This is a genomic window from Eubacterium sp. AF34-35BH (genome assembly GCF_003477765.1).
In the GTDB taxonomy this organism is placed as follows: domain Bacteria; phylum Bacillota; class Clostridia; order Lachnospirales; family Lachnospiraceae; genus Eubacterium_G.
Genome location: NZ_QUDZ01000004.1, coordinates 231,767 through 289,437, shown reverse-complemented (window position 1 = coordinate 289,437; position 57,671 = coordinate 231,767). Strand labels below are relative to the sequence as shown.

The window sequence follows — 57,671 nt, the reverse complement described above, 5'->3', positions numbered from 1 at the left end:
TCACCGAAGAAGTGGATTGCTCTTAATAACCCACGATTACTAACAGCAGAATAGAGTTCAGAAATTTTATCATAAAAATCATCTGCAGGTATTTCATTTAAAAATTCTTTGTTAAAATACTGGGCAACCTCTTTCATTTCAGCAGGAATGGCAGCATAATCATCTGTTAAATCTGCATGTGAGGCTTTGGTGTCTGTGATGCAAAGACTATAGCCTTCTTTTTCAACATCAAAGTCGACTTTTTCGACTATTGGTGAGTCAGGATTTTTAAAATCAATATGTACAAAACCACCTACGGAACAAGCCATTTGGTCCATTAAGCCGCAAGGTTTTCCAAAGAAAACATTTTCTGCATATTGTCCGATTTGAGCAATTTCAGTGGAAGATACTTCCATATTGTTATATATACCTGAAATAATGGTTCCGATAATTGCTTCAAAAGCTGCTGAAGATGAAAGACCGGCACCGTTTATTACATCGCTTGTAATATAAGCTTTAAAAGGTCCTATTTTATAGCCTTCTTTTTTCATTCCTGCAAGAACTCCTTTAATTAAAGAAGAAGTAGTGCCAAAATCTTTTTCGTTTACATTCAAGTCTTCTACAGAAACTGAAATTGGGTCATAACCTTCAGATATAAGTTCAATAGTGTTTTCGGTAGCTTTTCCAACAATGGCTATTGCATCTAAATTAATTGAAGCTGCAAGAACCATACCATGCTGATGGTCTGTATGATTGCCACCAACTTCAGTTCTGCCGGGAGCACTGTAAATTTCAACATCTTCATCGTCGAAAAAATTTTCGTATTTACTTAATGCATTAATATAACGATTTTTCTGATAATCAATCATTTCAGAATCGTCATAGTATATATCTGCTAAAGTAGAGTTGAATTTGTTATTTAATATTTGTTTCTTTAATTCGTTTATTTTCATAAAATACCTCCAAAATATGTAGTGAAACCGTAACAAATAATTAGTTGAAAACTTTTAAATTTCTTCTGTTAAGGTAAATATAAAATTATTTTACTAAAAAATCAACAAAGTTTACTAAAATAAAAAATCTTTGTGAAAAAGTAATAAATATAATAAAAGAAAATTAGCATAAATGTATGTATAAAATCGTCATTTCTTTATGGTAAACTTTTAGTAAAATTTAGTAAAATAATTATTGAAAAAAGTAAATGGGTTTTGTAATATATAAGTATTGAAAATAAGGTGCTTATTATGGCTTTTTTGATTAGTTATTGATTAATGTTTTTGATAAACATTAAAAATGATAGCTGGTCCTATAAATGATATAGTATTAAGATACATAATTTTGGAGGTAAAAAATGGCTACGATTAAAGATATTGCCCAAATGGCAAATGTGAGCATGGCAACAGTTTCAAGAATTTTAAATAATGACAGCAGTCTTAGTACATCTTTAGAAACAAAAATGCGGGTAATGGAGGCTGCAAAAAAACTAAATTATAAAAAAACAGGTAGAAGTAAGAAGAGTAATTTTACATTAGGAATTGTCCAGTGGTTTTCTGCAGAACAGGAGATGCAGGATTCATATTATCTTTCGGTGAGAAATGGAATTGAAGATTTTTGTCTTAAAAACTCAATACAAATTATAAGAGTATTTAAAAGTGACGAGAACTATATTGAAAATTTAAATGACGTAGATGGAATAATCTGCATTGGAAAATTTAGTAAAAAAGATATAAAGTCTATTACTAAAATCACGTCAAACACAGTATTTTTGGATATGGAAATGCCTGACTACAATGTGACAACTTTTTCCATGGACTTCAAAGATGCAATTTACAAGGGAATGGATTATCTTTTATCTTTAGGTCATGAAAAAATAGGCTTCCTTGCAGGAGTAGAAGTGTTAGATGAAAATGAGATTGTAGAAGATGAGAGATTAAATGCTTATGTGTCATTTTGCAGGGAAAATGAAATGGACTGTGATACTTTCTTAAGACAGGGTAACTACAGTATCGAATCAGGTTATGAAATGATGAAGAATTTGATAGATTCAGATGAAATACCCACAGCTGTTGTTTGTGCAAGTGACTACATTGCTTTTGGCGCAATGAAGGCAATTAATGAAAAAGGACTAAAGATGCCGGAGGATATATCTATTGTTGGATTTGATGATGCCAGTATTTGTAACTACACAACACCTTCACTTACAACGTTACATGCACCGGCTTATGATATGGGACAATATGGTGTTAATTTCTTATATGGAGCCTCAAATTTGAGTATTTCAACTGCGGTTAAGGTAAAAATGCCTTGTACACTGGTTGAAAGAGAATCCTGTTTTAAATTATAATTTGAATTGTAATAGATAAAAAAATGTGTTATTATATCTTCGAGGTAAACGTTTGTTCTATTGATGAACGAAGTGAAAAAGGGAGACAGATAATGATTTCATACATAAAAGGTGTTGTTGATTCGGTTGAATCGGACAGAGTTGTTATTGAAAATAATCAGATAGGATATAATATTCTAATGCCGGTAACGACACTTGAAAAATTAGGTATAGGAGAAGAAGTCAAGATTTACACATACTTTAATGTACGTGAAGATGCAATGCAGTTGTTTGGCTTTTTTTCTAAAGAAGAATTAGAGTTATTTAAAAAAATAATAAGTGTAAGTGGTGTTGGCCCAAAGGGCGGTCTTGCCATTGTTTCTGCATTGCCTGGAGAACAACTTCAAATGGCAATAATTTCAGGTGATGCCAAGGCAATTTCAAAAGCCCAGGGAATAGGTGCCAAAACTGCTCAGCGAATTATTATAGAATTAAAAGATAAGATAGATTTGGAAGATATGATTCATACACCAGGAAATGATGATATTTCAAATAGTGTCCAGTCAGACGCAGTTGACGCATTAGTAGCACTTGGTTATTCTAAGGGCGATGCTTTCAGCGCAGTTAAGAAGATAGAAATTACTGAAAACATGGATGTTGAGGAAGTATTGAAAAAGGCATTGAAGAATATAATATAACTTTTGGAATATGAAGGAAAGATAAATGGCGAAAAGAATTATTCAAACAGAAGCAGCATCCGAGGATGTTGTAATAGAAAAAGGTCTTAGACCATCTTCTCTTGATCAATATGTTGGTCAGGAGAAAGCAAAAAATAATTTGAAAATTTTTATAGAAGCAGCAAAATCGCGAAATGAACCGTTAGATCATGTATTGTTTTATGGACCACCGGGACTAGGAAAAACAACCTTGTCAACTATAATTGCAAATGAAATGGGCGTTAATATTAAGATTACTTCAGGACCGGCAATTGAAAAGCCGGGAGAGATGGCTGCCATACTTAATAATTTATCGGAAAATGATATTTTGTTTATAGATGAAATTCACAGATTAAACAGACAGGTAGAAGAGGTTTTGTATCCGGCCATGGAAGACTATTCAATTGACATTATGATTGGTAAAGGTCAGGGGGCCAGATCTATTAGACTTGATTTGCCTAAGTTTACTTTGGTTGGGGCAACAACAAGAGCAGGACTATTAACAGCCCCTCTTAGAGACAGATTTGGTGTTATTAATAAGCTGGAGTTTTATACAATAGATGAATTAAAGCAGATTATTATAAGGTCTGCTGGCTTACTTAATGTTGAAATTGATGAACAGGGAGCTGTTGAAATGGCTAGACGTTCAAGAGGAACACCACGTCTTGCAAACCGCTTGTTAAAAAGGGTAAGGGATTTTGCTCAGGTTAAATACGACGGTAAGATTACATATGAAGTGGCAAATGATGCTTTGAACCTTTTAGAAGTTGACAAGCTAGGTCTTGATAAAGGTGATAGAAGCATACTGGAAACCATAATTTACAAGTTCGCAGGCGGACCTGTGGGACTTGATACTTTAGCGGCTGCTTTAGGCGAGGATGCAGGCACTTTAGAAGATGTTTATGAACCATATTTAATTCAAAACGGATTTATTCAAAGGACACCGAGAGGCAGAGTGGTAACAGACTTTGCTTATACACATATAGGTGTTGAAAAAAACGTTTAAAAATGGTAATATAAAAGAGATGAAATTTTTTAGGAGGGTGTATAAAATGAGAAAGAATTTTTTCAAAAAGATTTCTGCCGTTGCATTATCTTTAACAATGGTAGTAGGAATGGTCGGTACAGTACCAGCCGCAGTTAAAACAGGTACAGATATCTCTAACGGAGTTAAGTGGCAGGCTTTTTCAATTCACACTAGAGAAGATGGTGGAAAATGGGAAGATGAATTAAAGAAAGATGGTCAGGTTTATAACAACAAGAAGGACGCTTTCAAGAGCTATGGCGAAAATGCTAAGCTTGCTGCAGCTTCAACAAACGGAGATGCATTACTTAACATTACAAGTACAGGTTATAGTGCTCAGTGGACACCAATGGGAACTGTAGTACAGAGCAACCCTTGGGGTGTTACATTAAAGAAAATCCTTAACATTGATAGAGGACGTACTTACACAATTTCATTTAAGATTAAGTCAACATTAAAGAATGAAATTAAACAGACAAAGAAACGTAAAGATGGAACAGGATACAATGTAGGAACAGGTAAGATGAACTACATTAAGCATGTTCATTTAAAAGCTTACAGAAATAACACAAAGGACGGAGATCCATCAGAAAAGCTTTATGCTGTTAAGGCTACATATAAGGGAGCAAATGTTCTTTCAAACACAAAGGATTTCAAGAACATGATTAAATTAGACAGCAGAAATGATGACTATGTTACAGTTACAGCTAAGGTTACAGTACCTGGTGATACAATTAAGTATAAGCAGAAAACAATGGGCTTTATGTTTGCTATGGGTGCTTTCTTAAAAGAATTCCCAGATGAAAACGACATGAGCGGTCAGGTTGAAATTAAAGACTTTAAGGTAGTCGCAGGAAATCCAGTTGCAACATCAAAGGCTCCAAAACTTAAGACAAAGAAAGCTAAGAAAGCTTACATTAAGGCTACAGCTTCAAAGGTAAAAGGCGCTAAGTCATACGAATTCCAGTATTCAGCAAAGAAGAACTTTAGCTCAAAGACAAAAGTTGCTTCAAAGAAGAACACTGTTAAATTAACAGGTAAGAAGATTAAATCAAAGAAGAAGATTTATGTTAGAACAAGAGTTAAAACAAGGGCTGGATACACAGTATGGTCAAAGGCAAAGAGCATTAAGGTTAAATAATTAAAGTGATAAATTACATACTTCTTTTAATTTAAAAGATTTTGTGATATTATAATCAATGATTTTAGTACAAGGAGATAATTATGTCATCAAAGAACTATGTGGATGTTATTATTGATGGGAAGATTTACAATATAGGTGGATTTGAAAGTGAAGCGTATCTACAGAAGGTTGCTACATATATCAATAATATGATACAGGACTTTAAACAGAATGAAAGCTATCGTATGCAGAATATGGATATGCAGAGAATACTTCTTGAAATTAATATAGCAAATGATTATTTTAAAGCAAAAAAACAGGCAGACATGCTTGAAGGTGATTTAGAACTAAAGGAAAAAGAAGTATACGATTTAAAACATGAGTTGATAGTTTCAGATTCAAAAGCTGAGACAGCAACTAAAGAATTAGATGAAGCTCTTGAAAAAATTAAGAATCTCGAAAAAGAGATTGTTAAACTTCAGACAGAACTTGAAAAGTAAATTAAACGATCAGGCTTCGGCCTGGTCGTTTCTTACTAATAAAACAGTTATAGGAGAAATTTATGTTAGTTGAGTTACTTGCACCGGGTGGAAATTATGAAAGCGTTATAGCAGCCATAAATGCCGGAGCTGACGCAGTATATACCGGTGGAGAATTATTTGGAGCAAGAGCTAATGCAAATAATTTATCGGAGGATGAATTAATAAGTGCAATACAGTATGCACATTTATTTAATAGAAAGATTTATTTAACAGTTAATACTTTAGTAAAAGATAATGAAATAAAAGAAAAACTATATAATTATTTACTTCCGCTGTATACTAATGGGTTGGATGCCGTTATTGTACAGGACATAGGAGTATTATTGTTTATAAAAGAAAAATTTCCAGGGATGCATATTCATGCAAGTACCCAGATGACAATTTTCGGTGATTTGACAGTTGAATATCTGAAAAAACTTGGCGTGTCACGTATTGTCACACCAAGAGAACTTTCTTTAAATGAAATATCAGATATACATCAAAAGACAAATCTCGAAATCGAAAGTTTTGTTCATGGAGCTTTATGTTATTGTTATTCAGGCCAGTGTTTCCTAAGTAGTTTTATAGGTGGTCGTAGCGGAAACAGAGGCCAATGTGCCCAGCCTTGCAGAATGGAGTATGATGTTATATTAAACGGAAAAGTATTAAATAAAAAGAATGAAAAATATGTACTTAGTCCAAAAGATATTTGTACATTAAAAATTCTGCCGGAAGTAATAGAAAGTGGTGTGTATTCACTGAAAGTAGAAGGCAGAATGAAGAAACCTGAGTATGTTGCGGGAGTGGTAAGTATTTACAGAAAATATGTTGATTTATATTTGAAGACTCAGGAAAATTCCCAAATACGATATAAAGTAGAACAATCAGATTTACAGAAATTATGGGGTTTATTTAACAGGAATGGTTTTAATGAAAGTTATTTTAAACAACATAATGGAAGGAACATGATTTCTTTAAAGAAGCCATCCTTTAGATTAGAAAATACAGAATATATTAGTTATATTAGAGAAAAATATTTAAAAGAAAGAAAAAAATATCTATTAGATGCAACTGTAGTAATAAAGGAAAACTATCCTATAGAAATTAGTACAACGATTAATCATAAGAAGGTTGTAGCACAAGGACAGGTACCGTTTATTGCTGAAAATAAGCCGATAACTAAAGAAACAGTTATTAAACAATTAAGTAAACTCGGAAACACAGATTTTAAATTCAGGAGTTTATCAATAAATATAGATGGAAATTTATTCGTACCTGTTGGAGCATTGAATAATTTAAGACGTGATTTCATTGAAAAAACATACAATGAAATTATAGTTAAATATAATAGAACCATAGAGGAAACGGAAGGAAAGAATATATTATTTGAACAAAAAGACTCGTTAGAAATTAATAATTATAATGATAATGATGGAAAATATGATTTTGTAGCAATGGTTTCTAACAAGAAACAATTAAATGTCGTTTTATCATTTAAAGAAATTTCAAAAGTATATTTGGAAGAGTTTTTGTTTTCTAATGACATAAGTGATATAATTGAGCAATGCAAACGCGTAAAAAAAGAAGTATATTTGGCAATGCCGTATGTTTTTAGAAAACAGGACGTTAAAAAGTTTAATGCTAAATTTGGTGAAGCATTAAAGAATTTTGACGGATTTTTAATAAGAAATATAGAGGAATATTTCTATTTGAAAGAAAAAAAGATGGAAACTCTTTATGTTTTTGATTATAATGTTTATGCGTATAACAGTATTTCGAAAAAATATTATTGTGATAATCACATAACAACTACAAGCCCGTTAGAACTTAATTATGCAGAATTAAGAGAGCGCGGTTGTGAGGGTGAGAATTTTGTTGCTTATGGTTATATACCTACAATGATTTCTGCCAACTGTTGCTTAAAAACAGTAGACAATTGTAGAAAGAACAATGATATATATGGAATTAAAGACAGATTAAATAATATATTTAATATAAAGTGTGTATGCGATTACTGTTATAATTTAATGTATAATTGCAAACCTTTATCTTTGTTAGGATATAGGGATAATATTAACAAATTAAGTCCTCAGACAATCAGATTGAATTTTACAATTGAATCTCAGGATGAAGTGAAAAATATAGCTAAAGATTATATTGATTCATTTTTATATAATAAGAATATCATTGATAAAACAGATTCCACTAGGGGACATTTTAAAAGAGGAGTTCTGTAGAGTAATATGGAGATTGAAAAATGAGTACATTTTTAATTATTGTGACAAAATACCTTTTTATTTTACTTATGTTTTTTTACGTATGGGAATGCTTTAGTGCACTTAGATGTAAGAATCCATACAAGGCGTCAGGTATTTTTCAAAGACAAAATGGAATAATATTTCTAACGTATTTTTTGGGGATTGCGACAATTTACATGAACCAACAGGATACTACGGAAATAGGAGTAATAATATTAGGAGGTGCACAACTTTGTTATTTGATAGTTGTGCTGGGAATTTTTCCAATCATTTATCCTAATATTAATAAAGCAATTTTAAGTAATATGTGCATGTTATTGACAATCGGTTTTATTATGTTAGCAAGATTAAAGTTTGCCAATAGCATAAGACAGTTTGTAATCGTAGCTGTGGTAACGATGCTGTCACTAATTGTGCCTTATTTAATGAGCAAATATGAATTATGGAAATCATTTACATGGATTTATTGTTTTGTGGGGATAGCCTTACTGGCATTGGTTTTAGCTGTAGGTAAAACAGATAATGGAGCTAAGCTTGCAATACCAATTGGAAAATTCTTTACTTTCCAACCATCAGAATTTGTGAAAATAATTTTTGTTTTCTTTATTGCAGGCTTGTTAAGTAAATCAACAAGTTTTAAAAACGTGGTTTTATCAGCCATAATGGCTGGTACCCATGTGTTATTGCTAGTAGCCTCAAGAGATTTAGGTAGTGCATTAATATTCTTTATGATTTATGTTTTTATGATTTATGTTGGCACAAGAAAAGTAGGCTATATTTTCATCTGCTTTGCAGGACTTTCCATTGCCTCAGTTTTCGCATACAAGGTTTTTGCTCATGTTAGAGTTAGAGTGAGCGTTTGGCTTAATCCTTGGGCTGATCCCGGGGATACAGGGTTTCAGGTAACCCAGTCTTTGTTTGCGCTGGGTAATGGTGGCTTAACTGGTACAGGATTATATCAGGGCAGACCAAAAGATGTACCGGTTGTAGATCAGGATTTTATTTTCTCAGCTATTGGTGAAGAACTTGGTGCAATATTTGCAATACTTTTACTTTTGTTATGTTTAACATGTTTTGTTGCCTTTTTAAATACAGCTATGCAGCAAATAAGTTTGTTTAACAAGTTGGTATGTATTGGTTTAGGAATGCAGTATGCAGTACAGATTATCGTTACAGTTGGCGGGGCAATTAACATGATTCCATCAACAGGTGTTACATTCCCATTATTAAGTTATGGTGGAAGTTCGATTCTAAGTACGCTGATTGTATTTGCAATTATTCAAGGGTTGGCAATTGTGGGAACGGCGCAAAAGTCCACAAGAAGAAGAGTAACAGAAAAAGGAGCAAGACATGTCAAGGAAAGAAGAACGCAGGAAATCCAAGGCCTCGATAGAACGCAGGAAATCAAAATACGCTAAAATAGAAAGAAAAAAACTTAATAGACAGGCAATGGTTACAACTGTAGTAATTTCGCTTATTTTTGTATTTATGATAGGTTTTTATGCTAATTTTGTTGTTAATCAAAGTCCAAAGATTATTAATAATACATACAACAGACGAATTGATGGAAGTGCATCTAAAGTAGTGCGAGGCACTATTTACAGTAAAAGTAAAAAAAGACTTGCTTATACTGATACGAAAGGGACAGAGACAGATTTGTCTGACGATGAAAGAAAATATCCATACGGTAAGATTTTTTCTCATGCAATAGGAATAACCACACATGGAAAGTATGGTTTGGAAAAAATGTGCAATTATGATTTATTGTCATCTCAGACTTCAGCAGTGCAGAAGATTATTGATGATTTCTCTGACACAGAAGAGCGGGGATGTGATGTGTATACAACTTTAAGTGTTAGCACACAAAAAGCTGCATATAACAGTCTTTCAGGGTATAAAGGAGCAGTTTTTGTAATGGATCCTAATACAGGAGAAATTAGAGCAATGGTTTCAAGACCATCTTATGATCCTGAAAGTATAGATGATATATGGGATAAAATCACATCTGATTCAAGTGACTCACGATTAGTAAACAGGGCCACACAGGGTAAATATATACCGGGTTCGATTTTTAAAATTATTACTACATTAGAATACATGAAAGAAAATAAGAATTATTCTGATTTTTCTTATAATTGTAATGGTAAGGCAACCTTTAATAATTTTTCAATTAAATGTTTTGACGGAACAGCCCATTATAGTGTAGATTTAACACACGCTTTTGCATATTCATGTAACAGCGCATTTTCAACAATTGGTAATGAACTTAATGTGTCAAAGTTTAGAAAGACAGCAGAGAAGTTATTGTTTAATCAGGAATTGCCATTGGATATGGATTATAACGAAAGTGTTTTTCCACTAACAAAGAAGTCTTCGCAGTTTGATATTACACAGACAAGTATAGGCCAGGGTAAAACAACGGTATCACCGGCTCATATGGCAATGATTGCGTCAGCTATTGCAAATAATGGTGTTTTAATGAAACCTTATATTGTAGACCACGTACAAAACAGTAATGGAACTGTGGTTAAATCCACAGAACAAACAGAATATAAGCGTTTGATGAAAAAGGCACAGGCAAAGCAGTTACAGGAATATATGAGAGCTGTTTGTGAATACGGTACAGGTAAAGTGATGGCTTATTCAGATTATACAGCTTACGGTAAAACAGGTACTGCAGAAGTTGACAAAAAAGACAATGTTAATTCATGGTTTGTAGGCTATGCAAAGAAAGGCAAAAAGAAAGTTGCAATTGCAGTAGTTTTAGAAAATATGCCGGAAGGAAGCAACTCTGCAGTAAATTGCGCAAAAGAAGTATTTGATGAATATTTTAATTAGATGAAATATTGCAATGATATCTCTATTACTGTATACTAAAAGTAATTTAACACACTACAAAACAGGAGGACAACCTATGGAAAAGGCGGTCAGTTGTGGCGGTGTGGTTATATATAGAAATAAAATATTACTTTTATACAAAAATTTTCGGAATAGGTATGAAGGATGGGTTCTTCCAAAAGGAACAGTTGAACTGGGAGAAACTCATGAAGAAACTGCCTTACGTGAGGTGAAAGAAGAAACCGGCGTAAGTGCAAAAATTAATGAGTATGTGGGAAAAAGCGAATATACATTTAATATTCCTGGAGATATTGTTGAAAAAGAGGTGCATTGGTACCTAATGTCTTCTAATAGCTTTTATAGTAAACCACAGCGCGAAGAATATTTTTACGATTCTGGATATTATAAGTATATTGAAGCGTATCATTTGTTGAAATTTCCAAATGAAAGAATGATACTCAAGAAAGCTTATAAGCAATATTTAGAATTAAATAAGAAAAAGAACAAAAGATAAGACAGGGCATATCCTGTCTTATCTTTTATATGAAAGTGTGATAATAAATGAACAAAACAAATTATCAAAAAGAACTTGAAAAGACAATAGAGAATAATATTAACGAAAATAAAACTCCAAGATTACTTCTTCATGCCTGCTGCGCACCCTGCAGTAGTTATGTGTTAGAATATTTGTCTAAATATTTTGAGATAGATGTGTTGTTTTATAATCCTAATATTTCAACAACAGAGGAATATAATCATAGAGCAGAAGAGTTAATCAGATTTATAAATGAAATGGAATTTCAACATAGTGTAAAACCCATTATTGCTAATTATGATTCTAAAGAATTTTATGAATATGTAAAAGGATATGAAAAAGCAAAAGAAGGTGGCGAAAGATGCTTTAAATGCTATAGGTTAAGATTGGAATTTTCCGGAAAGTATGCAAAGGATAACGGGTACGACTATTTTACAACAACTCTGTCAATTAGTCCCCTTAAAAACGCACAGAAATTAAATGAAATTGGAAAAGAAATATCTGAAAAGTATAATATAGATTATTTATTTTCTGATTTTAAAAAGAAAAACGGTTATAAGAGATCTATTGAGTTGTCAAAAGAACATAATTTGTATAGACAAAATTTTTGTGGTTGTGTATTCTCTAAAAGGGATGAATGAAATTAGTATAATATATAGACAAAATATATATTTGAAAGATAGAATATTATATGATATATTCTAGGCTGTAAATATTATATTTTCAAAACAGAAAGGAATTAAAATATGATATGTCCAAATTGTGGATGTGAGTGTGATGATAATGCTATGTTTTGCAGAAAATGTGGTACAAAAATCAATAGCTTTCATAGTGATATTACACAAACATCAATAGATAAAATAGATAATACAGAAGAAGATATTTTTGCCGGTATTAAAATAGAGTCCGGCAGAGAAGGTTATAGTGAAAACGAAAATAAGAAGAGTAGTTATAAAATACAGAAGTTAGATGATGAGGTTGAAGAGGATTTAGAGGAATTTGATGACTCTTACATATCCCACTCTAAACAGCATAATTACAAAAGTGCTTCACATAATTACTCAAGTAGCAATAAAGTTAAAAAGAACACAACAAAAAAGAATATTTCAAAGAAAAAGGCACCTAAGAAGAAAATGTCAAAGAAGAAGGTACTTGGTTTAATTGTTTTGATAATTGTACTAATGGCAGCAACATCTGTGGGAACATTAGCTGTCAAGAAATCAATTATGACAGGTAAGTTTGACAAATATTATAATATTGGTGAAAAATATTACAAAGAAGAAAATTATGAGTATGCCAAGTCTCAGTATATTTTAGCTTCAAGTAATGCTTTTACAAAAGAACAGAAAATTAAAGCCTATGAAAAGGTTTGTCAGGTAGACGAAATTCTTGGGAAATATGATGAAGAAGAAATGAAATATCTTGAATATTTAATTGACGTTGATAATCAGAATATTGACTATTATAAGAAACTGATTGTTCTTTATCAGAATAATGACATGGATTCGAACATCAAAACATTAGTTAATTCTGCACCTGCAAATTTAAGAAAAGAGTTGGAGAATTTTGATGGCACAGTTCCATCAGCCAGCGTAAAGGCAGGAACTTATGATAAACCAATAGAAGTGAAACTAAGTGCCAGTGATGATGTAAAGATTTACTATACAACAGATGGTTCAGATCCAAGTGACAGTGTTTCAAGAAAAAAATATTCAGGTACAATTTCTTTTGCAACAGAAGGAACATATACTTTAAGAGCATATTCGGTTGACAAAAACAAAAAGAAAAGTAAAGAAGCAGCCTACAAGTATATATTAGAATTTAAGAAAATAAATGAGCCTACAGTAGATTTGAAAAGTGGTGAATACTCGACTCAGGAGAAGATTACCGTAACTGCTGATAGTGGTTGCAGTGTATATTTTACAACAGATGGTACAACTCCAACAAAGAAAAGTCAGTTATATACAGAGCCAATCAAAATTCCAAAAAAGAATTCTATTTACTGTTTTGTTGCAATAGATGATCAGGGTATAACAAGCTCAGTTGTTACAAGAGCATATAATTATGTACCTAAGAGAATATCTTATAGTCAGGCATCTAATAGCCTTACAGATTATCTTGTTTCAAATGGTAAATTTGAAAATAATTATGGTGAATTTGAAAACGGTGATGTAGGTTATTTGGAATATAAAAAGATAACTGAAATCTCTTCAGAAGAATACTACATTATTAATTGTGAAATTGAGGACAAGGATGGAAAGAGTGTGTCTTCACAGTCATATGCAGTATCGTGCGAATCGGGTACCGTGTATGGAGTAAAGTATAATGGTGGTTCTTACAGTTTGGATTAATTTAAAGATATTACATTGTTTTCAATAATTGTTCAAATATGCAGAGAAAAATTAGCAAGAATAATAAAAAAACAGTTACTAAAAAAAGTCAAAATAAAAGAAACTAAAAAAAGTCAATTTCTATGTAAGTAGCAATACAATTAAAACTGTTGAATATAGTTAATTGTATTATGATTTACAGTAGAAATTGGCTTTTTTGCATTAATGTATAACCTGAGTGCGTGTTATCATGTAACTATTGTTTTATTACACCAGGGTGCGTTCTTAGTGGAACATTTTTCCTTTCACGCGAGTGTACATCCCTAGTGGAACGTTTCTTATTACATAAAAAAACACCACATTATGTGGTGTTAATCAATGCGGATAGTGGGACTTGAACCCACACGCTTTATGGGCGTCAGATTTTGAGTCTGATGCGTCTGCCATTCCGCCATATCCGCAAGCAATAAAAATCTTATCATTTTGTTGTATAAATGTCAATAAAAATGTATAATTGATTTCAGAAAAATTTTTAATTAGCTTAAAAAAGAAAAATGAGATTTGAATTGAATAAAAACAAAATGAGCAATTGGATTTTAAATAAAAAAGTACAAAATGAGCGAATAAATGTAAGATGAAACGAGGGTAAATATGAATTGCGAAGTGTTTCAGGAGAAAATAAATGATTTTATTTTTGATAGAATTGAATATTCAGAAGATTTAGAAGATTTTCTCAGTCATGCAAAAGAATGCAAAGATTGTATGGAAGAATTACAGTTGTATTATACTATACATAGAGGTTTGGAAGATGTGCCGGCTCCTTTTGAGGGTGAGGAGACGAAGAAGGCAGAGGAAGAATTGCAGGATTTAATTGAATACTATGATGAATATTTACAAAGGCAAAAGTCCTATAAAAAAGCTGCACGAATTTCAATTATTGCCATTTTAGCAATTGTTCTTTCCACATTTTCCTATGTTATAGTGAAAATTATTTTATTTTAACAAATATTATTTAAAACGAGGTAGACATGAATAAATTATTATTAATTGACGGACACAGTATATTAAACAGGGCTTTTTACGGAGTTCCTTTATTTGGAAATACAAAAGGAGTACATACTAATGCAGTATTCGGCTTCCTTAATATGATGTTTAAATTTATAGATGACGAGCAGCCAACTCATTTTGCAGTTGCATTTGATGTTCATCAGCCAACGTTCAGACATGAAATGTTTAAGGAGTATAAAGGAACAAGAAAACCTATGTTACCTGAATTAAGGGAGCAGGTTCCAATTATCAAGGATTTGCTAAAGAAAATGAATATTACGGTAATTGAACTTCCGGGTTATGAAGCAGATGATGTAATAGGAACTATGTGTAAAGAAGGTGAAAAAGAAGGTATGGATGTGTGCATTTATTCCGGTGACAGGGATTTATTGCAGCTTGCATCTGAAAAAATAACTGTTTGTATTCCTAAAACAAAAAAAGGTCAAACAACAATTGAACGATATAATACAGAAGACGTAAAGGCTTTATATAAGGTGACACCTTTTGAATTTATTGACGTAAAGGCTTTAATGGGGGATTCTTCTGACAACATACCGGGTGTGCCGGGAATTGGAGAAAAGGGAGCTACTGCCATTATTTCTCAGTTTGGTTCAATTGAAAATGCATTAGAACACGCAGATGAAATTTCAAACACAAGAAACAGAAATGCCTTAATTAATCATTTCGAATTGGCAAAAATGAGTAAAGTTTTGGCAACAATTAATATTGAATCACCTGTAGGTGTTAAACCGTCAGAGTGTGTTTTTGGAGATATTTATACAGAAGAAGCTTTAGACATAATAAAAGAACTTGAATTAAAGAGTATGATATCAAGATTTTCTAATGTTTCAGCATCAATGGACATAGAGGAGAATTTTAAATTAGTTAATGATTACGTTGAAGCAGAAGAAATTTTTAACGAATGTATAAATAACAGTGAGCAGGTAGGCTTATTTATATTAAATGAAACTGATATTTTCGGTATAGGTTTATGTTTAAGTGAAGAAAAAATATATTATATACCGGTAGTAGGATTTATTACAAAAGAATATATCAAAGATAAGTTAAAAGAAATGGTTGATAAAACAAAGATTTACACAACTGATATAAAAGAGAACAATAATCTTTTTGAAACATCATTAGTTGATGAAAAATATATAAATCTTGAAGATTTAGGTTTAATGCAATATTTAATTAATCCAAATGGTCATTCTTATAATTATGATGATGTTGCAAGGGACTATCTTTCAATGACAGTTCCAACTTATGAGGAAATTTTTCCAAAGACAAAAAAGAAGGAAACACCATCTATTGAAATAGTTGAAAATCAAATGAGATATGCCTGCTATAACGCATTTATTTTCTATAAAGGTTTTCAGCCTGTTCAGGAGAAATTAAAAGAATTGGAAATGGAGGCTGTATACAATAACATCGAGAAACCTTTATCAATTGCTTTATTTAACATGGAGAACATTGGTATAAAAGTTGATGGTGAGGCCTTAAAGAAATATGGCGATGAACTTGGTATCAAAATTGCTGATTTAGAAAAGAAAATCTACGAAAGTGCCGGTCACGAATTTAACATTAATTCACCAAAACAGCTAGGTGAAATACTTTTTGGAGAAATGGGATTACCAGGTGGTAAGAAAACAAAAACAGGTTTTTCCACATCAGCTTCTGTTTTGGAAAAATTAGAACCGGATTATCCATTTGTTAAAGATGTACTGGAGTATAGACAATTAACTAAGTTGAAATCTACTTACGCAGATGGATTAAGTGTTTTTATAAAAGATGACAGCAGAATATACGGAAAATTTAACCAGACAATTACTGCAACAGGAAGAATCAGCAGTACAGAACCTAATTTACAAAATATTCCTGTTAGAACAGAAATTGGCAGACAGCTAAGAAAAGTTTTTGTTCCAAAAGAAGGGTGCGTATTTGTAGATGCCGATTATTCTCAGATTGAACTTAGAATTTTAGCCCATATGTCAGGTGATGCTAATTTGATTAATGCCTATAAACATTCAAAAGATATACATGCTGCTACAGCTTCACTTGTTTTTGGTGTCCCAATTGAAGAAGTTACTAAAACACAAAGAAGTAATGCAAAAGCTGTAAACTTCGGAATTGTTTATGGCATAAGTTCTTTTGGTTTAAGTCAGGATTTATCAATTGGCAAAAAAGAAGCACAGCAGTACATTAACAATTATTTTGAAAGTTATCCGAGCATTAAGCAGTTCTTAGATAATTCTGTAAACAGTGCAAAAGAAAAAGGTTATTCTGTTACAATGTTTGGCAGAAAAAGACCTATTCCTGAATTAAAAGAGTCTAATTTTATGAGAAGACAGTTTGGTGAAAGAGTAGCAATGAATGCCCCAATTCAGGGAACTGCTGCAGATATTATGAAAATTGCCATGATTAATGTGGACAAAGCCTTAAAAAATAACAATTTAGTATCAAGAATTGTTCTACAGGTTCACGATGAACTTTTAATCGAGGCAAAAAAGGAAGAAGTGGAACAGGTAAAAGATATTTTAATAAATGAAATGTCTCAGGCAGCAAATCTTGAAGTACCACTTCTTGTTGAAGCAAAAGTAGGAAACAATTGGGATGAAGCTCATTAAAATATAAAAGATAACGAAGGATATAAAAAATGATTATTGGTGTGATGGGAGGCGTTGGCTCAGGTAAGTCAACGGTACTTAACTATTTGGAAAATAACTATGAGGCAAACATAATTGAAGCAGATAAGGTGGCAAAAGAAGTTATGCTTCCCGGAAATGATGTATACAATGAAATTGTGAAAACATTTCCTGAAGTCATAGCTGATAATAAAATTGATAGCAAAAAACTTGCGGAGATTGTTTTTAATAACAAGGAACAACTTGAAAAATTAAACAGTATTACCCACCCTGGAGCTGTTAAGGAAATTGTCTCAAGAATTAAGTCATCCAAAAACAGAATTATAGTTGTAGAGTCAGCAATTTTATTAGGTTCCGGAGTTGAACAATATTGTGACGAACTTTGGTTTGTTTTTTGTAACAGGGATACAAGAATTAAACGACTAATACAGACAAGAGGTTACTCTAAAGAAAAGTGTATCAGTGTTATTGAAAGTCAGCCGGCTGATGAAGAATATAATAAAGTGGCTGATGAATTTATTGACAATTCATATTCAGAAGAAAACACAAGGGAACAGATTGATTTAATCCTTAATACAAGCGCCTGTATATAAATAGTTTGATTTATAATCTATTTATAGGTTGTTATATTATTTAACTGAAAAATAAAAAAATATATTGACTATAATATTAAAAAGAGTTACGATATGTAGCGTGCTACATGTCGTAGCTCTTTTATTATGTTAAGGAGAATTTTTATGGAGGATTTAGGTCATCAGATTAAACGTATTGATAGGTTATTTAAATTGCGTATGGACCGCAATTTAGAAAAGAGTGGATTAACTAACAGTCAGATGCATGTATTAATGTATTTATTACATCATCCCGACCAGAAAGTAACACAGAAATGTTTGTGTCAGGAATTTGAAGTTAAGCATTCTACCATGTCAGGAATTTTAAATAGAATGAAGGACAAAAATTTAATTGACATTAAAATAGATGAGGATAACAAGAAATTCAAAAATATTTATGTTACGAAAGAAGCATACGGTATTAAGGAAAAGTTAGATTTATATAAATCTAAAACAGAAGAAATCCTGGTTAAGGGTTTCAATGATGATGAAAAAAACAAATTGGAAAACTTTCTTGAAAGATTGTATGCCAATTTATTAGATGACAGTCAGCTTAACGAAGAAGATTTAAAATGTTTACATAAAACAATTAGAAAGTAAATTTTTATATGAAGAATTTAAGTAGGAGGATAGATTAAAATGTTAAAGACATTAGGAAAACAGATTAAAGAATTTAAACTGGTATCCATTCTTACACCTATTGCCATGTTAGCAGAAGTAATTGTTGAAAACTTTATACCACTTTTGATGGCAACAATTATTGATTCGATTGGTTCAGGTGATTTAAACAGTATTTACAGAACAGCATGTATAATGATTGTTCTTGCAATTGCAGGTTTAATTTCCGGATACCTTGGTGGTGTATTTGGAGCTAATGCTTCAGCCGGCTTCGCAAGAAACCTAAGAAAAGCAATGTTTGAAAACATACAGACTTTTAGCTTTTCTAATATTGATAAGTTCAGCACAGCAGGTTTGGTTACAAGACTGACAACTGATGTAACAAATATGCAGAATGCTTATCAGATGATACTTAGAATGGCTGTTAGAGCTCCATTTAGTTTGATTGTTGCCATGATTATGGCATTTACGGTATCCCCACGATTAGCATCTATATACTTAATTGCTGTTATTATTTTAGGTTGTATTTGTGCATTAATTATTAAGTTCGCTTTTAAATATTTTAATCAGGTATTTAAGAAATACGATGCCTTAAATGAAAGCGTTCAGGAAAATGTAACAGCCATGAGAGTTGTTAAGGCGTACGTTAGAGAGGACCATGAAAAGAAAAAATTTGGAAAAGCCAGCGAAGCTATTTACAAAATGTTTGTAAAAGCTGAAGGCATTGTTGCTTTAAACAATCCGGTAATGATGACAACAGTATATACATGTATATTGTTAATCAGCTGGGTTGGAGCACACATGATAGTGGCAAGTGGTAATAACGCAGCACTTGGTCTTACAACAGGTAACTTAACATCAATGCTTGCTTATTGTATGAACATTCTTATGAATCTTATGATGTTATCAATGGTATTCGTAATGATTACAATGTCTATGGCAAGTGCAAGACGTATTGTAGAAGTGTTAAATGAAAAGCCTGACATTACAAATCCAGAAGACCCTGACTTTGATGTACCTGACGGAAGTATTGAATTTAAGAATGTAACATTTAGATATAACAGTAAAAGCGAAAAACCAATACTTGAAAATATTAATGTTAAAATTAAGTCAGGTGAAACAATAGGTATTATTGGTGGTACAGGTAGTGCTAAGTCAAGTTTGGTAAACTTAATCAGTAGATTATATGACATTGAAGAGCAGGCGGTAAAAGATGGTGAAGAACCAATCGAAAGTTATGTTAGCATTGGCGGAAAAGATGTTAGATCTTACGATTTGGAAACTGTAAGACAGGAAGTTAGTGTTGTGCTACAGAGCAATGTTTTATTTACAGGAAGTATTCTTGATAACCTTAGATGGGGAAATCCTGAGGCAACAGATGAAGAGTGTATTAGAGTCTGTAAATTAGCATGTGCAGATGAATTTATTGAAAGAATGCCTGATAAATATAATACACATATTGAACAGGGCGGTACCAATGTTTCAGGTGGTCAAAAGCAGCGTCTATGTATTGCCAGAGCATTACTAAAGAATCCAAAGATTTTGATTTTGGATGACTCAACAAGTGCTGTTGATACAGTTACAGATGCAAAAATCAGAAAAGCTTTTAGGGAAGAAATTCCTGACACAACAAAAATTATTATTGCACAGAGAATTTCATCAGTTCAGGATGCAGACAGAATCATTGTTATGGACGATGGAAAAATAAATGAAATAGGCACACATGATTATCTAAAAGACAATAACGAAATTTATAGAGAAGTTTATTTACAGCAGACAAACGATAATGGTGATTTTGACAAGAATGGAGGTGAAATGTAATGGCACAGCCAAAAACAGTTAAGGGTCCTGGAAAACATCAGATGGGACCTAGACAGAAAATTGATCATCCATTTAGAATAATGGGCCAGATATTAAAGTTTATGGGCAAGCATTATGCACCACATTTAATTATTGTTCTTATATGTATTGTTACAAACGTTTTGGCAAATGTTCAGGGAACATGGTTTATGAAGGCTTTAATTGACCAATACATTTTACCAATGATAACAAAAGGCAGTAACGACTTTGGACCACTTCTTGGTGCCATGGGTAGAGTTGGTGTTTTTTATGGTATTGGTATTATAGCAACCTTTGCACAGTCTGAAATAATGGTTTTTGTTACACAGGGAACATTAAAAGACTTAAGAATAGAAATGTTTAACCACATGCAGTCACTTCCAATTAAATATTTTGACACACATGCACATGGGGACATTATGTCAATGTATACAAATGATATTGATACATTAAGACAGATGGTAAGTCAGTCTTTACCACAGATTATTAATAGTGTAATTACTGTAGTAAGTGTACTTGTTGCCATGATTACATTAAGTTTTCCATTAACAATACTCACAATTATTATGGTTGCTTTAATGATGTTTGTTTCAAAGAAGCTTACAAGTCTTTCAGGTAGATTTTTCCTGGCACAGCAGAAGGACTTAGGTGCTGTAAATGGTTATATTGAAGAAATGATGGCAGGTCAGAAAGTTGTAAAAGTTTTCTGTCATGAAGATGAGGCAATAGAAGAATTTGATGAAATCAATAATAAGCTTTATCATTCAGCTAATAATGCAAATAAATTTGCAAATGTAATAGGACCTTGTAATGCACAGCTTGGTAACTTAAGTTATGTTTTATGTGCATGTTTTGGTGCTGTTATTGCAATTAACGGATTTATGGGCTTTACTTTATCTCCGGGAGCTTTGGTAAGTTTCCTGCAATATAATAAGCAGTTTGCCCAACCAATTAATCAGGTTACAATGCAGATGAACAGTATTGTTATGGCATTAGCAGGTGCTGATAGAATATTTAAACTTCTTACAGAAGAACCCGAAGTTGATGACGGTTATGTTACATTAGTACGTTGTAAAAAAGAAAACGGCGAAATCGTTGAATGTAAGGAACGTACAGGTATGTGGGCTTGGAAGCATTACCATAAGGAAGATAATACAACAACCTATAAGGAAATGAAGGGGGAAGTTGTATTTGATGGAGTTGATTTTGGATATAACGATGACAAGATTGTTTTACATGACGTTAAATTATATGCAAAACCTGGCCAGAAAATTGCTTTTGTAGGCTCAACAGGTGCTGGAAAAACAACTATTACAAACCTTATTAACAGATTCTATGACATACAGGATGGAAAAATCAGATATGATGGAATCAATATTAATAAAATCAAAAAAGATGATTTAAGACGTTCCCTTGGTATTGTTTTACAGGATACACATTTGTTTACAGGAACAATTATGGAAAACATCAGATACGGTAAGCTAGATGCAACTGATGAAGAAGTAATAGCTGCTGCAAAATTAGCTAATGCCGATAGTTTTATTAGAAGATTACCTGAAGGCTACAATACTTTAATTAAAGGTGATGGTGGAAACCTTTCACAAGGTCAAAGACAGTTACTTGCTATTGCAAGAGCAGCTGTTGCTAATCCACCTGCATTAATTTTAGATGAAGCTACATCAAGTATTGATACAAGAACTGAAAGAATTGTACAAGAGGGTATGGATGCCTTAATGGAAGGTCGTACAACATTTGTTATTGCCCACAGACTTTCAACCATAAAGAACAGTGATTGTATTATGGTACTTGAACAGGGAAGAATTATTGAACGTGGTAGTCACGATGAATTAATGGAACAAAAAGGAACATATTACAGACTTCAAACAGGAAACTCAAAATAATATAGTTTTAAGGAACACTTGCATATATTAAAATGTGAGTGTTCTTTTTAGGTTTGGATAGTTTTATGAGTATGAAAATTAACAAAATAAACATTGTTGTGTTAGTGATAGTTTTTGCTATTGGAAATGTTTTAGTTTACAACAAAATAATTAGTAAATCCTTTACTATAGAAAAAAATATTGTAGAAAGTAATAAATTTAGGAATCCTTACATAAATGAAAAAGTCTTAAAGGAGTTAAAGGAAAATTCATTAAACAGTAATAGAGATTTTAGCGAATTTATAACAGCTAATTATTTACTGAATGATTATTCTTTGAGAAAAACGAAGGTAGATGGAAATAATATTAAAAGAATAAGAAAGCAATTTGTTTTTAATAACAAAGAGGAATATTATAAATTATTAAAAGCTTTCTCTGCAATATACAATGATTTAAAATATTTTCCGGTAGCAAAAGGCAGAAATACAAATTACTGGGTTGGCTATGAGAACGGCTTTGGTGAAAGCAGAAATTTTATGGGAAAATATAAACATGAAGGTTGCGATATTATGGCAGAAAATAATGTATCAGGTTTTTATCCCATAATAAGTTCTACAGATGGAATTGTGGAAAATATAGGGTGGCTACCAAAAGGCGGCTACAGGGTAGGAATTAGAAGCGATAATGGCGGTTATTTTTATTATGCACACTTGTCCTGTTTTTCAAATATAAAAAAAGGAGCTGTGGTAAAAGCCGGAACATTGCTGGGCTATATGGGTAATACCGGTTATGGAAGTATTGGCACAGAAGGCAAGTTCGATGTCCATTTGCATTTTGGCATATATATTAAAACTGATAATTATGAGGAATTAAGTGTAAATCCATATTATATTTTGAAATATTTGGAAAATTGTATACTTTATGCAAATTATTGAAAAGAAATGTCACAAAGCTTAAAAAATTAAATAAATGCCATAGTGTGGTCATAAAACATTTGAATAATATGTTTATATATGCATAAAAATTTATATTAATTCAGTATGTGTCTTGATATAAATTAATATAAAGTGTAAAATACTATTAGTTTAAAAGAAAGAAGGTAATTTATAATGGAAAAATTAAATACTAATAATGCACCTGCAGCTATTGGACCATATTCACAGGCTGTAAAGACAGGAAATTTATTATTTACATCAGGTCAGATTGCACTTGATCCTGCAACAGGTGAAATTGTTGGAACAACAATAGAAGAACAGACAGAACAGGTTATGAAGAACCTTGGAGCTATTTTGAAAGAAGCTGGAGCAACTTATGAAAATGCTGTAAAGACTGTTTGCTTTTTAGATAACATGGATGATTTTGGAGCATTTAACGAAATTTATGGAAAGTATTTTACAGGAAAACCTGCAAGAAGCTGTGTTGCTGTAAAGACTTTACCAAAGAATGTTTTATGTGAAGTAGAAGTTATTGCAGAAATATAATTTATAATTTTTGAAATTAAGGATATAGGAGAAACTTTTATATGAAGAAGGAAAACATGTTTAATGACACATTGGAGGTTTCAAGTTTTAATGGTGAAGGCTATTTACCATTAATCGATTTTGAAAGTTGGAGAGTCGCTGAATTAAGATATATTGATGAACTTGAACCAGATAGAATTGATAATATGCAAAAGCATAATGAAACAGATGAAATTTTTGTTGTTTTAGAAGGGGATTTTACATTATTTCTTGGTGGAAATGGTGATGAAATTGGAGAAATAGAAGCCATTAAATTAGAACCATTGAAATTGTACAATGTTAAGAAAGGAACTTTTCACACACATACACCTGAAAAGAACTGTACATGTTTAATTGTTGAAAATAAAAATACAACAGATGACAATTCTCCTAAAATCAAAATCACAAAGGAACAAAGCAATAAAATTGTTGAATTATATAACAAGGTAAATAAGCGCTAGGCATAAAGCTTAGCGCATTTTGGTGTTTTATGAGATTAGATAAATATTTAACCACACTTGGAATTGGCTCACGAAGTCAGGCAAAAGAATTAATAAAAAAAGGCAAAGTAAAAGTAAATAATATTACGGTAAATAAACCGGAAACTCATATAAATGAGGAAGAAGACGTTGTAAATTTAGATGGTTTGGATTTGAATTATCATAGATTTTATTATTATATGTTAAACAAACCAAAGGACGTAGTTACTGCTGTGTCAGATTTTCAATATACAACGGTTATTGATATTATGGATGTCCAGCCTAAGAAGGGTTTGTTTCCGGTTGGTAGATTAGACAAAGATACAGAAGGCTTATTGCTTATAACAAATGATGGGGAATTATCCCATTGTCTACTTTCTCCTAACAAGCATGTTTCAAAAAAATATTATGTGGAAACAGATGGAGAAATAAGAAAAGAATATATTGATGAATTCAAGAATGGATTTGATATTGGCTTAAAGAACAATACAAAGCCGGCACTCCTTGAAATAATAGATGAAAATAAAGCTTATGTTACAATAACAGAGGGAAAATATCATCAGGTAAAGAGAATGTTTAAGCATTTCGGCCTAAGGGTTACTTACTTAAAACGTTTGGAAATGGGACCGCTGGTTTTAGATGATGATTTGGCATCGGGAGAATATAGAGAATTAAGTAAAGATGAAATTAATTTTTTACTAAAACATAAGGATAATTAAACAATTAAAGTTGTTTCATAAAAGGTTTAGCTGAAATGCAAATCATAATATGAGATATCTGGCAGATAGGTTTAATTAAAAATAGCAATGTATAAGATTAGAATATAAAAATAAGGAATTTAAATGAAAGAAATTATTATAGAAAAAAATCAGGCAGGACAGAGATTTGATAAATTTCTTTTTAAGTATTTTAAGGAAGCTCCAAGTAGTTTTATATACAAAATGCTTAGAAAGAAAAATATAGTTCTTAATGGAAAAAAATCTGATGGAAAAGATAAGCTAAAAGAAAAAGATAGTATTAAAATTTTTATGGCTGAGGACACCATTGCAAAATTTAAAGGTGAGCATAAAACTAATATAGTTAAGCCTGTTAAGTTAGATATTGTATATGAAGATGACAATGTTTTATTCATAAATAAGCCGGCAGGAATGTTAAGCCAAAAAGCAAATGACAACGATGTGTCTTTAAATGAATACGTTATTTCTTATTTAGTAAATTCAGGTCAGATAACAGAGCAGAACTTAGAAACTTTTAAACCGGCAGTCTGTAACAGATTAGACAGAAATACAAGTGGTTTAATTGTCGCCGGAAAGTCATTGGAAGGATTACAGATAATGTCTAAAATGTTCAAGGAACGTACAATGGATAAGTATTATTTAGCTGTTGTAAGTGGATATGTTGATTCGTCCATGACCATAAAAGGTTATTTAAGTAAGAATAGCAAAACAAACAAGGTTACAATTTCACAGGCTGAAAATAATGGTGACTATATTGAAACGGCTTATGAGCCTTTAGAATATAAGAAGGGATTTAAACAGGCTGGAATTACAGTTCTTAAAGTAAAACTTGTTACAGGCAAGCCACATCAGATTAGAGCGCATTTGGCTTCAATTAATCATCCGATTATTGGTGATTACAAATATGGCAAAAAAGAGATTAACGATAAATACAAAGAAACCTATGGTATAAAAAATCAAATGTTACATTCATGGCAGTTGATTTTTGAAAAGGTAGAGGGTAGTTGCAGGAATTTATCATACAAAACTTTTGTGGCAAGACCTTCAAAAGAATATGCAAATTTCATTGATTTTCAAAACAAATAACGAAACCAAACAGAACAGATTGTAACGAAATTTTTATTTATATATGAACAATTTTGAATAGAGAAAGGAAGAAAAATGGGTACTTGGTCGTCTAGAGGTCTTAGAGGTTCAACTCTTGAAGACATGATTAATATGACAAATGAAAATTATAGAGATAAAAAGCTTGCTTTGATTCAGAAAATACCAACACCTATTACTCCCGTAAAAATAGATCAGCAAACTAGACATATTACATTAGCTTATTTTGAAAAGCAAAGTACAGTTGACTATATTGGAGCTGTTCAAGGAATTCCAATTTGTTTTGATGCTAAAGAGTGCGCTGTTGATACTTTTCCAATGATGAATATTCATGAGCATCAGGTTAAGTTTATGGAAGATTTTGAAGAACAGGGTGGCATATCCTTTATTATATTATTTTATTCCCATAGAAACGAAATTTATTATTTGCCTTTTACACAAATTAAGGCTTTTTATGAGAGAAGCATAAATGGTGGTAGAAAAAGTTTCAGATTTGAAGAAATTGATAAAGAGTTTATTTTAAAAAGTGCTCCGGGAGCACCAGTACATTATTTAGAAGGGATTCAAAGAGATTTATCTCTAAGAGATAACTAAAAAGATATAATTAATATATAGGAAATAACTAACTTGACATAAAATTTAGATTGTTGTAAAATTAATTTCAACTCACTAACATAGTAACGAATTACCACTTTACAACACTAAAGCGAAAACGAAATATACTGGAGGAATTATGAGTAAGGCATTATTACATACTCCTGTTGGAGTAAGAGATGTTTATGGCAAAGAATGTGCTGTAAAATTAACAATAGAAAATAACATTAACAAGGTATTTAATTTATATGGATATCATAACATTCAAACACCTACGTTTGAATTTTTTGATATTTTTAATAAAGAAAGAGGTTCTGTTGCTTCAAAGAATTTGTATAAGTTCTTTGACAGAGAAGGTAATACATTGGTTTTAAGACCTGACATAACTCCTTCAATTGCAAGACTTGCAGCAAAATATTATATGGACGTGAATGTTCCAATTAAGCTTTGTTACAATGCAAATACATACGTAAACAATTCTGAACTTCAGGGAAAATTAAAAGAAAACACACAGCTTGGCTGCGAATTAATTAATGATGATTCTGTTGAAGCAGATGCTGAAATGATAGCCTTAGTTGTTGAATCATTGAAAGCCTCAGGCCTTGAAGAATTTCTTGTAGAAATCGGTCATGTAGATTTTTACAATGGTTTAATTGAAGAAAGCGGCCTTGATGAAGAAGCAGAAGAAAAATTAAGAGAAATGATTGTTAATAAGAACGACTTTGGTGTAGAAGAAATTCTTGATGAAAATATTGTAGTTGGAGAAGTAAAAAATGCTATGTTAAAGTTACCTGAACTTTTCGGTTCAGTAGAAGTGTTAAATACAGCAAAGACTTTAACAACTAATAAGAAAGCATTAGATGCAATTAGAAGATTAGAAAAATTATATGCTATATTAGAAGAATATGGTGTGACAAAATATATTAGTTTTGATTTAGCATCTCTTAGCAATTATGGTTATTACACAGGTATTATTTTTAAAGGTTTTACTTATGGAACAGGTGAACCAATTGCTGCAGGTGGAAGATATGATAAGCTTTTAGCACAGTTTGGTAAAAACGCATCAGCCATTGGTTTTGCAATTTATATGGACCAGATTCTTATTGCACACAGTGGTAAAAACGAAAAAACAGATTACGAATATGAAGTAGTAATTTATGAACCCAAATATAGAAAAAAAGCATTTGTGTACGCAACTGAATTAAGAGATAAAGGTGTCAAAACTGAATTAATGTTAAAGAAAAAAAACATTGACATAGAAGAATATAAGCAGTTTAAGACAGAGGATGGTGCTACAAAAGTAACATATATTAACGAATAAGGCATAAGATTATAGGAGATAAAATGAGATATTTAACTTTCGCTCTAGCAAAGGGCAGATTAGCAAAGACAGCAATGGAAATATTTGAAAAAATAGGTATCCAGTGCGAAGAAATGAAAGATGAAAAAACAAGAAAATTAATTTTTGTTAACGAAGAATTGAAATTACGTTTCTTTTTAGCAAAGGCAAGTGACGTACCTACTTATGTTGAATATGGTGCGGCGGACATTGGTATTGTTGGAAAGGACACAATTTTAGAAGAAGACAGAAAATTATATGAAGTATTGGATTTAGGCTTTGGAAAGTGTAAAATGTGTGTATGCGGACCTGAATCAGCAAGGGAATTGCTTAATAATCACGGTATGATTCGTGTGGCTTCAAAGTACACAAAGATTGCCAAAGATTATTTTTATAATAAAAAACATCAGACTGTAGAAATTATCAAACTTAACGGTTCTGTAGAACTTGCACCAATTGTAGGTTTGTCAGAAGTAATAGTTGATATTGTTGAAACAGGTACAACCCTAAAAGAAAACGGGTTAGGTGTTTTAGAAGAAGTTTGTCCATTATCAGCCAGAATGGTAGTTAATCAGGTAAGCATGAAAATGGAAGATGAACGAATTAGAAAAATAATTGCTGATTTAAAGGAAGTAATCAACAATTAAAAATTTATTACTAAGTGGATTTGCAGTTAAAAATACAATATAGCAAAAATATTATTGTTTTGGGAAAGGTGATATACATGAGAATTGTAAAATTAAATGAAGATTCAAAGAAAAATATTTTAGAGGATTTATTAAAAAGAAGTCCTAACAACTATGATCAGTATGCAGACAGCGTAAATGAAATTCTTTCTAATGTAAAAGAAAATGGCGATAAGGCTATTTTTGATTACACAAAGAAATTTGACGGTGCGGATATTAACGCTGAAAATATTTTGGTTACAAAAGAAGAAATACAGGAAGCGTATGATTCATTAGAAAACAAAGAATTAGTAGATATTATTAGAAAATCATTAAATAATATAAAAGTTTATCACGAAAAGCAAAAACAATATAGCTGGTTTGATTCAAAGCCTGATGGCTCTTTACTTGGACAGAAAGTTACACCTATTGCAAGAGTGGGTGTTTATGTACCGGGGGGCAAGGCAGCTTACCCATCATCTGTTTTAATGAACGTTATACCGGCAAAAGTTGCAGGCGTTGAAGAAATTGTTATGGTTACACCACCTGGAAAAGATGGAAAAGTTAATCCTAACACATTAATTGCTGCAAATGAAGCAGGCGTTGATAAGATTTATAAAGTTGGTGGGGCACAGGCTATTGGTGCTTTAGCTTACGGAACTGAATCTATTAAGAAAGTAGACAAAATTGTTGGCCCTGGTAATATTTTTGTTGCTCTTGCAAAGAAAGCAGTATTTGGCTTTGTAAGTATTGACTCAATTGCAGGTCCTAGTGAGATTTTAGTTTTAGCAGATGAAACAGCTAATCCAAAATATGTTGCTGCTGATTTACTTTCACAGGCTGAACATGATGAACTTGCATCGGCAATTTTAGTTACTACAAGTGAAGAACTTGCTAATGAAGTTTCAAAGTGGGTAGACAAGTTTGTAAAAGAACTTAGCAGAACAGAAATCATGGAAAAATCTTTAGAAAATTATGGTTATATTCTTGTTGCTGAAACTATGGATGATGCCATTGATGCAGCAAATGAAATAGCATCAGAACATTTAGAAATTTTAACAAAGAATCCGTTCGATACAATGACAAGAGTAAAAAATGCAGGTGCCATGTTCCTTGGTGAATACAGTTCTGAACCTTTGGGAGATTATTTTGCAGGTCCAAACCATGTTTTACCAACAAATGGAACAGCAAAATTCTTCTCACCACTTAGTGTTGATGATTTTATTAAGAAATCAAGTATTATTTCATTCTCAAGAGAAGCACTTGAACCAATGAGTCAGGATATTCAGAAATTTGCTAAGGCTGAAGGATTAACAGCTCATGCAAACTCAATTAAAGTCAGATTTGATGACTAAATAGATAATCAAATAAGTCTCTTGTTTTAGAGATATTAAACTTTTGTTTTAACAGAAAGGAATATTAAATGAGTAGAATAGGTAAATGTGTTCGTAATACAAGTGAAACGCAAATAGAAATTTCCATTAATTTAGACGGTAGTGGAATATCAAATATACATACAGGCATTGGTTTCTTTGACCACATGCTTATAAGTTTTGCAAAACATGGTTTCTTTGATTTAGACGTTAAGGTCAATGGCGATTTGTATGTGGATTGTCATCATACAATTGAAGATACAGGTATCACTCTTGGCATGGCTATAAAAGAAGCTTTGGGAGACAAGAAATCAATTAAGCGTTATGGCAACATAATTTTACCAATGGACGAGTCATTGGTTTTATGTGCTCTTGATTTGTCAGGCAGACCATATCTTGTTTTTAAGGGGGAATTTACAACAGATAAAGTTGGTGATTTTGATACAGAAATGGTTAAGGAATTTTTCCATGCAATTACTTATGGGGTAGGAATGAATTTGCATATTAATATTTTAGAACCGGGCAATAATCATCATATGATTGAAGGCATATACAAAGCTTTTGCGAAAGCTCTTGACCAGGCAACTTTATTTGATGACAGAATTAAAGACGTATTATCTACGAAAGGAACATTATAATGAATTACATAAATTTAATTCCTTCAATTTATTTATTTGAAGGTAAGGTGGTAAATAAAGATACAAAGGAAGTTATTGGTACAGGTAATCCTGTAGAAATAGCAACTGTTTATGACAATAATGGAGCAGATGAACTTCTTGTTTTTGACATTTCTTCAAATGACAGTGAACACGAAGCAAATATTAGTGCCATGATTAATATTGCAGACTCTGTTGATATACCAATGCTTGTTGGTGGCAATATTAAAAGACTTGAAGATGTTAAAAAATACATTTATACAGGTGCTAAAAAGGCTGTACTAAATGTTGATACAGATATGCATCTTTTAGAAGAAGCTTCAAGCAGATTTGGTAGCGATAACATAGCACTTATTTCAAATTATAATTTGTCAGAAGATATTGAGAAGAAAATTTCATTAGTAATTACTACAAAAGAAAATATTGAGTCATTGAAAGATGTGCTCTATATAAGCAACAATGTTGAAGCTGTAGCAGACAATAAATGTTACGGTGTTTGCTCTGAGACATTTGTAAATGATTTTGACTTTATGAAATATAAAAAAGAATTAAAGGAAAAGGGCATTAAGGTTAATGTTTTTGAAAGTCCTATGAAGTTTGCTGATTTTAAGACAAATTCAGACGGTATGATTCCTGTTGTAGTTCAGGATTATAAAACTAACAAGGTTCTTATGTTGGCTTATATGAATGAAGAGGCATTTAATAACACAATCGAAACAGGCAAAATGACTTATTTTAGCAGAAGCCGTAATGAACTTTGGGTAAAGGGTGAAACATCAGGTCACTACCAGTATGTTAAGGAACTTGCTATGGATTGCGATTTGGACACAATGCTTGCAAAAGTAAGACAGGTTGGTGTGCCATGTCACACAGGAGCAGATACATGTTTCTTTAATAATCTTGTGAAAAAAGAATATGACGATACTAATCCAATGAAAGTATTTGAAGATGTATTTAACGTAATTTTGGATAGAAAAGAGAATCCAAAAGAAGGGTCTTACACTAATTACTTATTCCACAAGGGCATCGACAAGATTCTTAAGAAAGTAGGAGAAGAAGCAACAGAAATTGTTATAGCTGCTAAGAATCCTGATCCACAGGAAGTAAAATATGAAATATCTGATTTCTTATATCATGTAATGGTACTTATGGCTGAAAAAGGAGTAAGCTGGAAGGAAATTACAAAAGAATTATCAAGAAGATAGCAATGAATAATAAATTTTCATGTAACGGAAATTTTATACTACATAAAAAGGTCTAAATCAATTGTGTAAAACAATAATGGTTTTAGACCTTTTATTTATGGAATAAGAAATTTATCCGTGATTTCTTATATAATCAAATCCTTTGGCAAATTATTTTTTATAAGATTCACATAATCTTTTTCGCTATTAAATTTTTTCATAACATCAATTCCAGAATTAACGATAGGAATGTGGTGGTTGTCCGCCCCGGCAGTCATTGGCAGATTATATTTTTTTGCGTACATGTATGCCTGGTCGTTTTCGTCCTGATTATTTTTAGCATTAAATATTTCTACGCCGTTTACATAGTTTGGAAATAATCTGATTTCAGGTATATAAGGTCTGTCCCTAAAAGGATGTGCATGAATTACCATTCCGCCGGCATCATTTACCGCCTGAAACTGTTCTTTAATTGTCCAATATTCCATTTCGGGATGTTCAATCATCCACTGTTTATCTAAACCGTAAATTAGAAAATCCTGTCCATCATAAGTTTCTTCCCAACCAAAGAAAACCTGAAGACCAATTTTATCGCCTGTTTTTTTTGCTTCTTCGTAACCTCGTGAAAACATATTAATTCTATTAATCCAAGGAAAGTTATGAGGGATATTAGAATTGCCTCTAAAAAAATGATCCGTAACAAATATACCTGTATAGCCTAATTTCTTAAATTCTATAGCTGTTTCACTGCCTGAAATAGAAGCACAGGCACTGGCAGCGTTTGTATGTAAGTGAGTTTCGTATTTATACATTGTTTTTTCCTCTATATTTTAATATTTATAAGTATAACATATTTCAGCAAAAAGTTTATGGCAAAATACTACATATAAATTGTGAAAAAACTTAATCTGTATTATAATATAAATACTTATGTAAAAATTTCGTCATTTTATTTTGATGGGGAAATAATAAACTATTTAAGAGGAGTTTTAATGAGAAAATTAGCACTTAGTGATGAAATACTAATGAAAATAGAAAAGCCATCTATGTATATAGGTGGAGAAGTTAATATGATAAAAAAAGATCCTAAAAAAGTAGACGTTCGATTCGCAATGGCATTTCCTGATGTTTATACAATTGGGATGTCTCATTTAGGAATTCAGATTATATATGATTTATTAAACAGACGTGATGATATTTACTGCGAAAGAGTTTATTCTCCATGGGTTGATTTAGATAAAATCATGCGAGAGGAGCACATACCATTATTTGCACTGGAGTCTCAGGAACCTGTAAAGAATTTTGACTTTTTAGGCATTACTCTTCAGTACGAAATGTGTTACACAAATATTTTGCAGTTACTTGACTTAAGCGATATACCGTTTTTGTCAGTTGATAGAAGTGAAGATGATCCAATTGTTATTGGTGGTGGGCCATGCACTTATAATCCTGAGCCTATAGCAGATTTCTTTGATATCTTTTATATGGGTGAAGGTGAAACAGAATATTACCATTTAATTGATTTGTATAAAGAAAACAAAGCTAATGGTGGTACAAGAAGAGAGTTTCTTGAAAAAGCAGCAAACATACCATGTATGTATGTGCCTATGTTTTATGATGTTTCTTATAATGAAGATGGAACGATTAAGGAAATGAAATGCAATAATCCAAATATTCAGGATGTAATAAAAAAAGATATTGTTCTTGATTTTGATAATGTATGCTATCCTGATAAGCCTGTAGTACCTTTTACAAAAATTGTTCAGGACAGATGTGTTCTTGAAATTCAAAGAGGCTGTATTAGAGAGTGTAGATTCTGTCAGGCAGGTTCAGTGTATAAGCCTTTAAGGGAAAAAAGTCTTGAGACATTAAAAGAAATTGCTCTTACCCAGTTACAAAGTACAGGCCATGATGAAATATCATTAAGTTCTCTTAGTACAAGTGATTATAGCAAGTTAAAGGAATTGATAGATTTCCTAATTGAAGAATGTAAGAAGAAAAAAATAAATATTTCATTACCTTCTCTTAGAATTGATGCTTTTTCTCTTGATGTTATGAGTAAGGTTCAGGATGTGAAAAAGAGTTCAATTACTTTTGCACCTGAAGCAGGAACTCAGAGAATGAGAAATGTAATCAACAAAGGTCTTACAGAAGAAAATATTTTAAATGGCTGTAAACAGGCATTTATAGGTGGTTGGAATAAGGTAAAATTATACTTTATGTTAGGTCAGCCAACGGAAACAAATGATGATGTAGACGGTATCATGGATTTGTGCGAAAAAATTGCTGAACTTTATTATGAAACAGTTCCAAAAGAAGAACGACATGGAAAGTGCCAGATTACAGCAAGTACCTCATTTTTCGTGCCAAAGCCATTTACACCTTTTCAGTGGGCACCAATGTGTACAGCTAAAACATTTTTAGATAAGGCTCACAAAGTAAATGACAAAATGAAAACTTTATTAAACAGAAAAAGTATCAGATATCACTGGCATGAATCTGACATTAGTATTTTGGAAGGTTTACTTGCAAGAGGTGATAGAAAATTATCAAAAACTCTTTTGAGAGTATACGAAAAAGGTGGTATTTATGATGCCTGGTCAGAGTATCACAACAGACAGATTTGGGACGAGGCAATTGAAGAAACTAATATAGACATGGATTTCTATATTACAAGAGAACGTAGCGATGACGAAATATTCCCTTGGGATTTTATAGATACAGGAGTAACAAAGAGATTTTTATTAAACGAATGGCACAATGCTCAAAATGAAAAAGTAACTCCGAACTGTAGAATGCAGTGCTCAGGTTGCGGAGCTGCAAGTTTTGGAGGAGGTGTATGTTTTGAAAATTAGAATTAGATTTGAAAAACAGGGCCAAATGAAATTTATAGGTCATTTGGATATGGTTAGATATTTTCAAAAAGTTATGAGACGTGCCAATGTTGATATTTGTTATTCAGAAGGCTTTTCCCCACATCAGAAAATGTCTTTTGCTGCCCCTTTAAGTGTTGGCGTAATTAGCAAAGGAGAGTATTTTGATATTGAGGTAAACAGCTCTCTTTCAAGTAAAGAAATGATTAAAAACATCAATGCTCAAAATGTAGAGGGTGTAAAAGTTGTAAGTTATAAAGAGTTACCAGAGGGTGCAAAAAACGCCATGTCAATTGTGGCAGGAGCAGATTATTTTGTTTACACAGACTTATTTACCGAAGAACAGGTTAATGACTTTTATGCACAGGATGAAATCAACATTCTTAAGAAAACAAAGAAAAGTGAGAAAATAGTAGACATAAAGCCAATGATTCATGAAATGAAGTTTAATGAAGATGGTATTTTTATGAAAGTATCTCAGGGGAGTGCGGCTAACCTGAAACCTGATTTGGTAATGAGTGCATTAGAACAGTTTACAGGAGCTAAGTTACCGGAATTTGTTCAATATGAGCGTTTGGATATGTATTGTTTAGAAAATGATAAATTGGTTTCTCTTAGTGAAATTGGAGGAAACATTGAGTAATATTTTAGTAGTATCAAAAGTAAGAAATAAAATATTAGGTTTTCAATTTGAAGAAAATAAATTAAGTAGAATTTATAATTTGGAAAACAAATCTCTTGTTGGAAACATTTATGTTGGTTACGTTAAGGATATTGTAAAAAATCTTAATGCGGCTTTTGTGGAAATTGATGGCGAAAGTAAAGGTTTTTTATCTCTCAAAAATTATCCTCATAAAATAAAACAGGGTGACAAAATTCTTGTTCAGGTAGCCGGTGATAAGGTTAAGACTAAGGATTATCTTCTTACCTGGAAACTTAATATTTCTGTTGGTAGTGTTATTTTGACTGTTGGAAACAATAATTTTAGTATTTCAAAAAAAATAGATGACAGTTTGTTAAGAGAACAGTACAAGAATAGTTTCTCCCATTTCTGTACTGATGAATATGGTTTTATTTTAAGAACAAATGCCCAAAGCAAAGACTTAAAGAATTTAGAAAATAATATAAATGAAGCTATTGAAATATACAATCAAACAGTTAATAAATTTAATTTCTTAAAGGCTAAAACCCTTGTTTACAAAAAAGATAAACAGTTGGAAGTACTTGAAGATTTTGTATTAAAAAAAGATGGTATGGTTATTACAGATGTTGAACAGATATATGAAAGCTTGAAAGCAGCAGATATTTGTGCTTCTTTTAACGACGAAAAGAAAATAAATCTTATTAATAAATATTCTTTGGAAAAACATTTGAAAAACAGTTTAAACAGGCATGTCTGGTTGAAATCAGGCGGTTATTTGATAATAGAACATACTGAGGCGATGACTGTAATTGACGTTAACACAGGTAAGGCTGATTTCAAATCAAACAGAGATAAAACCATACAGAAAATTAATGAAGAGGCTGCAAAAGAAATTTCAAGACAGCTGCAAATTAGAAATATATCAGGAACAATTATTGTTGATTTTATTGGTTCAGATGAATTAAAAAACGGAAATCTTATAGCTGTAATGAGGCAGGAAGTTAAGAAAGATTATGTAAGTTGTAGTGTTGTTGATATTACAAAACTTGGTTTAATGGAAATAACAAGAAAGAAACAGGAACAGCCATTATATGAAATATTTAGTGAAGCTAAATGATAATTAAAGTGTCTTTTCTAAAGAGAAAAGTTACGGAAAGGAATTTGCTTATGAGAAAATTAAAAAAAATAGCATATTTATTTTTGACAGTAATTATATGTGTAATATTTATTGGATGTGGAAAAAAAGTCAAAAAAAACTCCACAGTTGATTTGTCATGGTATATTAACTTTTCATGGTTTTCAGGTGACTGGGGAAATAATATGGTTTCAAAAGCTATCACAGAAAAAACAGGTTGCTCCATATCTTTTGTTACACCAACAGGTGATCCTAACGAAAAATTAGATGCAATGATTTCCAGTGATACTTTGCCTGACCTTATAACGTTAGGCTGGTGGGAATCTGGAATTGCTCAGATGATAAATGAAGGGAAGGTTTATGCTTTAGATGAACTGTCAGAAAAATATGATACATATTTTATGAAAGTAGTAGATGATGCAGTTGTGAGCTGGCATAAGAGCGATGATGGGCATTTATATAAATATCCAAACTCTGCATGTGCCCCTTCTGATTACAGCAAGTACGATAATTTAGCTTCCAATGAGACTTTTTTAGTAAGAAAAGATATATATGAGGCAATTGGTTCACCAGACATGACAACTCCTGAAGGGTTTGAAAAAGCTGTTGAGAAAGCTGCCAAAATGTATCCTACCGTAGATGGAAAAGAAATGATACCGGTGGGATGTACCCAATTTAATGACAGAGGTTGTGATTCTTTTGACAATTATCTTTTAGATTTTCTTGCAGTTCCTTATACAGACAAAAATGGTAATGCCATTGACAGACTAAAAGACGAAAGTTATGTTGCATGGCTTAAAACCTATAATCGTCTTGCCCGTAAAGGTTTGTTAAAAGATGATATTTTTGTTGATTCAAGAGCGCAAATGTCAGAGAAAATACTAAATGGTCAGTATTTTTGTATGATTTATCAATACACTGACATAGCTGACCAGGAAAAAGCTTTATACAAAGAAAATCCTGATAGCATTTACATAGCTGTAGATGGCCCGAAAAATTTAACTGGTGATGATTATACACTGCCGGGTACAAGTGTAAATGGTTGGACAGTTACATTAATTTCAAAAAACTGCAAGAATCCTGATAAAGCTATTAAACTTTTGTCCTATTTAATTAGTGAAGAAGGTCAGAAAATGACATGGCTGGGTGTAAAAGGTAAAACTTGGGATTATAATGAAGAAGGCCGGCCTGAAATGAAAAAAAAAGTAAAAAAATTACTATATTCAGACAGAACAACTTTTGATAAAAAATATGGTGCTGATTCATGTTATTGGATGATGCAAAACGATGCAATGGGTGCACAGTGGATTAAAGACGATGAGGATAATCCGGTAACCCAGTTGAAGCAATGGACGCTTCCATATACTACCTATGTAGGGCAGTATACAATAACATTAGATGATTCAACAAAAATAGGAAAAACAAAGAATTCAATTGAAGGTTTGTGGGGAGCAACACTTCCTAAATTATTGCTGGCAAATAGTGACAAAGAATTTGACAGTATATACAACACGTTTATGAAAAAAAGGTACAATATGGGCTTTGAACAGGTTTTAAAGGCGTATACGAAACAGATGAAAATTAACATAAAAAAATTAGGATTGGATAAATGAAAAATAAGAAAATAAGAATTTCATTATGTAATAAAATAATACTTATAATTGTAGTTGCCTTATTTGTATGTACCTGTCTTTGGACATCTGTTATGTTTTTTAATATTTCGAATAATGCCAGAGAAGTAGCATTAACTGACGAAAAAAACAATATGTATAATGTTTCGGCTCAGTTAAAAGATGTTGAAGAAACCTGCTATCTGGTAAGACAGTTAGTTTTGCAGAAAAACAGAATTTTTGAATATATTCAGAAGGTACAAAATAACCAGGATTACAAAGGTGTTGAAAAATTAGATTTTTATAAAAATGAAATTGGCTCAATAGATGCAATGGTAGATATTAATCCATACATATATAATGTTAAGGTTTATGCCAATGCAAATGTTACTGAAAAAGCTCCAAGTTTTTATAAACTTAACCGTTTGCAGCAACAGGAATGGTCAAATAGTTATGAAAATAATAAATGGGTGTTTGATTATAAGGAAAACAAGTATGGAGTAATTGGTAAAACACGACTGGCAGCTATTATAAAAAATGTTACTGATGAAACAGGAAGATTGGTTGCTGTAGTAGAAGTGTCTACGGAATTAAAAAATTTATTTTTGGACTTTGACAAAAACGATAACAATGAATTTACATGTTTTATTTCAAATAAAGGTGAAGTCTATGCTTCAGGTAAAAATAAGAAAACAGTAGATGAGAATATAAATGAAGTTAAACAAATTTGTAAATCAGATAAAAATAATACAATTACAAGAAAATTTAATGGTGAAACATCAATAGTTTCTACAGTATACTCTAATTCTTTAGGTGGAACTTATGTTAGAATTGTTGGCACAAAGAAAATTGTTAATTCCTATTATAAAAGTCAGCTTCTTTATTTTATAGTTGTATTTCTATCAATGATTGTCTTTATTTTTATTGTGGCAATTTTAATAAAGAATTCTTTTTCAAGATTTAATAACCTAACAAAAGAAGTAAGTGAAATAAAAAATGGCAACATCATTAAATTAACTGAAAAGGGTAATGATGAAATATCAGAGTTAGGTAAACAAATTAATAAAATGGTATATTCTCTGGAAAAATTAAATGAAGAGAATATTGAAAGACAGTTGCTTGCCAAAAATGCAGAGATACGTTCCCTTCAGAACCAAATTAATGCACATTTTATGTATAATGTTTTGGAAACAATAAAAATGATGGCTGAAATAAAAGAAGAATATGTAATCAGTGACGCAATTACTACTTTAGGAAATATGTTTAGATATAGTATGAAATGGTCATCAGGAATGGTAGAATTAAAACAGGAAATTCTTAACATACAAAATTATTTAAGTTTAATGAATTTAAGACAGGATTACGAAATCTTTTTGTCGTTAAATGTACCGGCAGAACTTTTACATATCAAAATTCCTAAAATGTCCCTGCAGCCAATTGTTGAAAATTCTGTAAATCATGGTATCGAGGAAATGGCTGAGGACACTACAATTTACATAAAAGTTTTTAAAGAAGAAAATAATGTTATAATTGAAGTATCTGATATGGGAATTGGTATGAGTCAGGAAAAACTTAATGAATTAATTAGAAGCATTAATTCAAAAGAACAGATTTCGGATGACAAAGAACATGGAAGAGCTTTGTATAATGTTCAGCAGAGAATAAAGATGTATTTCGGAAAAGAATATGGTTTGCAGATTTTTTCTCAGGAAGGTGCTTATACAAAAGTTTCAATATGTATTCCGAATGATGAAACATTGTAATTCTTAAACAAAACTTAAGAAAAATTTTTGAAAGGTTCGGTATTAATATGAAAACACTTTTGTTAGTGGAAGACGAAAAACTAATAAGACAGGGAATCCGCTCTATGATTGAACGTTCGGGTGTAGATATTGAAGAAATTATTGAGTGTAATAACGGAGAAAAAGCATTAGAAGTTTTAAAAGAACAGCCAGTGGACGTAATGTTTACAGACATTAGAATGCCTAAAATGGACGGCATAACATTGGTAGGCGAAGTACAAAAATTGGATGAAAAACCACTTATAGCTGCAATTAGTGGCTTTGATGAGTTTGATTATGCAGTAGAAATGCTTAGAAATGGTGTTAAGGAATATATTCTAAAGCCTGTTGATAGAAACAAAATACAGGAAGTATTGGAAAAATTTGACAGTATAATAAATGAAAGAGAAAATCAGCAGAAAAAAAATAAAAAGAACGCATACAGACAACTTCAGTATATGTTATTTTATGATACTGTTACAGACGTTGAAATTGAAAATATCTGTCTCATAGTTAACCAATACATACCTTTAAGTAATTTCATTGTTTTTTGTTTCGGAAAGAAAGAAGAGGACATTGATTTAACTGTTACTAATAAGTATTATTATGTTCAGGGGCAGGAGTATTTGGATATTATTATATGTAATCCAAAATACAAAGACGAAGTCTTAAAAAAATTGGAAAATCATAATATTGGCATAAGCAATGTATATTACAATTTTATGGATGTAAGACAGGCATTTTGTGAAGCTGCTGAAATGCGTAGAACAGCATTTGAAACCTGTACACCAATTGTGGATGCTACTACATATACAGTAATGGAAAAAGAATACGGTTATGGTGTTAAGTTGATGATGCAAACAGCAAATCTTATCTGTTCAAACAAATTAAATGAAGCTTTGGAACAGTTGGAGATATTTGTTGAAGGTGTGAAGAATAGAAAGTATCCAATAAATGAATTTCAGGAACAAATGAAGCTTATTATTTTAACTACAATGAAAGTTTACGAGAAATCATTAAAAAACAAGGAACATGAAGTTTTCGAACTTCTTGATATTTTTTCATACCAGAATATTGATGAATACATGGATGTTGTACGTGGTTGGATTAAAGGTTTTGATGAACTGGTAAGTGACAACATTGATGAACAGAAAACAGGCTTAAAAATGCAAAAAGCCATTGAATACATAAAAGAAAATTATGCTACAGATTTGAATATGGCAGTAGTTTCAAATTATATATCAATGAATTATTCACTGTTTTCATTTAATTTCAAGCAATACACAGGTACCAATTTCGTAAATTATCTAAAGAATTTCAGAGTGGGACAGGCAAAGAAACTTTTAACAGAAACAGATATGAAGGTAAATGAAATTTCAAGAGCTGTTGGTTACGAGCATGAGAAACATTTTATGAAAACTTTTAAGAGTATAACCGGTCTTACACCATCACAGTACAGAAATAATCTAGGTTAGTCTTATAACAGGTTAATCTTATAATACGAAATAAGGACTGTAAGACATAGATAACATAAGAATTTTAACAGTTTTATGTTAGGTAGATAAAAAGGAGATATTATGAAAAAAGGAAAAAAAAAGATGCTAATAAAGATTTTATGTGTAATTATATTTTTAGGCGTAATTGGAACATTAACAGTTGTAGGAATTAATTTATACGTTACAGGTTCTGTAAAAAGCAGAATAGTTACAGTTGAAAAATGCAAGAATTTAGATGCTGACTGCATAATAGTTCTTGGAGCAGGAATCAGAAAAGACGGTAGTCCTACATGGATTTTAGAAGACAGAATTATTGTGGGAGACCAATTATACAAAAATGGTGCCGCATCAAAAATCATTATGTCAGGCGACCATGGCAGAGCCAACCATGATGAAGTCAATACAATGAAAGACTATGCAATTAATGAAAATGTACCATCTGAAGATATTTTTATGGATCACGCAGGCTTTGAGACTTATGATACAATGTACAGAGCCAAAAATGTTTTTGGAGCAAAAAAAGTTGTTATAGTAACTCAAAAATATCATCTATACAGAGCACTCTATATTGCAAAGAAAGTTGGGTTGGATGCTTATGGTGTACCATGCGATTTAAGAAAATATAGCAAGAAAATGACTTATTGGCGATTTAGAGAGTGTTTTGCCAGAGTTAAATCATTTGGTAAATGCATTACAAAGCCTACTTCTAAATATTTAGGAGACAAAATAGATTTAACAGGCAGTGGCGATGTGACAAACGACAAATAATAATATATACAATTAATATTATTGGTAAAACAAAAATAGGGACAGGGAGATTATTATGGACAAGAAATCAATTAATGAATTAAGAAGAAGACTTAAAAAAGACGGTTGTACCTTTACAAAAATATGCGGCTGCTACATTGACGATAACAAAAATAAAGTAACTAATTTGGACGAAATATTTTTAAATCTTGAAGATGAAGAATACTTTAAATATTTAGAAATTGCAAAAAAAGTTTTGTCAACAAACGTGGGAAATAATATCTTAGAACTTAATTTTCCATTAGAAGAAGAAAAGCCGGGTGGCCATCAGCAGTTTCTTTTAGGACTAAAGAAAAGTGGTTTGAAGGATCAGGGGATTCTTGATACTTTTTACGATATGGTAATTGAAAAATACAATTCTCTTGGCAATTACTTAATTTTATTGTTCCATGACGTATACGATGTTATGACAAAAACAACAGATAACAATAAACTTGATGAGTCAGAAGAAGTTTACGAATATATAATTTGTGCCATTTGCCCTATGGTTTTATCAAAGCCGGGACTTGGCTATAACAAGGATAAAAATAAAATAAGCACATTAAATCGTGAGTGGTTTGTGGGAATGCCTGAAACAGGTTTTGTTTTCCCTGCATTTATTGATAGAAGCAGTGATATTCACTCAGTTTTAATGTATACTGCCGACTCAAAAAATGTTCATACAGAGATGATTGAAGATATTCTTGGTTGTAGAGAAAAATTAACATATGCTCAACAACAGGACGTTCTAACAGACATGGTACTTGAAGTTACAGGCGAGGATATGGTAAAAGATGTAATGGATACTGTAAACATTGAACTTGCTCAAGTTTCAGATGAAAATCCTGAATCTTACGTGTCAAAAGAACATATAAAAAGTGCTTTAGAACATGCAGGCATTGCAGAAAACAAAGCTGTAAACATTGGTGATCAATATATGTCATCAATTAATACAGAAGAAGTTCCATTAATCGGCGATATTGTTCCAAACAAAGCACAAAAAATTGTTAAGGATAATAATGAAAAAGAGCTTCTCAAAGAAGAAATTAAAGATTTAAATAGAAAAATTGCCTCAATAGAGGAGACAAATGATAACAATGAACAATTGACTGTTGATGAAGGTGAAATAATAATCACTGTTAATTCAGAAAAGAAAGAGTTAATTCGAAGAGAAAACATTGACGGTGTTAATTGTGTGGTTATTCCGGTTTCGGAATCTGACCATGTAAAAATAAATTAATTAAAGGAGGAAGTTATATGAAAAAACGTATAACAAAAATTGCAGCATTATTATTAGCTGTAATTATGGTATTTACAGGCTGTGCACAGGTTGATGTAAACATGAAACTTAATTCAAACGGTACAGGTAATGCAGAAATGCTAATCACTATTAATAAGTCACAGGCAAACGAAGCACTTAAAAAAATGGGGGCAACTGATTCCGAGATTAATAATTTTTGGAGAGAATATCAAAATCAGCTTAAAGAAAATACCGCATCAAGCAATGTAACATATAGTGAGGAAGTTATTGATGGAAAATCTTACATAAAACTTCAGAATAAGCAAACATTAAGAAAAGGCAAGCTGACTGTTGATTATGGTGCAGGTCCAAACAGTTATTTATCAACTGAAACAGTTTATCAGTTAATTAAACCTGAAACTGTAGACAGTGCTGCGGATTTATCTGCAGTAAACACAGATGATATTGAAATGAATATTACATTTACTTTCCCAAAAGAAATTGTATCAACTAACGGTACATTATCTGCAGATAAGAAAACAGTATCATATAAGGTGGCATTAGACAAAACAACAGAACTTTTTGCTACAACAAATAAAAATGAAACAATGGCAAGTGTTAAAGCAAAAATTAAGAAGGCAAACACAATTGCAAATACAAAAATAACTAAAACAAAAGTTAAGAAAACTTCAGCTAAGGCAAAGACTACATCGGCTACAATTAAATTCAAGAAAGTAAGTGATGCAGTTTCTTATGAAGTTCAGTGTTCAACAAGTAAAAAGTTTACAAAGGCAAAAACTTTAACTACAAAGAAAACTTCTTATACAGTTAAGAAGCTTAAAAAAGGCAAGAAATATTATGTAAGAGTTAGAGCTAAGAAGTTGAATCTTATTGAAGATGATGTTTACAGTAAGTGGGTGAAAAAGTCTTTTAAGGTTAAGGCAAATAAAAAAGCAAAAAAATAAGTAAAAAACAACATGAAAAAGTTTGACAAGTAAATTAGTGTATGCTATTATACTATGGTATGCCGCTCAGTGTGGTTATAAGTATTGCTTTTGCAATCACCGAAACTGGCGAGTAATGAGTAATAGGAGGTGCCCATAATGTACGCAATTATAGCAACAGGTGGTAAACAGTACAAAGTTTCAGAAGGCGAAACTATCAAGGTAGAAAAGCTTGGTGCTGAAGCTGGTTCTAAGTTTACTTTTGATCAGGTTCTTTATGTTGACGGTAAAGTTGGAAATCCAACAGTTGAAGGAGCTACAGTTGAAGCTACAGTAGTTGGAGATGGTAAGGCTAAGAAAGTTATCGTTTACAAGTATAAGAGAAAAACTGGTTATCATAAAAAGAATGGTCATAGACAGCAGTATACAGCAGTTACAATCGACAAGATTAACGCTTAATCAGGTGGTTTTATGACAAGAATAACCATTTATTGCAGAGACAATACATACATTGGCTTTTGTATGGAAGGACATTCCGGATATGCAGATGCAGGAGAAGATATTGTTTGTGCAGGACTATCAGTTCTCGCTATTAATTTTGTGAATTCAATTGAACAGTTAACATCAGATGAATATACTCAGTTTGAGCATGAAGACGATGGTATAATAGATTTTGAATTTTCCAATAATATTAGTAAAGAAGCTGAACTTTTAATAAAGTCTTTAGTTTTAGGACTAGAGCAGTTAGAGAAAGAATACAAAGATTTTATAACATTAGATTATAAGGAGGTATAGCTATGATGAAGATGAACCTTCAGTTCTTCGCTCATAAAAAAGGTATGGGTTCTACAAAGAACGGTAGAGACTCAGAATCAAAGAGACTTGGCGCTAAGAGAGCAGACGGACAGTTTGTTAAGGCTGGAAACATTCTCTATAGACAGCGTGGAACAAAGATTCACCCAGGCGTAAATGTTGGACGTGGTGGTGACGATACATTATTTGCTACTTCAGACGGAATCGTAAGATTTGAAAGAAAAGGTAGAGACAGAAAGCAGGTTTCTGTATACCCTGTAGCTGAATAATTAAACACAGACACTATTAGGCTTCAAGTCAGTTTTGATTTGAAGCCTATTTTAACATTAAAAGGTAACTCATTATTTATATTAACAATACAATCGTGGAGGATTATTATGTTTGCAGATTTTGCAAAAATTTTCATACAGTCAGGAAAAGGTGGAGATGGACATGTATCTTTCAGACGTGAAATATATGTTCCAAATGGTGGTCCTAATGGCGGAGACGGTGGAAAAGGCGGAGACGTTATTTTTCAGGTAGATAAAGGACTTAACACTTTATATGAATTTAGACATAAACATAATTTTAAAGCAGAGCCGGGACAGGAAGGTGGCAAGCAGAACAAAACAGGAAAAAACGGTGCAGACCTTATTATAAAAGTTCCTGAAGGAACAATTGTCAGAGAAGAAGAAACAGGAAAAATCGTAGCAGATATGAGTGGTGATAATCAGAGAATGATTATCTTAAAAGGTGGTCGCGGTGGTAAAGGAAACCAGCATTATGCAACAGCAACAATGCAGGCACCACAGTATGCACAGCCTGGACAAAAGAGCATGGAATTAAATGTTACACTTGAACTTAAAAGTATTGCAGACGTTGGTCTTGTAGGATTTCCAAATGTTGGTAAATCGACTTTGCTTTCAAGAGTAACAAATGCAGATCCAAAGATTGCCAATTATCATTTTACAACATTAAATCCAAACCTTGGTGTTGTAGATTTAGATGGTGGAAAAGGATTTGTTATTGCTGATATACCGGGACTTATTGAAGGTGCTTCAGAAGGTGTCGGGCTGGGACATCAGTTTTTAAAACATATTGAAAGAACAAAAGTTATTATTCATATGATTGATGCAGCCTCAGTAGAAGGTAGAGACCCAATAGCTGATATTAAGGCAATTAATAATGAATTAGAAAAATATAATCCTGATTTATTAAAAAGACCACAGGTTATTGCAGCTAACAAAATTGATGCAATTTATGGTGATACAAATGAAGTAATCGACAAAATTAAAGCTGAATTTGAACCTGATATTAAGGTTTATCCTATATCGGCAGTTAGTGGTAAAGGCTTAAAAGAACTTCTTTTCTATGTAAGAAGTTTATTAGATCAGTTTGATGATGCACCTGTTGTATACCAACAGGAATATAATCCTGAAGACTACATTATTACATCAGAATTACCATACACAGTTGAAAAAGTTGAAGATGGTTTATATGCTGTTGAAGGACCAAAAATCGAAAGAATGCTTGGTTATACTAACCTTGAGTCTGAAAAAGGCTTCTTGTTCTTCCAGAAATTTATGAAGGACAATGGTATTCTCGAACAGTTAGAAGAATTAGGAATTGAAGAAGGTGACACAGTTAAGTTATACGGTCACCAGTTTGAATATTACAAGTAAGGAGTAGATTATGAATAGCAAACAAAGAGCTTATTTACGAAAAATCTCTGCTACAATCGATCCAATTTTTCAGGTTGGAAAATCTGCTGTAACACCTGAAATTACAGCTGCAATTGATGAAGCATTAGAGAAACGTGAAATTATAAAGTTAAATGTTTTGAAAAACTGCTTATATGAACCAAAGAACATTGCAGAGGTTATTGCTGACAGAACCCGTTCTACAGTTGTTCATGTAATCGGAAGAAAAATTGTCTTATATAGACCTGCAAAGGATGAAAAAGACAGAAAGATTATTCTTCCATAAGTTTAGTGGAGTTATTATGAAAATAGGAATTTTAGGTGGTACATTTGATCCCATTCATAAGGCACATATATATATGGCAAAAGAAACTTTAAAACAGCTTAAGTTAGATAAAGTATATATCATGCCTTCACCATGTCCACCACACAAAAATACAAAAAATATTACATCAGATTTTCATCGTGTAAACATGATTAAGTTGGCGGTAGCTAATGAAAAAAATGTTGAGTTTTTTGACTACGAGTTAAAGAACCACTTAAGTTACACAGCTGACACTTTAACCAAACTAAAATCAGAGCATAAAGAAGATGATCTTTATTTTATAATTGGCGGCGATTCTGCTGCAACTTTTACTAGCTGGTATCAGCCAGCTGTGATTCTAAAAAATGCCAATTTGGTTATTGTTAATAGAAAGGATGAAAATCAATTTAATATAGAAAGTATAGTTGAAAAGATTAAAGAAGAAGTGGCTGCTAATGTTTATTTACTTAATGTTAAGGAGTCTGATATTTCATCCAGTGATATACGAACACAAAAAATAGAAGCTGCAAAAGATTTATTGCCTAAAGGTGTATATGAGTATATTGTAGAAAATAATCTCTATACAGATGGAAATATAAATAAGGCATGGTCTCTTAGCAAAATTAAGGCAGATTTGAAAAATGTCTTAAACAAACACAGATATGAACATACTTTAGGTGTGGCAGAAACAGCAAAGAAAATGGCAGAAGCCTTTAACGTTAATCCAAATACAGCGTATTTAGCCGGTATATTACATGACTGTGCTAAATACTATTCAGATTCACAGTTACTTAAATGTTGTAAGGATAACAATATTTTAGTGACAGACTATGAAGAAAAAGCACCATATCTTCTGCATGGAAAAGTTGGCGCTTTTATTGCAAAAACAAAATATGGTATAGTAGATGAGAATGTTTTAAATGCTGTTATTTGGCATACTACCGGTAAGGAAAACATGTCTGATTTAGAAAAAATAATTTTCTGTGCTGACTATATTGAACCAGGTAGAATTGTGCAGCCTAATTTAGAATATCTAAGAAGCATTTCGCTTCAAAATTTAGATTTGCTGACTTATAGTATTTTAAAAGATACATTGGATTATTTGAAAAGTAAAAATCAAATTATTGACAGCTACACGCAGAAAGCATTTGACTACTATAAAAACAAATTAGGAGAATAAAATGGAATCAAGAGAATTAGCAAAAATTGCATATAATGCATTAGATGAGAAAAAGGGAATTAATATTTCAATTATTGATATTTCAGAAATTTCAACTTTAGCTGATTATTTCATTATTGCAGGCGGTAATAACGAAAATCAGGTTAAGGCATTAGCTAACAGCGTTGAAGAAGAAATGTATAAAGTTGACTGCAAGCCAAAACATATTGAAGGTTTTGATAACGCTAATTGGATATTAATGGATTTTAGTGATATTATTGTTCATGTTTTTAATGAAGAAGACCGATTATTCTATGATTTAGAAAGAATCTGGCGTGATGGAAAACATTTGGAAGTTACAGATTTATAAAATTATCTATAGAAATTTAGATAACGTTTCTTTTATAATATTAGGTTTATAAAATTATATTAATAATTAAAATTTAAGATATTGTATTTTTTACGTTAGATGTATTTGTTTATATAATTTTCAGTATATTATTGTATTTATTAGGAGGAAAAAATATGTGGGCATATGAAAGTGTTTTTTATCAAATATATCCTTTAGGATTTTGTGGCGCACCTTTGGAAAATGATGGCAACTTACAGCATCGTATTAAAAAAATACATGACTGGATTCCACACATAAAGAAAGTTGGTGCAAATGCAATTTATTTTTCTCCGCTATTTGAGTCAGATACTCATGGATATAATACAAGAGATTACAAAAAGATAGATGTAAGATTAGGCACAAATGAAGATTTTAAAGCGTTGTGTGAGGATTTACACAATAATGGCATAAAAGTTGTTTTAGACGGTGTTTTTAATCATGTGGGACGTGGATTTGAACCATTTATGGATGTATGTAAGAATAGAGAAAATTCACCATACTTAAACTGGTTTCACATAGACTTAAACGGCAATTCCAACTATAATGACGGCCTATGGTATGAAGGTTGGGAAGGCAACTATGATTTAGTTAAATTAAATCTTCAAAATAACGATGTTGTGGAATATTTATTAGATGCTGTTTCTTTTTGGATAAATGAATTTGGCATAGATGGCATCAGATTAGATGTTGCATATTGCCTTGACTTTGATTTCTTAAGAAGATTAAGACGACATGTTGATTCTTTAAAAGAAGATTTCTTTTTAGTTGGAGAAATGCTTCATGGTGACTATAACCAGAGAATGAATGATGAAATGCTTAATTCAGCAACAAATTATGAATGTTATAAAGGTCTTTATTCAAGTTTTAACAGTATGAATATGTTTGAGATTAATCATTCATTGCTACGTCAGTTTGGACCTGAGCAATGGACATTGTATAAAGGAAAACATTTATTGTCTTTTGTGGACAATCACGATGTTACAAGAGTTGCAAGCATTCTGACAAATGAAAAACATTTACCACTTATATATGCCTTAATGTTTGGCATGCCGGGGATACCATGTGTTTATTATGGCAGCGAATGGGGAACAAAGGCAGATAAGTCTCAGGGAGATCCTGCACTTAGACTTTCATTTGACCAACCGGAATTTAATGAACTTACACAATTTATCAGTAATTTAAGTGCAGCAAAGAAAAACAGTGTTGGCTTAAATTATGGTGATTTTACATCAGTGCTTTTAACAAATAAACAGTGTATTTTTAAGCGCGCTACTGAAAATGAAACAGTTTATGTTTGCATTAACGCAGAAGAAAATGCCTTTGATGCATACTGTGAAGTGAAAAATCACACATATACGGATTTAATTACAAATACACCTATGGAAATAGGAGAATGCTTTAAAATGCCGGGATATAGTGCATTTTATTTAATGAATTAAGTTTAAAATAAATTTCATATTTAATTAATAAAACTATTATAGATTAATATATGTAATACTAGGAAAGGAAGTGCTATTATGGCAAGAGAAATGGTTCCTGTAACATTACTTACAGGTTATTTAGGAGCAGGTAAAACAACATTATTAAATCAGGTACTTACAAACCAGAAGGGTTATAAAGTAGCCGTTATCGTTAATGATATAGGTGAAGTAAATGTAGATGCATCTCTTATTGCAAAGGGCGGACAGGCTACATTACAGGATCAGAATCTTGTACCTCTTCAGAATGGATGTATATGTTGTACATTAAGTACAGATTTAATTAATCAGATTATAGATTTGGTACAGTCAGGAAAATTTGACTATATTTTAATTGAAGCAAGTGGTATTTGCGAACCTATTCCAATTGCTCAGTCAATTTGTATGTTAGATGGTTCTTATGACAAGAGAGCAAAATTAGCAAGACTTGATAATATCGTTTCTGTAGTTGACGTAGCTAGAATGGCAGACGAATTTGGTTGTGGTGACAATCTTGTAAAAGATGATATTGATGAAGAAGATATTGAAAATCTTTTAATTCAGCAGATTGAATTCTGTAATACAATTATTTTAAATAAGGTTGACACAGTTACACCTGAACAATTAGCTAAAGTAAAAGCGATTATTAGAACACTTCAGCCTAAGGCTGTTATGTTTGAAACTAATTATGGTGAAATTGATGTTGATGAAATTCTTGATACAAAGAGATTTGATTTCGAACAGGCAAGTATGTCAGCAGGTTGGATTCAGGAATTAGAATCATTTGATAATGAAGAACATCATGAAGAAGATGACCATGAAGAACACGAGCATCACAATCACGATGAACATGAACATCATCACGATCACGACCATGAGGACGAGCACCATAAACATCATCATGACGAAGAAGATGACCATGAACACGAACATCATGACCACCATGACCATGAAGAAGGTCACCATCATGGACACCATCACCATCATCACCATGGAGAAGGTGAAGTTGAGGAATATGGTATTGGAACTTTTGTATATTACAGAAGAAAACCATTTGCAAAAGAAAAATTTGAAGACTGGTTAGATGAAATGCCAAAAACAATCATCAGAGCAAAAGGTATTATCTGGGCTGCTGAAAATAACAATGATGCATATATGTTTGAACAGGCAGGAAAACAGATTAACATTAGCAATGCGGGACAGTGGGTTGCAACAGCTCCTCGTAGAGTTAGAGCTAAAATGATGAAAGAAGATCCTACACTGGTAAATGATTGGGACGAAGAAGTAGGAGACAGAATGATTAAGGTTGTATTTATTGGCCATGATATGGATAAAGAGGCAATTATTGAAAGCCTTGATAAATGCTTAGCTTATTAATCAGATAATATGAGTAACAATATAAATAATTATATTATTGTTTCATTATAGTAATAAGCAATTAAAAGCTTATATAAAGTAAAAAACGTAGTTTTTAAATATCTAAAAACTACGTTTTTTATATACCTCATAATAATAAAATAATAATAAAACAATCAATTATTAAAAGAATTAATTTAATATAATTGTCTTAATATAACTTTTAATTCAATAAATTTAATATAATTGCAATCGTTACAACTATATTAGTTCTAAAATTCTTTTTATACTGTCTTACGATTCTTAAACTATCTTTCTTAAACTATCTTACGGTATAAAGCATATGCTTTACCAACGATTGTACAATCATCAACTATAATAGGATCCATATTGTCATTTTCAGGCTGAAGACGAATATAACCATCTTCTTTATAAAAAGTCTTAACTGTAACCGAATCATCTATTAAAGCAACTACAACGTCTCCGTTATTAGCAGAGTTGACCTTCTCTACAATTAGAAAATCACCGTCATAAAAACCAATATTAATCATGCTTTCACCTTGAATCTTTAAAATAAAAGTTTCATTGTTAGGTAGAAATTCTGTAGGAAGAGAAAAATAATCTTCGATATTTTCAACTGCAAGTAGTGGTTCACCGGCAGCAACACGTCCAATAATTGGAATATTAGTCATGTCTCTTCTTGTTAAACCGAATTCATCATCAATTATTTCGATTGCACGTGGCTTAGTAGGATCTCGTCTTATATATCCGTTCTCTTCTAATGTATTAAGATGTGAGTGGACGGAAGAAGTAGAGCGTAAGCCAACTCTTTCACATATTTCCCTAACTGTAGGTGGATAACCTTTTTTCAAAATTTCTTCTTTTATGTAATCTAAAATCAATTGCTGCTTTTCACTAATTTTTCCTGGCATAAAATTTTTTACCTCCTTTTTTCAAAAGTACCATTTATGGGACTACCTATATGATAATATTAACATAGTTCCTGATAAAAAACAACAAGATTTCGAAAATATGTTCGAAAAAATATTGACAAACGTTTGTTCGGATGATAATATAACATTACAGAACAAGAACAGATGTTCTTAAAGGGATAAGCAATACATACTAAAAGAGCTATGCGAGGAGGAAGATATAATGAATACAGGCAGAAGAGACGTGATTAAGAAAAGAAGAGTTAATCTGTTACGGAGAAGAATAGTTATTGTTGGTGTTACATGTATAGCAATGTTTTTAATATGTGCCACATTTGTTAATTTATATAATGTGAATGCAAATAATACAAGTAAGAATCCTTTATATAAATATTACACAAGTTACCAGATTGAACCAGGTGATACATTAACATCTATTGCTCAGAAGTACACAATTAATAGTGATGTATCTGTACAGGATTATATTGATGAGGTTAAGAAGAATAATAATCTTGTTAGCGATAAGATTAACAGTGGAAGTTATTTAGTTGTTTCATATTATTCAAACGAGTATAAATAAAGCTTGCCTTTATTTTATACCATATATATCTTTAGTTAGCCGCAAATGTTTAACGCACATATTCATTTGCGGCAATTTTTTTATATATTTACTATATTTGTGAGTAGTATTTGAATTAATTTTTTATTTAATTATGTTTAGATTTTCTTATTTTTAATCTTTTCTCAGTTTGACGGCGTTTCTGGCTTTGCGTCTACGTTCGTCTTCAATAGCTGCGTAATGTTTTTTTGTAGTATTTACATCCTTATGACCTAAAACATCTGCTACAAGATAAATATCACCGGTTTCCTTATAAAGAGCAGTGCCATAGGTACTTCTCAATTTATGAGGCGTAATTTTTTTCAAGTTAGTAACTAAGGAAGAATACTTTTTGACCAAATTTTCTACAGCTCTAACACCGATTCGTTTTTTTTGAATAGAAAGAAAGAGTGCATTTTCATGACCGGATATAGGAACAATTAATTTTCTTTCTTCAATATAGTCTAAGAGAGCTTTTTCAACTTCTTCACCAAAGTAAATAACGGTTTCGTTGCCACCTTTACGACGGATTTTTATACCGGAATTCTTAAAATCAATATCATTTATGTCAATACCAACACATTCAGAAACACGAATACCAGTTCCAAGTAAAAGAGTCAATATTGCTAAATCTCGTGTTTTAGTTTTAGCATGAAATTTCTGTTGAGATTTCGTTAGCTTATCGCCTGTGTCAACTTCATCAAGTAAATTGCCCACTTCATCAGCGTCTAATCTTATAATTTCCTTTTCATGGATTTTAGGCATACTTACAATAGAAGCAGGATTAGTCTTAATCATCTCTTTTTTATAAAAGTATTTGTATAATGTTCTAAGACAGGCAAGTTTTCGCATTATGCCACGTTCTTTGTTAATATGCTCCTTGCCATCTTCAGTTACATAATACTTTAAGTATTCAAGATATTCTTCGATATCTGTTGCAGTAATTTTATCTAAAATATCCAGTGGTAGAGAGGTGATTTCTTTATCTTCCACATTAGGATTATTTTCTTTTAAATAATTAAAGAAAACAATTAAATCATATCCATAACCAATACGTGTACGGGAAGAAGTAGTAGGCTCGATTCCTCTAAAAAAATCCTTGCAAAACCATGGTAATTTTTTTTGTAATTCCCTTAATTTTAATTCGTTATTTATTATTACCTGATCATGGTAATTTCTCGTTGTGTTATTTTTTTCAATGTTTGGCATATCTAAACTCCTTAAATATTTGGGTTAATCAAAACTCTTGTTACATAAAGCTGTAAAAATACTGTTTTTACAGTCTGGATTTCCTTTGGTTAATGTTTTAACTAAATTCTTTATATATTCTCGTTTTGTATGACCATCAACTGGACATGTATTTTTAGCAATCGGCAACTGATATTTATTTGCAAAGCCAATTACTTCCTTTTCAGGCACATACATTAACGGTCTGATGACTTTTAAATTAGTATTACTCAAATGAGTAACAGGAGAGAAGCAGTGGAACCGCCCTTCATACAACAACGACATAATAGCTGTTTCTATCATATCATCTTTGTGATGAGCATAAGCAATTGTATTGAAACCAAGCTCCTTTGCATGATTGTTTAAAGCCCCTTTACGCATTTTTGCACATAAAGAACATGGATTAGATTCCTTTCGCTTGTTAAAAACAATATCTGAAATTTGTGTTTCGACAATATGTAAATCAACATCTAAATTAGAGCAATAGTTCTTAATTTGATGGAAATCCTGTATACCAAAGCCTAAATTAATTGTTATACCAATTAAATCAAAGCTTTTAGGATAAAAGCGTTGAAGTTTTTTCAATGCATAAAGTAGAGTTAAACTGTCTTTACCGCCGGATATACCCACAGCAATTTTATCTCCATCATTTATCATATTATAGTTGTCTATTGCCTGGCGGACATAACTAAATAGTTTTTGTTCTTTCAAATTTAAACCTCCAAATTAAACAATATAGTGAATTATATATATGCTACGTTTATTAAGAATCTAAAAAAGACGAATAAAACCGTTTGCAGTTTTATTCGTCTTTTAATTATAGTATTAATCTAAATATAAATCGAACTAGCAATTGATAATTCTGTTAATAGACTAATTTAACTAATATATTCATTTATGCTTATTGTATTAAATATAAATATTTAATACAACCTTAAATAACGTTATATATAGCAAATTATAATTTCAAGAAGCAGATAATTTTTTTATCTATTTTACATTATTAATTAGATTTTTTTACTTATAACATAGAAAGCAGATAAAACTTATAATTAGAATAACACAACTATTCGCAAAAGACAAGTTTAACGAAAAGTATGTCAAAGAAAATAGTATAAAATATAGCTTAATAAGCTTTTTAAAGCACATTTTCAATTAAATTCTTAAAATATTCAGGAATAGGTGCTTCATATTCTACATATTCTTTTGTTGTAGGATGTATAAACCCAATTGTTTTTGCATGCAAACATTGTCCCTGTAATTTAAAGGGACATTTGTTATGGTTATAAACATCGTCACCAAGTAACGGATGATTTATGCTTGCCATGTGAACTCTAATCTGATGTGTACGGCCGGTTTCTAATTGAAACTCACATAAAGCGTATTTATCAAATTGTTTTAAAACTTTGTAATGGGTAACTGCATGTTTTCCGTTGCGTTCATTAATTGCCATTTCCTTACGTTTTGTAGGGTGTCTGCCAATTGGTGCATCTATTGTACCTTTAGTTTCATCGAAACGTCCCTGAACTATACCCCAATATTTTCTTGTAATTGTATGTTCTTTTAATTGTTCAGCAATAAAATTATGGCTGTAATCATTTTTACAAATTATTAAGGCGCCGGTTGTATCTTTATCAATTCGATGTACAATTCCAGGTCTTAAAACACCGTTAATGTTTGATAAATTGTCTTTACAATGATACATTATTCCATTAACCAAAGTACCTGTATAATGTCCTGGTGCAGGATGTACAACCAAATCTTTAGGTTTATTTACGATTAAAACATCATCATCTTCGTATATAATATCTAAAGGTATGTTTTCAGGCTCTATATTAGCTGTAACCGGCTCAGGAATATTAATTGTTATGCAATCATTTTCCTGAACTTTATAGTTTGCCTTAGACGATTTTTCATTAACTAAAACATCGCCATTTTTAATTAATTTCTGTATATAATTGCGGGAATTATTATCTAATAAATCTGTTAAATATTTGTCTAAACGTATATTTTTATTAGATGAATCCACGTAATAAGTTTCACACATATTTAATCTATTAATTCCTTTCAAGTCAAGTATATTATAACGTAATTTAATATTCGGAATGAATATTATTTACACAAATGTAATACTAATCTATATAAATTTAATGTTAATCTGTATGATTTTTAAATTAAAATAGTTAAATTTAAAATATTGAAACAATTTGTTTACTACATTTTGTTATCATTTTATTATTTTTAATGTTTCTTTAAAGAAATTATTGTGTTAAAATCTTCTTCATTAATTTTTAATATGCATAATAAAACAATTCCAATACATGAAATTGTTACATAACAGTCGGCAACATTGAAAACCGGAAAGTTAATTGGTTTAAAATAGATAAAATCAACAACATAGCCTTTTACTACTCTGTCAATTAAGTTCCCTACTGCTCCTGCCAGCAACATTGATAAAAATATATTTAAAATTAAGAATATTTTATTATTTGTTTTTTGATACAGTAAATTAACATTTCTACTGAAAATACATATAAAAAATATTGCAATTAAAGTAAATATAATAAACATTAATATTTTGCCGGAGAACATTCCCCAGGCTGCTCCTCTGTTTCCACCATCTAAATAATGTAATAATAATACATCTTTTATAATGTGAAAGTCATTTTTGCCTTTTAAAGCAATTATTGCAGCATATTTGCTTATCTGATCAATGAAAACTAAAAACAATGCAAAAACAAGCATTTTTAGGTTTGATTTTAATGTTTTATTCATTTACAATTACCTTTTTAACACTTTCTAATAAATCATTTTTTGAAATTTCACGGTTGATTGAGGCTTCACCTATGGAATTAGCTACGATAAACTTAATAATTCCTGAATCCATTTTTTTATCATTTAAAGTTGCTTCAACAACTTCTTTAGCCTTAATATCTGATGTCTCAATTGGCAACTTATATAATTTAAGTACATCTAATATTTCATGGTACTGGTCTTTGGTAATAAAACCTTTCTTGTATGATATGTATGATGCAGCGTTAATTCCAATTGAAACGCACTCTCCGTGTAAAAGAGAAAAGTTCTTTGTTTTTTCAATAGCATGGCCAATTGTATGGCCAAAATTAAGTAGTGCACGTTCGCCTTTTTCCTTTGGATCATTTTCAACAACACATCTTTTTATATTGCAGCTAACAAATAATAACTGACGTAATGTTTCATAATCTTTATTTAAAACACCATCAATATTTTCTTTAAGCCAGTTAAAATATTCACCGTCTTTAATAATACCATGCTTGATAACTTCGCCCATGCCTGATAAATATTCTCTTT

At 31.5% G+C, this 57,671-nt stretch carries 55 protein-coding genes and 1 tRNA gene (2 of these 56 running past the window's edge); 47 read left to right on the top strand and 9 right to left on the bottom strand.

Going from position 1 to position 57,671, the window contains the following annotated elements:
* Positions 1-932, bottom strand: the 5' portion of a protein-coding gene (locus DWZ69_RS06595; protein WP_117999651.1) for a galactokinase family protein. Its footprint begins 349 nt before the window's first position; 932 of the gene's 1,281 nt are visible here — the first part of the coding sequence; it begins with the start codon at positions 930-932; its stop codon lies off the left edge, out of view.
* A 398-nt stretch (positions 933-1,330) separates the two neighbouring features.
* On the opposite strand from DWZ69_RS06595, the gene DWZ69_RS06590 reads away from it, so the two are divergent.
* From DWZ69_RS06590 to DWZ69_RS06540, 11 genes are all read left to right on the top strand, one after another.
* Positions 1,331-2,323, top strand: coding sequence for a LacI family DNA-binding transcriptional regulator (locus DWZ69_RS06590; protein ID WP_117999650.1), 993 nt, complete (start codon positions 1,331-1,333; stop codon positions 2,321-2,323).
* 92 nt (positions 2,324-2,415) lie between these two features.
* A complete protein-coding gene (gene ruvA / locus DWZ69_RS06585; RefSeq protein ID WP_117999649.1) occupies positions 2,416-3,000 on the top strand; it encodes a Holliday junction branch migration protein RuvA in 585 nt (194 codons plus the stop codon).
* Positions 3,001-3,025: 25 nt separating this feature from the next.
* Complete coding sequence (gene ruvB, locus DWZ69_RS06580; protein ID WP_022165269.1) at positions 3,026-4,024, top strand: Holliday junction branch migration DNA helicase RuvB; 999 nt, start codon at positions 3,026-3,028, stop codon at positions 4,022-4,024.
* 46 nt (positions 4,025-4,070) lie between these two features.
* The gene (locus DWZ69_RS06575) at positions 4,071-5,183 is read left to right on the top strand and encodes a hypothetical protein (protein ID WP_117999648.1); all 1,113 of its coding nucleotides are present in this window, start codon (positions 4,071-4,073) and stop codon (positions 5,181-5,183) included.
* 83 nt (positions 5,184-5,266) lie between these two features.
* Complete coding sequence (locus DWZ69_RS06570) at positions 5,267-5,665, top strand: cell division protein ZapA (RefSeq protein WP_022165270.1); 399 nt, start codon at positions 5,267-5,269, stop codon at positions 5,663-5,665.
* A gap of 62 nt (positions 5,666-5,727) precedes the next feature.
* Complete coding sequence (locus tag DWZ69_RS06565; protein ID WP_117999646.1) at positions 5,728-7,923, top strand: U32 family peptidase; 2,196 nt, start codon at positions 5,728-5,730, stop codon at positions 7,921-7,923.
* A 20-nt stretch (positions 7,924-7,943) separates the two neighbouring features.
* The gene (locus DWZ69_RS06560) at positions 7,944-9,362 is read left to right on the top strand and encodes an FtsW/RodA/SpoVE family cell cycle protein (protein WP_117999645.1); all 1,419 of its coding nucleotides are present in this window, start codon (positions 7,944-7,946) and stop codon (positions 9,360-9,362) included.
* Complete coding sequence (locus DWZ69_RS06555; protein WP_117999644.1) at positions 9,295-10,782, top strand: penicillin-binding transpeptidase domain-containing protein; 1,488 nt, start codon at positions 9,295-9,297, stop codon at positions 10,780-10,782. The genes DWZ69_RS06560 and DWZ69_RS06555 overlap by 68 nt, the downstream gene beginning before the upstream one ends.
* A gap of 76 nt (positions 10,783-10,858) precedes the next feature.
* Complete coding sequence (locus DWZ69_RS06550; RefSeq protein ID WP_117999643.1) at positions 10,859-11,296, top strand: NUDIX hydrolase; 438 nt, start codon at positions 10,859-10,861, stop codon at positions 11,294-11,296.
* 47 nt (positions 11,297-11,343) lie between these two features.
* On the top strand, positions 11,344-11,958 hold the full coding sequence (locus DWZ69_RS06545) for an epoxyqueuosine reductase QueH (protein ID WP_117999642.1): 615 nt from the start codon (positions 11,344-11,346) through the stop codon (positions 11,956-11,958).
* 105 nt (positions 11,959-12,063) lie between these two features.
* On the top strand, positions 12,064-13,668 hold the full coding sequence (locus DWZ69_RS06540; RefSeq protein ID WP_117999641.1) for a chitobiase/beta-hexosaminidase C-terminal domain-containing protein: 1,605 nt from the start codon (positions 12,064-12,066) through the stop codon (positions 13,666-13,668).
* Positions 13,669-14,026: 358 nt separating this feature from the next.
* Here the strand turns inward: DWZ69_RS06540 and DWZ69_RS06535 are convergent.
* A tRNA-Leu gene (locus DWZ69_RS06535) sits at positions 14,027-14,108 on the bottom strand.
* 190 nt (positions 14,109-14,298) lie between these two features.
* On the opposite strand from DWZ69_RS06535, the gene DWZ69_RS06530 reads away from it, so the two are divergent.
* The 17 genes from DWZ69_RS06530 (at position 14,299) to hisIE (ending at position 31,938) form a co-directional block, all read left to right on the top strand.
* Positions 14,299-14,649: a hypothetical protein gene (locus DWZ69_RS06530; protein WP_117999640.1), complete on the top strand. Its 351-nt coding sequence runs from the start codon at positions 14,299-14,301 to the stop codon at positions 14,647-14,649.
* Between the two features lie 26 nt (positions 14,650-14,675).
* The gene (polA, locus tag DWZ69_RS06525) at positions 14,676-17,321 is read left to right on the top strand and encodes a DNA polymerase I (RefSeq protein WP_117999639.1); all 2,646 of its coding nucleotides are present in this window, start codon (positions 14,676-14,678) and stop codon (positions 17,319-17,321) included.
* Positions 17,322-17,350: 29 nt separating this feature from the next.
* The gene (gene coaE, locus DWZ69_RS06520) at positions 17,351-17,932 is read left to right on the top strand and encodes a dephospho-CoA kinase (RefSeq protein WP_117999638.1); all 582 of its coding nucleotides are present in this window, start codon (positions 17,351-17,353) and stop codon (positions 17,930-17,932) included.
* 144 nt (positions 17,933-18,076) lie between these two features.
* A complete protein-coding gene (locus DWZ69_RS06515; RefSeq protein ID WP_158561088.1) occupies positions 18,077-18,550 on the top strand; it encodes a MarR family transcriptional regulator in 474 nt (157 codons plus the stop codon).
* 39 nt (positions 18,551-18,589) lie between these two features.
* Positions 18,590-20,389 carry an ABC transporter ATP-binding protein gene (locus DWZ69_RS06510; RefSeq protein WP_117999636.1) on the top strand — a complete coding sequence of 600 codons (1,800 nt, stop codon included), beginning with the start codon at positions 18,590-18,592 and terminating at the stop codon, positions 20,387-20,389.
* A complete protein-coding gene (locus DWZ69_RS06505) occupies positions 20,389-22,308 on the top strand; it encodes an ABC transporter ATP-binding protein (RefSeq protein ID WP_117999635.1) in 1,920 nt (639 codons plus the stop codon). Before DWZ69_RS06510 ends, DWZ69_RS06505 begins: the two co-directional genes overlap by 1 nt.
* 65 nt (positions 22,309-22,373) lie before the next feature.
* A complete protein-coding gene (locus DWZ69_RS06500; RefSeq protein ID WP_118436518.1) occupies positions 22,374-23,222 on the top strand; it encodes a M23 family metallopeptidase in 849 nt (282 codons plus the stop codon).
* Between the two features lie 174 nt (positions 23,223-23,396).
* Positions 23,397-23,768 (top strand): RidA family protein, encoded by a 372-nt coding sequence (locus DWZ69_RS06495; protein WP_199521890.1) that lies wholly within the window; start codon positions 23,397-23,399, stop codon positions 23,766-23,768.
* A gap of 41 nt (positions 23,769-23,809) precedes the next feature.
* A complete protein-coding gene (locus DWZ69_RS06490; RefSeq protein ID WP_243002592.1) occupies positions 23,810-24,247 on the top strand; it encodes a hypothetical protein in 438 nt (145 codons plus the stop codon).
* Between the two features lie 29 nt (positions 24,248-24,276).
* Entirely contained in the window at positions 24,277-24,984 is a 708-nt protein-coding gene (locus DWZ69_RS06485; RefSeq protein ID WP_117999633.1) for a pseudouridine synthase, read from the top strand.
* 123 nt (positions 24,985-25,107) lie between these two features.
* Positions 25,108-26,088 (top strand): RluA family pseudouridine synthase, encoded by a 981-nt coding sequence (locus DWZ69_RS06480; protein WP_118436516.1) that lies wholly within the window; start codon positions 25,108-25,110, stop codon positions 26,086-26,088.
* Positions 26,089-26,163: 75 nt separating this feature from the next.
* The gene (locus tag DWZ69_RS06475) at positions 26,164-26,700 is read left to right on the top strand and encodes a Holliday junction resolvase RecU (RefSeq protein ID WP_117999631.1); all 537 of its coding nucleotides are present in this window, start codon (positions 26,164-26,166) and stop codon (positions 26,698-26,700) included.
* Between the two features lie 139 nt (positions 26,701-26,839).
* On the top strand, positions 26,840-28,021 hold the full coding sequence (gene hisZ / locus DWZ69_RS06470) for an ATP phosphoribosyltransferase regulatory subunit (RefSeq protein WP_118436514.1): 1,182 nt from the start codon (positions 26,840-26,842) through the stop codon (positions 28,019-28,021).
* Between the two features lie 23 nt (positions 28,022-28,044).
* A complete protein-coding gene (gene hisG / locus DWZ69_RS06465; RefSeq protein WP_118436512.1) occupies positions 28,045-28,686 on the top strand; it encodes an ATP phosphoribosyltransferase in 642 nt (213 codons plus the stop codon).
* Between the two features lie 77 nt (positions 28,687-28,763).
* The gene (gene hisD / locus DWZ69_RS06460) at positions 28,764-30,059 is read left to right on the top strand and encodes a histidinol dehydrogenase (RefSeq protein ID WP_117999628.1); all 1,296 of its coding nucleotides are present in this window, start codon (positions 28,764-28,766) and stop codon (positions 30,057-30,059) included.
* 68 nt (positions 30,060-30,127) lie between these two features.
* The gene (gene hisB, locus DWZ69_RS06455; RefSeq protein WP_117999627.1) at positions 30,128-30,715 is read left to right on the top strand and encodes an imidazoleglycerol-phosphate dehydratase HisB; all 588 of its coding nucleotides are present in this window, start codon (positions 30,128-30,130) and stop codon (positions 30,713-30,715) included.
* Positions 30,715-31,938, top strand: a complete 1,224-nt coding sequence (hisIE, locus tag DWZ69_RS06450; protein ID WP_117999626.1) for a bifunctional phosphoribosyl-AMP cyclohydrolase/phosphoribosyl-ATP diphosphatase HisIE — start codon at positions 30,715-30,717, stop codon at positions 31,936-31,938. The genes hisB and hisIE overlap by 1 nt, the downstream gene beginning before the upstream one ends.
* Before the next feature lie 125 nt (positions 31,939-32,063).
* On the opposite strand, the gene DWZ69_RS06445 is transcribed toward hisIE, so the two are convergent.
* Positions 32,064-32,729, bottom strand: coding sequence for a PHP domain-containing protein (locus DWZ69_RS06445; protein ID WP_117999625.1), 666 nt, complete (start codon positions 32,727-32,729; stop codon positions 32,064-32,066).
* A 180-nt stretch (positions 32,730-32,909) separates the two neighbouring features.
* Here DWZ69_RS06445 and DWZ69_RS06440 point away from each other — a divergent pair, with 180 nt between their 5' ends.
* From DWZ69_RS06440 to DWZ69_RS06355, 18 genes are all read left to right on the top strand, one after another.
* Complete coding sequence (locus tag DWZ69_RS06440; RefSeq protein ID WP_117999624.1) at positions 32,910-34,772, top strand: TIGR03960 family B12-binding radical SAM protein; 1,863 nt, start codon at positions 32,910-32,912, stop codon at positions 34,770-34,772.
* A complete protein-coding gene (locus tag DWZ69_RS06435; protein WP_118436511.1) occupies positions 34,762-35,433 on the top strand; it encodes a TIGR03936 family radical SAM-associated protein in 672 nt (223 codons plus the stop codon). The genes DWZ69_RS06440 and DWZ69_RS06435 overlap by 11 nt, the downstream gene beginning before the upstream one ends.
* Positions 35,426-36,550 (top strand): ribonuclease E/G, encoded by a 1,125-nt coding sequence (locus tag DWZ69_RS06430; RefSeq protein ID WP_158573367.1) that lies wholly within the window; start codon positions 35,426-35,428, stop codon positions 36,548-36,550. The genes DWZ69_RS06435 and DWZ69_RS06430 overlap by 8 nt, the downstream gene beginning before the upstream one ends.
* Before the next feature lie 50 nt (positions 36,551-36,600).
* Positions 36,601-38,181: an extracellular solute-binding protein gene (locus tag DWZ69_RS06425; protein WP_158573366.1), complete on the top strand. Its 1,581-nt coding sequence runs from the start codon at positions 36,601-36,603 to the stop codon at positions 38,179-38,181.
* Complete coding sequence (locus DWZ69_RS06420) at positions 38,178-39,941, top strand: sensor histidine kinase (RefSeq protein ID WP_118436506.1); 1,764 nt, start codon at positions 38,178-38,180, stop codon at positions 39,939-39,941. The genes DWZ69_RS06425 and DWZ69_RS06420 overlap by 4 nt, the downstream gene beginning before the upstream one ends.
* Before the next feature lie 47 nt (positions 39,942-39,988).
* Positions 39,989-41,434, top strand: a complete 1,446-nt coding sequence (locus DWZ69_RS06415) for a response regulator (RefSeq protein WP_118436504.1) — start codon at positions 39,989-39,991, stop codon at positions 41,432-41,434.
* A gap of 102 nt (positions 41,435-41,536) precedes the next feature.
* Positions 41,537-42,223: an ElyC/SanA/YdcF family protein gene (locus DWZ69_RS06410; RefSeq protein ID WP_118436502.1), complete on the top strand. Its 687-nt coding sequence runs from the start codon at positions 41,537-41,539 to the stop codon at positions 42,221-42,223.
* Between the two features lie 55 nt (positions 42,224-42,278).
* Positions 42,279-43,481, top strand: a complete 1,203-nt coding sequence (locus DWZ69_RS06405) for a DUF4317 domain-containing protein (protein ID WP_118436500.1) — start codon at positions 42,279-42,281, stop codon at positions 43,479-43,481.
* 17 nt (positions 43,482-43,498) lie between these two features.
* The gene (locus DWZ69_RS06400; protein ID WP_118436498.1) at positions 43,499-44,446 is read left to right on the top strand and encodes a fibronectin type III domain-containing protein; all 948 of its coding nucleotides are present in this window, start codon (positions 43,499-43,501) and stop codon (positions 44,444-44,446) included.
* A 138-nt stretch (positions 44,447-44,584) separates the two neighbouring features.
* Positions 44,585-44,884 carry a 50S ribosomal protein L21 gene (rplU, locus tag DWZ69_RS06395; RefSeq protein WP_022164756.1) on the top strand — a complete coding sequence of 100 codons (300 nt, stop codon included), beginning with the start codon at positions 44,585-44,587 and terminating at the stop codon, positions 44,882-44,884.
* A gap of 12 nt (positions 44,885-44,896) precedes the next feature.
* Positions 44,897-45,220, top strand: a complete 324-nt coding sequence (locus DWZ69_RS06390) for a ribosomal-processing cysteine protease Prp (RefSeq protein WP_117999616.1) — start codon at positions 44,897-44,899, stop codon at positions 45,218-45,220.
* A gap of 2 nt (positions 45,221-45,222) precedes the next feature.
* Positions 45,223-45,507, top strand: a complete 285-nt coding sequence (gene rpmA, locus DWZ69_RS06385) for a 50S ribosomal protein L27 (protein WP_117999615.1) — start codon at positions 45,223-45,225, stop codon at positions 45,505-45,507.
* Positions 45,508-45,615: 108 nt separating this feature from the next.
* Positions 45,616-46,899: a GTPase ObgE gene (gene obgE, locus DWZ69_RS06380; RefSeq protein ID WP_118436496.1), complete on the top strand. Its 1,284-nt coding sequence runs from the start codon at positions 45,616-45,618 to the stop codon at positions 46,897-46,899.
* Between the two features lie 10 nt (positions 46,900-46,909).
* Positions 46,910-47,203, top strand: coding sequence for a ribosome assembly RNA-binding protein YhbY (yhbY, locus tag DWZ69_RS06375; protein ID WP_022166145.1), 294 nt, complete (start codon positions 46,910-46,912; stop codon positions 47,201-47,203).
* 16 nt (positions 47,204-47,219) lie between these two features.
* The gene (gene nadD, locus DWZ69_RS06370; protein ID WP_158573365.1) at positions 47,220-48,401 is read left to right on the top strand and encodes a nicotinate (nicotinamide) nucleotide adenylyltransferase; all 1,182 of its coding nucleotides are present in this window, start codon (positions 47,220-47,222) and stop codon (positions 48,399-48,401) included.
* Between the two features lies 1 nt (position 48,402).
* Positions 48,403-48,750 (top strand): ribosome silencing factor, encoded by a 348-nt coding sequence (rsfS, locus tag DWZ69_RS06365; protein ID WP_022166148.1) that lies wholly within the window; start codon positions 48,403-48,405, stop codon positions 48,748-48,750.
* Between the two features lie 155 nt (positions 48,751-48,905).
* Positions 48,906-50,210 (top strand): alpha-amylase family glycosyl hydrolase, encoded by a 1,305-nt coding sequence (locus DWZ69_RS06360; RefSeq protein WP_118436493.1) that lies wholly within the window; start codon positions 48,906-48,908, stop codon positions 50,208-50,210.
* Between the two features lie 78 nt (positions 50,211-50,288).
* Positions 50,289-51,605: a GTP-binding protein gene (locus DWZ69_RS06355; RefSeq protein WP_118436491.1), complete on the top strand. Its 1,317-nt coding sequence runs from the start codon at positions 50,289-50,291 to the stop codon at positions 51,603-51,605.
* A gap of 296 nt (positions 51,606-51,901) precedes the next feature.
* On the opposite strand, the gene lexA is transcribed toward DWZ69_RS06355, so the two are convergent.
* Positions 51,902-52,516, bottom strand: a complete 615-nt coding sequence (gene lexA, locus DWZ69_RS06350; protein WP_117999610.1) for a transcriptional repressor LexA — start codon at positions 52,514-52,516, stop codon at positions 51,902-51,904.
* A gap of 223 nt (positions 52,517-52,739) precedes the next feature.
* Here lexA and DWZ69_RS06345 point away from each other — a divergent pair, with 223 nt between their 5' ends.
* Positions 52,740-53,096, top strand: a complete 357-nt coding sequence (locus DWZ69_RS06345; protein WP_243002591.1) for a LysM peptidoglycan-binding domain-containing protein — start codon at positions 52,740-52,742, stop codon at positions 53,094-53,096.
* 153 nt (positions 53,097-53,249) lie between these two features.
* On the opposite strand, the gene DWZ69_RS06340 is transcribed toward DWZ69_RS06345, so the two are convergent.
* From DWZ69_RS06340 to aroB, 5 genes are all read right to left on the bottom strand, one after another.
* Entirely contained in the window at positions 53,250-54,323 is a 1,074-nt protein-coding gene (locus DWZ69_RS06340; RefSeq protein WP_117999609.1) for a tyrosine-type recombinase/integrase, read from the bottom strand.
* A 24-nt stretch (positions 54,324-54,347) separates the two neighbouring features.
* Positions 54,348-55,052 (bottom strand): tRNA 2-thiocytidine biosynthesis TtcA family protein, encoded by a 705-nt coding sequence (locus DWZ69_RS06335; RefSeq protein WP_118436489.1) that lies wholly within the window; start codon positions 55,050-55,052, stop codon positions 54,348-54,350.
* A gap of 427 nt (positions 55,053-55,479) precedes the next feature.
* Complete coding sequence (locus tag DWZ69_RS06330; RefSeq protein ID WP_117999607.1) at positions 55,480-56,388, bottom strand: RluA family pseudouridine synthase; 909 nt, start codon at positions 56,386-56,388, stop codon at positions 55,480-55,482.
* Between the two features lie 194 nt (positions 56,389-56,582).
* Positions 56,583-57,116, bottom strand: coding sequence for a signal peptidase II (lspA, locus tag DWZ69_RS06325; protein WP_118436487.1), 534 nt, complete (start codon positions 57,114-57,116; stop codon positions 56,583-56,585).
* Positions 57,109-57,671 carry the 3' portion of a 3-dehydroquinate synthase gene (gene aroB / locus DWZ69_RS06320; RefSeq protein ID WP_117999605.1) on the bottom strand. 553 nt of this gene lie beyond the right edge of the window, so 563 of the gene's 1,116 nt are visible here — the last part of the coding sequence; the start codon falls outside the window, past its right edge; its stop codon occupies positions 57,109-57,111. Before aroB ends, lspA begins: the two co-directional genes overlap by 8 nt.

Excerpts from the sequence above, each read along its gene's own strand:
- hisZ (WP_118436514.1), top strand. The coding sequence starts at position 26,840 with ATGAGTAAGGCATTATTACATACTCCTGTTGGAGTAAGAGATGTTTAT.
- DWZ69_RS06415 (WP_118436504.1), top strand. The coding sequence starts at position 39,989 with ATGAAAACACTTTTGTTAGTGGAAGACGAAAAACTAATAAGACAGGGA.
- DWZ69_RS06555 (WP_117999644.1), top strand. The coding sequence starts at position 9,295 with ATGTCAAGGAAAGAAGAACGCAGGAAATCCAAGGCCTCGATAGAACGC.
- DWZ69_RS06340 (WP_117999609.1), bottom strand. The coding sequence starts at position 54,323 with ATGCCAAACATTGAAAAAAATAACACAACGAGAAATTACCATGATCAG.
- DWZ69_RS06565 (WP_117999646.1), top strand. The coding sequence starts at position 5,728 with ATGTTAGTTGAGTTACTTGCACCGGGTGGAAATTATGAAAGCGTTATA.
- DWZ69_RS06545 (WP_117999642.1), top strand. The coding sequence starts at position 11,344 with ATGAACAAAACAAATTATCAAAAAGAACTTGAAAAGACAATAGAGAAT.
- coaE (WP_117999638.1), top strand. The coding sequence starts at position 17,351 with ATGATTATTGGTGTGATGGGAGGCGTTGGCTCAGGTAAGTCAACGGTA.
- hisIE (WP_117999626.1), top strand. The coding sequence starts at position 30,715 with ATGAATTACATAAATTTAATTCCTTCAATTTATTTATTTGAAGGTAAG.
- DWZ69_RS06480 (WP_118436516.1), top strand. The coding sequence starts at position 25,108 with ATGAAAGAAATTATTATAGAAAAAAATCAGGCAGGACAGAGATTTGAT.
- rpmA (WP_117999615.1), top strand. The coding sequence starts at position 45,223 with ATGATGAAGATGAACCTTCAGTTCTTCGCTCATAAAAAAGGTATGGGT.
- DWZ69_RS06515 (WP_158561088.1), top strand. The coding sequence starts at position 18,077 with ATGGAGGATTTAGGTCATCAGATTAAACGTATTGATAGGTTATTTAAA.
- DWZ69_RS06475 (WP_117999631.1), top strand. The coding sequence starts at position 26,164 with ATGGGTACTTGGTCGTCTAGAGGTCTTAGAGGTTCAACTCTTGAAGAC.
- DWZ69_RS06330 (WP_117999607.1), bottom strand. The coding sequence starts at position 56,388 with ATGTGTGAAACTTATTACGTGGATTCATCTAATAAAAATATACGTTTA.
- rsfS (WP_022166148.1), top strand. The coding sequence starts at position 48,403 with ATGGAATCAAGAGAATTAGCAAAAATTGCATATAATGCATTAGATGAG.
- DWZ69_RS06495 (WP_199521890.1), top strand. The coding sequence starts at position 23,397 with ATGGAAAAATTAAATACTAATAATGCACCTGCAGCTATTGGACCATAT.
- ruvB (WP_022165269.1), top strand. The coding sequence starts at position 3,026 with ATGGCGAAAAGAATTATTCAAACAGAAGCAGCATCCGAGGATGTTGTA.
- DWZ69_RS06570 (WP_022165270.1), top strand. The coding sequence starts at position 5,267 with ATGTCATCAAAGAACTATGTGGATGTTATTATTGATGGGAAGATTTAC.
- DWZ69_RS06360 (WP_118436493.1), top strand. The coding sequence starts at position 48,906 with ATGTGGGCATATGAAAGTGTTTTTTATCAAATATATCCTTTAGGATTT.
- DWZ69_RS06420 (WP_118436506.1), top strand. The coding sequence starts at position 38,178 with ATGAAAAATAAGAAAATAAGAATTTCATTATGTAATAAAATAATACTT.
- DWZ69_RS06425 (WP_158573366.1), top strand. The coding sequence starts at position 36,601 with ATGAGAAAATTAAAAAAAATAGCATATTTATTTTTGACAGTAATTATA.
- hisG (WP_118436512.1), top strand. The coding sequence starts at position 28,045 with ATGAGATATTTAACTTTCGCTCTAGCAAAGGGCAGATTAGCAAAGACA.
- lspA (WP_118436487.1), bottom strand. The coding sequence starts at position 57,116 with ATGAATAAAACATTAAAATCAAACCTAAAAATGCTTGTTTTTGCATTG.
- DWZ69_RS06390 (WP_117999616.1), top strand. The coding sequence starts at position 44,897 with ATGACAAGAATAACCATTTATTGCAGAGACAATACATACATTGGCTTT.
- hisD (WP_117999628.1), top strand. The coding sequence starts at position 28,764 with ATGAGAATTGTAAAATTAAATGAAGATTCAAAGAAAAATATTTTAGAG.
- ruvA (WP_117999649.1), top strand. The coding sequence starts at position 2,416 with ATGATTTCATACATAAAAGGTGTTGTTGATTCGGTTGAATCGGACAGA.
- DWZ69_RS06405 (WP_118436500.1), top strand. The coding sequence starts at position 42,279 with ATGGACAAGAAATCAATTAATGAATTAAGAAGAAGACTTAAAAAAGAC.
- DWZ69_RS06500 (WP_118436518.1), top strand. The coding sequence starts at position 22,374 with ATGAGTATGAAAATTAACAAAATAAACATTGTTGTGTTAGTGATAGTT.
- DWZ69_RS06440 (WP_117999624.1), top strand. The coding sequence starts at position 32,910 with ATGAGAAAATTAGCACTTAGTGATGAAATACTAATGAAAATAGAAAAG.
- DWZ69_RS06445 (WP_117999625.1), bottom strand. The coding sequence starts at position 32,729 with ATGTATAAATACGAAACTCACTTACATACAAACGCTGCCAGTGCCTGT.
- hisB (WP_117999627.1), top strand. The coding sequence starts at position 30,128 with ATGAGTAGAATAGGTAAATGTGTTCGTAATACAAGTGAAACGCAAATA.
- DWZ69_RS06485 (WP_117999633.1), top strand. The coding sequence starts at position 24,277 with ATGAGATTAGATAAATATTTAACCACACTTGGAATTGGCTCACGAAGT.
- DWZ69_RS06400 (WP_118436498.1), top strand. The coding sequence starts at position 43,499 with ATGAAAAAACGTATAACAAAAATTGCAGCATTATTATTAGCTGTAATT.
- DWZ69_RS06530 (WP_117999640.1), top strand. The coding sequence starts at position 14,299 with ATGAATTGCGAAGTGTTTCAGGAGAAAATAAATGATTTTATTTTTGAT.
- polA (WP_117999639.1), top strand. The coding sequence starts at position 14,676 with ATGAATAAATTATTATTAATTGACGGACACAGTATATTAAACAGGGCT.
- obgE (WP_118436496.1), top strand. The coding sequence starts at position 45,616 with ATGTTTGCAGATTTTGCAAAAATTTTCATACAGTCAGGAAAAGGTGGA.
- DWZ69_RS06410 (WP_118436502.1), top strand. The coding sequence starts at position 41,537 with ATGAAAAAAGGAAAAAAAAAGATGCTAATAAAGATTTTATGTGTAATT.
- yhbY (WP_022166145.1), top strand. The coding sequence starts at position 46,910 with ATGAATAGCAAACAAAGAGCTTATTTACGAAAAATCTCTGCTACAATC.
- DWZ69_RS06540 (WP_117999641.1), top strand. The coding sequence starts at position 12,064 with ATGATATGTCCAAATTGTGGATGTGAGTGTGATGATAATGCTATGTTT.
- DWZ69_RS06510 (WP_117999636.1), top strand. The coding sequence starts at position 18,590 with ATGTTAAAGACATTAGGAAAACAGATTAAAGAATTTAAACTGGTATCC.
- lexA (WP_117999610.1), bottom strand. The coding sequence starts at position 52,516 with ATGCCAGGAAAAATTAGTGAAAAGCAGCAATTGATTTTAGATTACATA.
- DWZ69_RS06560 (WP_117999645.1), top strand. The coding sequence starts at position 7,944 with ATGAGTACATTTTTAATTATTGTGACAAAATACCTTTTTATTTTACTT.
- DWZ69_RS06505 (WP_117999635.1), top strand. The coding sequence starts at position 20,389 with ATGGCACAGCCAAAAACAGTTAAGGGTCCTGGAAAACATCAGATGGGA.
- nadD (WP_158573365.1), top strand. The coding sequence starts at position 47,220 with ATGAAAATAGGAATTTTAGGTGGTACATTTGATCCCATTCATAAGGCA.
- DWZ69_RS06355 (WP_118436491.1), top strand. The coding sequence starts at position 50,289 with ATGGCAAGAGAAATGGTTCCTGTAACATTACTTACAGGTTATTTAGGA.
- DWZ69_RS06345 (WP_243002591.1), top strand. The coding sequence starts at position 52,740 with ATGAATACAGGCAGAAGAGACGTGATTAAGAAAAGAAGAGTTAATCTG.
- DWZ69_RS06590 (WP_117999650.1), top strand. The coding sequence starts at position 1,331 with ATGGCTACGATTAAAGATATTGCCCAAATGGCAAATGTGAGCATGGCA.
- rplU (WP_022164756.1), top strand. The coding sequence starts at position 44,585 with ATGTACGCAATTATAGCAACAGGTGGTAAACAGTACAAAGTTTCAGAA.
- DWZ69_RS06490 (WP_243002592.1), top strand. The coding sequence starts at position 23,810 with ATGAAGAAGGAAAACATGTTTAATGACACATTGGAGGTTTCAAGTTTT.
- DWZ69_RS06550 (WP_117999643.1), top strand. The coding sequence starts at position 10,859 with ATGGAAAAGGCGGTCAGTTGTGGCGGTGTGGTTATATATAGAAATAAA.
- DWZ69_RS06575 (WP_117999648.1), top strand. The coding sequence starts at position 4,071 with ATGAGAAAGAATTTTTTCAAAAAGATTTCTGCCGTTGCATTATCTTTA.